The following is a 54,862-nucleotide window of genomic DNA, read 5'->3' on the forward strand; positions in this document are numbered from 1 at the left end:
TCCATACAGTAGATACATGAACAAGCCGACAAACAAGTTACCGGTGCTACCCATGAACAGCTTGTCCCAATCAAAAATAAGGGCAACCAGGATCCCACCTAATCCCCCAAGCAAAAGCGTGGTAATAAAAAGCCAGCCATACTTACGCAAACTCACCAATTATTCCCTCCCATCCACATCGAATATGATTGTACCAATGGATACAAGAAAATACTAGCGTAAGAACAAAACAAAATGCACACGTTACTTGTAGGCAGAGTAAAGAAGGAGGTGTCCACCCCATGAGAAAAAAGACGATGTCTTTTTGGTTAACCGCTCTTGTCTGTCTGGTGCTAACCAGTTGCGGGGGTGGCGGACAAGCGCAAAGTTCGTCTCAGCCTGATTATAAAAGCGTCAAAGACATGGTGCTGGACATATTACAGACGGACGAAGCGAAGCAATCTGTTAGCAAGATGATGAAGGATGAAAAGTTCAAGCAAAGCCTGATGCTTGACGAGTCAACGGTGCGGACAACCTTGATTCAAAGCATGACGAATCCCAATAGTACGCACATCAAAGAAGCATTTAAAGACCCGAAATTCGCAAGCGCCATGGCGAAATCCATGAAAAATGAACAAAAAACGCTAATGAAGGACCTGATGAAGGATCCTGAATATCAAAAAGAGCTCATAAGCGTAATGAAAGACCCTGAGTTTGAGAAAAATTTGATGGACCTGATGAAAAGCTCTGCTTATCGACAGCAAACCATGCAAGTGATGAAGGAATCCTTGCAAAGTCCTTTGTTCCAGGCTGAACTCATGAAGATCATGACCAAAGTATCCGAGGACATGACAAAACCAAAGGAACTGAAGTCGAAGAAAAAAGGAAAGGGAAAAGAAGGTAAGGGTGGAGGTTCCGGCGGAGGCGGCGGTAGCTCTTCTTAAAACGCAAAGGTGAGCTCTATTGCAGAGCCCACCTTTTTCATCTTCTTGGTAACTATTGTTTGACGGCTTCCCCGCATTTTTCTATCACACGTTTGGCCATATCGATGTAAAGCTGACCAATGTCCGTCTTTTCTCCATAGATGGATGGAGAATAATCAGGTTCAGATGGATGATTATCCGGTTGTCCCAGCGGAATTTGAGCGAGCAGCTCACATGCCAAGGTCTCGGCAAGTTTAGCTCCTCCACCACGCCCGAATACGTATTCTTTGGAACCATCCTTTGCTTCGTACCACGCCATGTTTTCCACAATACCGAGGATTTCATGACCAGTTCGCTTTGCCATAGCGCCTGCACGAGCTGCAACAAACGCCGCAGTAGCATGAGGAGTGGTTACCACAATCTCCATACTTTGCGGAATCATGGTGTGTACGTCGAGGGCCATATCTCCCGTTCCTGGAGGCAAGTCCAGCAAGAGGTAGTCCAATCCTTCGCCCCAGTGTACTTCCGTGAAAAAGTTACGCAGCATTTTCCCCAACATAGGGCCACGCCAAATGATCGGAGAGTTGTCTTCCACAAAAAAGCCCATGGACATAACCTTTACGTTTTGCTTTTCAACAGGCAAAATCGTTTCACCAATCACGGTTGGTCGTTGTTCAATATTCATCATATCGGGCACACTAAAGCCGTAAATGTCTGCGTCGATAATGCCCACTTTTTTTCCTAAACGCGCGAGCGCAACGGCCAGGTTCACTGTTACCGTCGATTTTCCGACGCCACCTTTTCCGGAAGTAACCGCGATAAAGGTCGTATTCGAATCCTTCGCCAAGATCGGGTTCAAAAGGGGAGCTTGTCCGGGTGTCATGTTATGTGTTTGCCCACCTTGGTTCTTGCGAAGCTGGGCAGACAGAGCCGCACGTTCCTCGTCCGTCATCGAACCGAATTGCAGGCGTACTTCTTCGGCTCCCAGCGCTTTCACAGCTGCAACGACATCGTCCTCGATCTTGGCTTTGAGCGGACAGCCCGAAATCGTCAGAACGACCGTGAGACTTACTGTCTTGCCTTCAATATGGATATCCCGAATCATGTTGAGCTCGACCAAGCTACGATTAATTTCAGGGTCTTTTACATCGCGTAGTGCTTCGAGAACCTGTTCTCTGGTCAACATTCTGGTTCACCTCATCTATGATCTTTTCAAACATTTCCATGCTGGTATAACGACAGCTTATGCGCGTTCATTATAGCATATTCGGGCGGTCGGAACACGACCACCGCCCTCTTAAGGTGTAATTGGCGCTTTTTCTCCTGAATACTGACGTAAGATCCCCTGATAAATGGCATTCGCCATTGCCTTTTGGTATTCAACGCTCTGAAGTCGCTTTGCCTCCTCTGTATTGCTGACAAAGCCTACCTCTACCAAAACGGCCGGGCAGTTAACCTCCCGAATCAAGAACACATTGTTCGTCTTACTCGGAACCCGATCTGTATGACCGATCACCCGCTTGATTTCATCTTGTATCAAATAAGAAACTTCTGCGCTCTTTTTGAAGCTAGGGGAATAAAAAGTCTGTGCTCCCGACCATTTCGGAGAAGGGATGGAATTAACGTGTATACTGACCAAAAAATCCGGTGTACTATCATTGACCAGCCTTACTCGGTTTCGAATATCCTCAGATTTTCGTTTGCGAGCCTGCGCCGCATCTGGACTCGCCAAATCCTTGTCTTCCTCCCTCGTCATAACTACAAACGCTCCTGACTGCTGAAGGAAATCCCGTAAGTACATGCTAATGGCCAAAGTCACTTCTTTCTCAACTACATCCCCGGCTTTGGAAACGGCACCGCCGTCTATTCCCCCATGCCCAGGGTCAATAGCTATGACCGTTCCCGTCAGTGGCAGCGACCATGCCTGCCAGGAAGAACGATCAGGCGCTTCGTAGGTGAACAACAGCATAAGCACCGCGAAAGCTAATATCCAGCCTACTCCTTTTCGTGTCACAGTTTATCGTCCCCTTTGTCCCATTCTCGTTCCATCTTATGGACAAACATGGACAAATATACCCGTTTGTGAAAAGGAAAAACCCCCTGCCTGCGAACAGACAAGGGGTTGTATCGAACAGCAATTAGCGCTTGGAGAATTGAGGTGCGCGACGAGCTGCTTTCAAGCCGTATTTCTTACGCTCTTTCATTGTTGGTTTCGATTCGTTAAGGTTTCCGCATATTAATAGGAAGATTTACAACTTAGATTCCGTTTACTTAAGATACTTTCTGATAGAAATATGGTCAAAATATGGTCACGACGAGAGTCCTAGAGATTATGTTCTAGGGCTTTCCTGTTTACTCCGCCTTCACAAATTTTTCAATGTATTTTGCGCGTTCTTCTTTGGTGAAAAACTTGTTTACGAGTTCATTCCGCCACTTGTCTTTATCAGTTTTAGTTTCAGCAAGGTTTACCTTCAAATAATCCTCGATAGTAGCTCTATCAACCTCAGTGGTATATTTTTTTCCATGATTAAGAGTTACCTTCACCTTTTGCAGTTCAGGGAACTCCTTTAGCAGTCGGATCGGCTCTTCCATCAAGGTTTTGTTGATCGCGTCTCCAGACTCCCAATAGTTCTTTGCATCTGCTTCTATCATTCCGGTTTCAGGTTTAGTCTTTTTCAAAGTTGCAAAGTCTGCATAGGTGATTACCGCTTCGTTTTGGTTAACAATCTCGGCCTCGGTAATAAATGGCCCACCCTTTAAGTTTGGAGCGTACTCCTTAAATCTACTCACTTCCTCGGCTGACATAGTTTTCTGTTCAGAAGCTGGAGCAGATGAGGTAGTTGTAGTTGCTGGAGCTGGCGCATTACTGTCTGGCGTTGTACCGCAGCCACTTAATACGATGCCTAATGACAATACAAGAATTGACGTTCTTTTCACTGGTAAATTCCTCCCTAGTTGTATGTTTCGCCCTCACAATAATCCAAAACCTTACATTGAACAAGAATATACGAAAGAACCTAGCAAAAGTTTTTTCATTTACTGGAAAAATGTTTACCCATCCAATTTTTTTTGTGATAAAGTGAAATTAAATACAAAATTTGGGAAAAAAGGGGGCTTAATGAGGTGTCGCTTTCATTAGGTGAACTCATTAGCAGTCATCGTAGTCGACGCAATCTAACACTAGCAGACCTTTCGGAATTGTCAGGAGTCAGTAAAAGTACCATATCGTTAATTGAAACAGGAGAGACTAAACGGCCCAGCTATGCCACTTGGAGAAAGATAGCGGAAGCCATCGATATAGCACCCAGCATCATCATAAACGCATTTGTGGACACTACACATAATCCTAAGACATTAGAGCTCGTCCTTGCAGAGGTTATCAACGAAGGATGGGAAGCTCTTGTCGCTAAAGTTGCTACGCGTTATTTAGAGTCACCAAAGATTGATACGTTTAGAGCGTTAGATCATATCGCCAGTACAGCCAGAGATACAGAGAACAAACGAATAAAACGCATCTTATGCGAAACGATTATTAGTTTCGCAAGAAGCAGGGGAATACCCTCATATCTAGCAAACGCCTTGTATGAAAGGTATTTGATTGAGCGTGACGACTTCTCTCGTTTCGAGGAAACGTATCGACGTGGGAAAGAACTGCTTCTCTATGTCGAGCATCTCTATGTAGAAGATCGAATCGATTACTATTATAAAATGGGTGTTCACGCCAACATACTCGACTTGCACGACGAAAGTATCGATTTATGTAGGCTCGGTTTACGGGAAGATCGGTCAGATAACAGACCTAAAGCATCTGCATATATCTCCCTATTCAACTCGTGTATTTACTTTGGGGACTTCCATGTAGCTGACATCTACCTAAAAGAGTATGAAAACAGCGAATACGCTGATTTTCGAAAAAACCATTTTCGCGCTACTCTCCTTGCGAAAAAAGGGCAGCACGAGGACGCAATCAATTTGTTCAACATCTGCTTAAATGAGACTGACAGAGAAGGGCGTATATCCATCGTGGTCGACCTCATGGAATCGTATTTGGAGGCTGGAAAGACAGACGATCTCATGCTATTGATCGAAACGGAGGATCAGTTTCTGCCAGAGAAAATGCCGCAGCATCCGTACCGAATTAAGACACTGGCCCAATACTACAGACGTAAGGCGTTGTGCTTAATCTCAATAGAGAGATATGATCCAGGATTTCATAGCCTGATCGAAAGCATCAAGTATTACAAGCACATAGGAATATCTACAGAGGTTATTGAAGGCATACGACTGTTCCTACGCCATCATCGAACTAACAGTAAAAATCTGTCCTTTGAAAACATGGAGTTAATAGAAAACATATGTGATAATATTTTGTAACAATAGAAGGAGGAGAGTTTAATGCAGAAGCTACTTTTGGTTTTTGCTCTTGTGGTGTTCTTTTCCTCGCCTGTAATATCGGAAGCGTGTGATCCGAAGTATGGGCCTTATCGAGTTGAACCTGATTGGTAAACATTGCGTAGAGAGGGGGAAATCCCCTCTCTTCTTTCTTTTCATTAATCCCAAGAGAAAGCGAAACACTGAGACTTCTCGAGTCACCCTGCATACGTTTGTGTAACTCCGAAACGCTTATTAACCAAGAAAACCCGTTTCCTCAAGGCAGGGACGGGTTTTCTTGGTTAATAAGCCACCGAGAATATAATTGATTTAGTGTTGTTTGTCAGTAAATTATCTCCAGTCCCCGGTTTCCTCAACTTCAGTAGTGTCGTCAAGATCTAAAATACCGTAAGGTTCGAATATCGTTGTGCTATTCGGTCTTTTATTACCTAAATTAACGTCTGCTCCGTAGTAATAGGCTTGCCAAACTATTTTTGAGCAATAGGTGTAGTCAAATCCGCTTAATTTAACTGCTAAACTGTAATCTGCATCTGAATATTCCTTAGCATATGTTCTAGCCCATTCCCCAGCTTTTTTTGCATCTCGACTACTGGTATATCGAATTACTTTCACGCTATTATCATAGCGTTTAAAAAATCTGGAAAGGGATATCTCTTCAGGATGCTGACCGACTCCTCCTATATGCACGACAGTTAAATTGTCAGTTACAATTGCAGCATGTCCTGTCAATCCTTTCGAAGAGGTAGCGTTAGAAACTAACATATCACCTGGCTTTGCTTTAGTATGTGTGTCAGGGTAATAAACACCTGGATCATCGGCTAGCGGTTTCACTTCAGCCGCAAAACTAACTGATGTACATAAAGTGAAGATCATAATAAAGAGAAGCAGGATACTTGAACTCTTTCTGGAAAACACATACACCTCTCCCTGAAATAGTATTTTATCTCTTTTTACCATAAAGTGGCATTGTTTTCAATATATTTAGTATATAATAATATTTAGCAATGACAATTTAGGAGAGTGAACATAATGACTTTGCTTAAAAAGTTCAGTATATCTCTAACTTTATTAAGTATTTTAATTAGTCTTTTGGATTTTTTAGGGAATGATGGAAAACACATCTTGCTTTCGATAACGAATCCAATCCTTAATTACATCGTTTATATTGAACCGTTCAGACATTGGATAATAGAAGTACATCAGGATGCTGATAGTACCATTCTTCCTACTGGGTATTTACTGCATATCATTATTTACTTCTTGTTTGGACTATTGATTGACTTAGCTATAAAATTCGGAAAAAAACGGCATCAAAATAATTAAAAAACAAAGGGGACATGTCCAAACAACATGCCTCCTTTGTTTTTTAAAATGCTCATTTATTTGCAATTACTTCACTACACTCACGAGGTCCTTTACATTGATCCAATCTGCTGCCCAGTCGCTCACCAGTTTGAATCGTTTGCGTACTGCATCAATCTCACGCACTATTCCCCACGCTTCTTCCAACGTACCAAGCTCGCCCTTCGTCGGCACGAACCATTTTACAGTTATAGCGTAGTCATACTGTGTACTGTCGACGATTTCAAGAACATATAAACCCAGCACTCGAAAAGCTGTACTATCCAAATTCAACAAACGCATTCTCCCCCACTTTAGAAAATTAAAAATGAAGGACATCAGTAGAGCTTATTGCCAAGATGTGATTAATAAGGTTGCTGAAGAAATTAAATCGGTCGACAACATGAAAATGTATGCGAATCAAATATTTGAGTACGCGATATCAAAAGAAATCCTTGTAAACAATCCGTTAAAAGGAGTGATCATTCCGAAGAAGGACGAGGAGTTTATCGTAAGCACAGATGAACCCGAACGTAATTACTGGGAGAAAGGCGAGATCAAAGAATTTTTAGATATTACGAAGCGCGAGTGTACAATGCGGGATTTTATAATGTTCCATCTGCTAATTTACACTGGCGGACGTAAAGGGGAAGTTCTAGCCTTGCGCTGGAGCGACATCGATTTTAAAGCCAAAACCATTCATTTCAACAAAACTTTGTTCTATGAAAAAGGAAAGTATGTATCTCTGACGTCCAAAACAGCCGCTTCTAGACGTTTTATCAGCATGGATGACACAACGGCAGGGTTACTCAAAAAATACCGTACAGGGCAATCTGGAGCTTCGGTTGTGCATCTCCATTCAAAAGATAATGAAATGGTTTTTACTCGTGAAGATGGGTCCCCGCTACGACTCGCATATCCAAATGACAAATTAGATGAGATTACCAAATCAAACAATCTTCATCCAATTACAGTCCACGGCTTACGCCACACTCACGCCTCCCTTTTATTTGAAGCTGGTGCCAGCATCAAGGAAGTTCAGGAGCGTCTCGGTCATTCCGATATCAAAATGACGATGAACATCTACACCCACGTTACCCGAACGGTCAAAGAGCAAACTGCATCCCGATTTGAGAAGTTCATGGAGCTATGACCATACAAATATGGTCAAAATATGGTCACGGCTCATTCGGGGGAAAAATTAAAGCCCCTGACCAATGAAGGCCAAGGGCGATAATCCTTGATATAGCAAGCTTCTTAGCGCTTGGAGAATTGAGGTGCGCGACGAGCTGCTTTCAAGCCGTATTTCTTACGCTCTTTCATACGAGGGTCGCGAGTCAGGAAGCCAGCGCGTTTCAGAGCGCCGCGCAGTTCCGGATCTGCTTTCAGCAGAGCGCGAGCAACGCCGTGACGGATTGCACCAGCTTGACCAGTGGTTCCGCCGCCGTTTACGTTAACCAATACATCGTAACGACCAAGAGTTTCAGTCAGAACGAGTGGTTGTTTTACGATCAATTTCAGTGTTTCCAAACCAAAGTAAGAATCCATTTCACGCTTGTTGATCACGATGCGACCTTCACCTGGAACCAGGCGAACGCGTGCTACGGAGTGCTTACGACGACCTGTACCGTAGTATTGTACTTGTGCCACGTATATTTCCTCCCTTTACCTTAACCGCGAATTTGCCAAACTTCTGGTTTTTGTGCTGCGTGCGGATGCTCAGTTCCAGCGTATACTTTCAGCTTGGTGAACATTTGACGTCCCAGGCTGTTTTTAGGCAGCATGCCTTTTACCGCCAGTTCGAACATACGATCTGGTCGCTTATTCAGCATTGCGCCAGCAGTGGTTTTTTTCAAACCACCTGGATACAGGGAGTGAGTGTAGTAAATTTTGTCATTCAGTTTGTTACCAGTCAATTTCACTTTGTCAGCGTTGATTACGATTACGAAATCGCCAGCGTCAACGTGAGGAGTGAATTCTGGTTTCAGTTTTCCGCGCAGGATAGAAGCTACTTCGCTCGCCAGACGACCCAGCGTTTGGCCTTCAGCGTCAACGATGTACCATTTGCGCTCAACTTCGAGCGGTTTCGCCATATATGTGGTACGCATTTTTGTCCCTCCTAAATATCTTACCTAACACATATCCATCTACTTATAACCAAAAACAACCGAAACTTGCAATGGAAGATAATTGCTGTTACGGGTGAGCAACTCTTCCAGGTGTTCCATGTAAACACGATCTTGTCTTTCAATCCCGGGGCTAGAGTGGGGCTAGGCGGGGTTAAAATACCAAGGAATATCGTACTACATAGACGCTCCATAGTCAAGTGCTGCTCGTTCGTCTAATAGTTGGAAATCTGAGAACTAGTAGACGACTTCCCACATGGTCAGACCCTTGGCTGGCGCAGTCTTACCTGCCTTTTCCCGATCACATGCGGCGAGGATTTCCCTCAGTTCAGTAGGGCTTCTTTTTCCTTGCCCAACTTCAACCAAAGTTCCCACAATAATTCGAACCATGTTGTACAAAAAACCGTTGCCTCGGCATGTCACCCATACCTCGTCTCCGATTTTTTCCACGGTGAGCCCGTACACAGTCCGGACCTTGTCCTCGACGTATGTCTTTGCCGAGCAAAAGGAAGTAAAATCATGTTCACCCACCAAATAATGAGCAGCCTGCTGCATCGCGTCCACATCTAACGGAAACCGGACATGGTCGGCGTAACGATGTCGAAAAACATCTGCCACTGGATTGTTGTTGATACAATATCGATATTCTTTTACTTGCACGTCAAAACGCGCATGAAAAGAAGCATCGACCTCTTCTACTGTCCGAATGACAATAGAATCAGGCAACTGATTGTTCAACACAAACCGCCATTTATCCATCGGAATGTTACTAGACGTGTCAAAGTGAATTACTTGACCGCGCGCATGAACACCCGCATCTGTCCGGCCTGAACCAGAGACTTGGATATCCTCTCCGGTAACCCGATTCAATGCGGCTTCAATTTCACCCTGGACCGTTACTTGATCTGGCTGTACCTGAAAACCGCTGAAGTCAGTTCCGTCATATGCCAATACACATCGCAGTCGCTTCATGTGCGCCACCATCCAATCACGATTACCAAGATCACACTCACAACAGCTACGACTCCATCACGCCATGTGAACGTCAGCTTATTCAGCCGCGTTCTCCCCACTCCCCCGCGATAGCCACGCGCTTCCATCGCCAAAGCCAGCTCTTCAGCGCGTCGAAACGCACTAACGAACAATGGGATAGCGATCGGAATCAGGTTCTTGGCTCTGCGTACGAGACTTCCACTGGTGAAATTGGCCCCTCTGGCGGTCTGCGCCTTGATGATTTTATCCGTTTCTTCCATCAGGGTCGGAATGAAACGGAGTGCAATGGACATCATCAGGGCTATATCATGAACCGGTATGCCGATCTTCCCTAGTGGTCCTAGTAATCGCTCCAACCCTTCTGTTAAATCGATTGGAGAGGTTGTCAGTGTGAGCAAGGAGCTAATGAGAATCAAAAGTCCCAAGCGCAAAGAAATGAAGATCGCTTGGCGAACTCCCTGTTCTTCTACTGTAAACCATCCCCACTGAAAGTAGACCGTCCCGCCTTTTGTAATAAAAATATGCAAGACAACGGTAAACAAAATCAGGATCCAGACAGGCTTTAAGCTTTTTAATATATAGGACAATGAAAGCCTAGAAAGAAATGCAGCATACAAGGTAAAACCAACGAGTATGGCGTAAGTAACCGTATTGTTAGCCAGAAAAATCAAGGTAGCAAAAAGAATGATGAAGAGAAGCTTGCTTCGCGGATCTACACGATGTAAAAAAGATTGCCCTGGTACGTATTGACCAATTGCGATATTCTGCAGCATGCCTAGCCCTCCTTTGGTACGGACAGTCGTTCCAGCAGATGGGCAATCAGCTCTTCCTCCCGATAAAGGGAGCTCGGCAGACTAGCCTTGTCCGGCAGCATTTGATTCATTTGCGATACGAGAGCCACCGTTTCCGGTACATCCAAAGACAGCTCTCGGAGACGATTCACATGCATGAATACTTCCTCTGGCTTCCCCTGCAAAGCTACTTGACCTTGTGCCATCACAAGCAAATAGTCTGCATAGCGGGCTGCCTCTTCCATGCTGTGCGTGACCAATAGTGTCGTAAGGTTTTGTTCCCGATGAATCCGGTAGATCCCTTCCAGAATCGTTACTCGTCCCGCAGGATCAAGACCCGCTGTTGGTTCATCCAATACCAGAACCTTCGGCTGCATGGCAAGAACACCAGCCAAAGCAACACGTCGCATTTGCCCGCCACTCAAATGAAACGGCGAGCGATCCTTGATCGTGGCATAATCCAGGCCGACAATTTCAAGGGACTCCTTTACGCGTGCTTCCACCATTTCCGTTGGCAAGTCAAAATTGAGCGGTCCAAAAGCAACATCCTTCGCAACCGTTTCTTCAAACAACTGATGTTCGGGATATTGAAAGACGAGCCCAATATCGCGCCTTTGAGCATGGGGTAATCGGCGCTTTGGAGTAATGACCGCATCACCCAGGGTAATTTGCCCTGTACTAGGCATCAGCAACCCGTTCAAGTGCTGAATCAGCGTTGACTTACCTGAGCCCGTGTGGCCAATAATTCCGACAAACGAACCGGATGGAATCGTCAACGAAATATTGTGTAAGGCAACTCGTTCGAACGGTGTTCCCTTTGCGTAGATATGGCTTACTTGGTCAAAAGTAATTTGCATACGTGCTCCACCAGCTCCTCTTGATGCAGGACAAACGGTAAATCAATCCCTTTAGAATGAAGCGCATGTCGCAGTCGAACGGCAAATGGCACATCCAGTCCCACCTGTTTCAAACGATCTACTTCATTAAACACTTCACTCGGCTTACCTTCCATCAGGACTTCACCAGCATTCATGACGATGACCTTATCCGAATAGATGGCTTCTTCCGGAAAATGGGTAATGTTAATGATCGTGAGTCCCTCATCACGGTTCAGTTGACGAGCCAGATTCAGCACTTCCATTCTCCCTTGTGGATCAAGCATCGCTGTCGCTTCATCCAAGATGATGACAGAAGGACGCATCGCCATAATCCCTGCGATCGCCACTCGTTGCTTTTGACCCCCAGACAGACGATGTGGTTGTGCCTGTAAATAAGAATCCATCCCAACAGAAACGAGGGCCTCATCAATTCGAACTCGCATCTCTTTGGGGTCCACACCCATGTTTTCTAGGCCAAAGGCGACATCATCTTCCACTGTAGCCCCAACAATCTGATTGTCCGGGTTCTGAAAGACCATGCCAACATGTCGTCGGATTTCCCAAAGCAGCTCTCCATCTTTCGTATCCATTCCGCTGATAAGCACTGTGCCACCCTCTGGAAGCAATAGAGCATTCATCAGCTTTGCCATCGTTGATTTGCCGGAACCGTTGTGACCCAGTACGGATACAAAGGAACCTTTTTGAATGGTAAAGTCAACACCTTGTAATACCGGAACCCGTTGGCCATCCTCACCATCGTAGGTATAAGAAACATCTCGCAATGCCAGCAGGTTATCTTCATTCATGAGGTATTCACAACCTCCCCAGCCTTCACAGGGAACTGACTAGCAGTATTTCGATGAGAAAGAAAAAAGGGTTGAATCAGAGTCCAGCCTATGACCAGATCTGCCCCCACCCTTTTCGCGGTAATCTACCCGGCTTAAAACCTGAGTAAACGACCAGTTTACATTTATTAAACGAATTCGATGTACGCCATTGGAGCAGCGTCGCCACGGCGAGGGCCGGTTTTCAGGATACGAGTGTATCCACCGTTGCGCTCTTTGAAGCGAGGAGCGATTTCATCGAACAGTTTTTGAACAGCATCACGGCCTTCAGCATTCGCAACTTCTTTGCGAACGAAAGCAGCAACTTGACGGCGAGCATGCAGATCGCCACGTTTCGCGAGCGTGATGATTTTTTCAGCGATTGGGCGCAGTTCTTTCGCCTTCATCTCTGTAGTTTCGATGCGCTCGTTGATGATCAGGTCTGTTACCAAGTCGCGGAACAGCGCTTTACGAGCTGAGCTACGACGACCCAATTTACGTTGTGCCATGTGGTTTACCTCCCTCTTAATCGAGAGAACAAAAGTTTGCTTCTTGGTTTGCTATTCTAATCGTCGCTGCGCAGGGACAGGCCCAGTTCAGCTAACTTTTCTTGAACTTCTTCAAGAGATTTGCGCCCCAGATTGCGTACTTTCATCATGTCCTCTTCGGTCTTCTGCGTCAGCTCTTGCACGGTATTAATACCGGCACGCTTCAAGCAGTTGTAGGAACGAACGGAAAGATCGAGCTCTTCGATAGTCATCTCCAAGACTTTCTCTTTCTTGTCCTCTTCCTTCTCTACCATGATTTCTGCATCCTTCGCCTCGTCAGTCAGACCGACGAACAGGTTCAGGTGCTCCGTCATGATTTTTGCGCCGAGACTCACGGCTTCTTCCGGACTGATGCTACCGTTAGTCCAAACCTCAAGTGTTAACTTGTCATAGTTGGTCATTTGCCCTACACGGGTATTTTCCACTTGATAGTTAACGCGCTTGATCGGCGTGTAGATGGAATCAATCGGAATCACACCAATAGGCAGATCCTCAGATTTGTTTCCGTCAGATTGAACATAACCACGACCACGTCCAGCTGTCATGCGGATATGCAGACGACCGCCATTGGCCAACGTTGCAATATGAAGATCAGGGTTTAAGACCTCCACATCACTGTCAGCACGGATATCTCCCGCTTTGACAACGCCTTCGCCTTCTGCATCGATCTCGATTACTTTTTCTTCATCGGAATGGATCTTCAGCGCCAAGCCTTTGATGTTCAGGATGATCTCGGTTACATCTTCAACGACGCCTTCAACCGTGGAGAATTCGTGAAGAACCCCATCGATTTGAACAGTACGAACTGCCGCGCCTGGCAAGGACGAAAGAAGAATTCGTCTCAGCGAGTTGCCAAGGGTAGTTCCGTATCCGCGCTCTAGAGGTTCTACAACAAACTTTCCATACGAGTTGTCGTCGCTAACTTCCACAACCTCGATTTTTGGTTTTTCTATTTCTATCATTAAACAAACCCTCCTTCAAAACGTCGAAATCCTGGGGTGGGCCGCATACGTGCCCACTCAGGAATTTCCCCGGCGGTTTACCGTTTGCGTGCATGACAAGCTATAAATCAGAATTTACCATTCTAGTATGGACATGTTCTGAACGATATAAACCAGTTACACGCGGCGACGTTTTGGTGGACGGCAACCGTTATGCGGAATTGGCGTCACGTCTTTAATCATGTTCACTTCAAGACCAGTAGCTTGCAGGGAACGGATCGCAGCTTCACGACCAGCACCTGGGCCTTTTACTGATACTTCAAGGGAACGCATGCCGTGTTCCATTGCAACGCGTGCAGCCGCTTCAGCAGCCATTTGCGCAGCAAATGGAGTGCTTTTACGGGAGCCTTTGAAGCCGAGGGAACCAGCACTGGACCAAGAGATCGCGTTACCGTGTGGATCCGTGATAGTGACGATCGTATTGTTGAAAGTAGAACGAATGTGTGCTACGCCGACTTCAACATTCTTACGGTCACGACGACGGGTACGAGTTGCTGTAGCTTGTTTTCTTTTCGCCATGTCAGATTACCCTCCTTTACTTCTTCTTGTTTGCTACTGTACGGCGTGGACCTTTACGCGTACGAGCATTTGTTTTAGAACGTTGACCGCGAACTGGAAGTCCACGACGATGACGGATGCCACGGAAGCAACCGATTTCCATCAGACGCTTGATGTTGAGGGAGATCTCACGACGGAGGTCACCTTCCACCTTCACAGTTTTGTCGATGTACTCACGAAGTTTGTTTACTTCGTCTTCTGTCAAATCGCGAACACGAGTGTTCATGTCTACGCCAGTAGAGGACAGAATTTTTTGAGACGTGGGGCGGCCAATACCAAAAATATAGGTAAGAGCAACTTCAACGCGTTTTTCGCGCGGCAAGTCTACGCCTGCAATACGTGCCATGTGTCAAAAGCACCTCCTTGTTTACCCTTGTTTTTGCTTATGCTTCGGATTTTCACAAATAACCATTACGTTACCTTTGCGACGGATAACCTTACATTTCTCGCAGATCGGTTTAACCGAAGGTCTCACTTTCATGGTTCTTGCCTCCCTTTTCTAGGGGTTTTGCTTACTATTTATAGCGGTACGTAATACGTCCGCGGGTTAAGTCGTACGGCGACAGTTCAACAGTTACTTTATCCCCCGGCAGGATACGGATAAAGTGCATACGGATTTTTCCAGAGACGTGAGCAAGGACTTTATGTCCATTCTCTAATTCTACTCGAAACATAGCATTTGGCAAAGGTTCGATTACCGTACCTTCCACCTCAATTACATCATCTTTTGCCATGGTAAACTCTCCTTTCTTCTGCTCTTCAGTCGGACCATGAGTTTTGCGAAATGATCACACAACGAACTTATCGTCGACACGTTGGACGACAATCCCGAACCATTCGGAACTACCGTTTTTATGTCCGTGTAAAAATCTCATAGCCATCTTCCGTAATCGCGATGGTGTGTTCAAAATGAGCACAAGTTTTCCGATCCACTGTTACTACCGTCCAATTGTCCTCCAATGTGCGGACATAACGCTCGCCGGCATTTACCATTGGCTCAATAGCCAACACCATGCCTGGTTTTAACCGCGGTCCTCGATCAGGAGGGCCGTAGTTAGGAACCTGTGGATCTTCGTGCAAGTTTTGCCCGATCCCATGCCCCACATACTCGCGAACGAGTGTGAAATCGGCAGCTTCTGCATGAACCTGAATCGCATGAGAGATATCGGATAAACGTCCACCCGGAACAGCTTTTTCAAGCCCCTTGTACAACGACTCTTCCGTTACTCTGAGCAGCTTCTGGTTTTCTGTTGAAATCATACCGACCGGATACGTCCAAGCGGAGTCGCCATGGTAACCCTGAAACTGGGCACCAATGTCGATACTGATAATGTCTCCTTCTTGTAACGCCCGTTTACCTGGGATCCCGTGTACGAGTTCTTCATTGACTGAAGCACAGATACTTCCTGGAAAGCCACCATAGCCTTTAAACGATGGAATTGCTCCCATGCTTCGAATAAAGGTCTCGGCAATTTCGTCTAGCTGCTTCGTCGTGACACCAGGCTTGATCGCCTTGGCCAGTTCTTGATGGGTGAGTGCGACGATACGACCAGCTTCGCGCATAACCTCAAGTTCTGCTTTCGACTTTAGGATGATCATTCGCAATTACCCTCGCAACAAAGACTTAATTTCCGCAAACACTACCTGGATATCTTGTTCTCCATCGATATCTCGCAGAAGTTCCTGTGCGGAGTAGTAGTCGATAAGTGGCTGTGTTTGAGCGATATTTACGTCAAGGCGTTGTGTTACCACTTCGATCTTGTCGTCTTCACGCTGATACAGCTTACCACCATCTTTATCACATACGCCAGCCTCTTTTGGAGGATTGAACATCGTGTGATAGCTAGCACCGCAAACAGGGCAGATCCAGCGACCGGTCAGACGTTCAATCAATTGCTCGCGTTGAACGTTGATGTTAATTACATGGTCAATTTCGCGTCCCAGCTCTTTTACTGTAGCTGTCAACGCTTCCGCCTGAGGAACTGTGCGGGGAAAACCATCTAATAGGAAACCCTTTGCGCAGTCTTCCATCGAAAGGCGCTCTCGCACAATACCAATGACGACCTCGTCTGGGACGAGATGACCTTTATCCATGTAGGATTTAGCCTCTAGTCCGAGCGGCGTTTCGTTTTTGACCGCAGCTCGGAACATGTCGCCAGTCGAAATGTGCGGGATGTCAAACTCTTTTACGATACGTTCTGCCTGTGTCCCTTTACCGGCTCCAGGCAGTCCCATCAGAATTATATTCACGTCCATTCCCTCCGTCCCATGAGGAAAAGCTACAGAAGCTTTTCTCTAAACATCTAAGTCATTACTTGATAAACCCTTGGTAGTGGCGTTTGATCATTTGACTTTCAATCTGCTTCATTGTATCCAAGCATACCCCAATCACGATCAACAGCGATGTACCGCCGATGAAAATGGATTGCGGCAAGTTTGCAATACTACTGAAGAAGAATGGCAAAATGGCAATTGCCATCAGGAACAAAGCGCCCGCCAATGTTAACCGGTTTAATGTACGAGTAATGAATACCTCAGTGTTTTTACCAGGTCGGATACCAGGAATGTAACCACCATTTTTCCTCATGTTTTCTGCCATTTGTACAGGGTTGATCTGTACGAATGTGTAGAAATAGGTGAAACCGAGAATCAAGACAGCGTAAAGCGACATTCCTAATGGTTGACTTACTTGGAAGTTGTGATAAATCCAGTTAGCAAAACCTTGTCCAGATGCATCCACCCAGAACTGCGCAATTGTTGAAGGGAACATTACGAGCGATACCGCAAAGATAACAGGAATAACACCAGCAGAGTTGATTTTCAGCGGAATGTGGGTAGATTGACCACCGTACATTTTACGTCCAACCACTCGTTTCGCATATTGCACTGGAATCTTGCGAATACCTTGCTGCATAAAGATAACCCCGACAATGATTGCGAGGATTACCAACAGAATGATCAAAACTTTGACGATGCTGAAGAATACGTTTTGAGATGGGTCAGCAAACTGAGTTGTGTAAATCGTCGTAATCCCTTGCGGAATATTAGCGACAATCCCGGAAACGATCAGGATCGAAATTCCGTTACCAATCCCCTTCTCCGTAATCTGTTCCCCCATCCACATCAAGAATGCGGTCCCAGCCGTCAGTGTCAACGCAATGAGTGCATAGCTGCCAATAGAAGTATCCTTTAGCAAGCCTGGCGCCATATTGTTGAATCCAATTGTCATCCCTACAGACTGAATCAACCCAAGGATAATTGTAGCGTAACGGGTAACGGTGGCAATCTTGCGACGGCCAACTTCCCCTTCACGCGACCATTGCGTAAGCTTAGGCACAACATCCATGGACATCAGCTGCATGATAATCGATGCCGTAATGTACGGATAGATACTCATGGCAAATACCGAGAAGTTATGCAGTGCTCCACCTGAGAAGGTGTTCAACAAGCCCAAAAGTTGGTTTGTATTCTCCTGAAGCAACTCGACATTTACGTTAGGAACTGGCACAAAGCTTCCGATCCGGAATACAACCAGCATCATGAGCGTAAAAAGGATCTTGCGACGAAGGTCGCTAATTTTGAAAATGTTAGTTAAGGACGCTAACATTAGATCACCTCGGTTGTTCCACCGACTTGTGCGATCTTCTCAGCAGCAGCTCCGGAGAACTTGTGAGCTTTTACAGTCAGCTTCACAGTCAGTTCACCGTTAGCAAGAACCTTAACACCGTCGCGCAGCGCGCTGATAACACCAGTTTCTTTCAACAGCTCAGGTGTTACTACAGTGCCCTCTTCAAAACGGTTCAGCGCGTCCAAGCTAACAATCGCAAATTCTTTGCGGCTGATGTTAGTGAAACCACGCTTAGGCAGACGACGGTACAATGGGTTTTGACCACCCTCGAAACCAGGGCGAACACCGCCACCAGAACGAGCGTTTTGACCTTTGTGACCTTTACCAGCAGTTTTGCCAGTACCGCTACCAATACCGCGACCGATGCGCTTACGAGTGTGACGGGATCCTTCTGCAGGTTGCAGTTCATGCAATTTCATACGTTGCACCTCCTAACTAATTGAGATGTTCAATTAAGCTTCTACTTCTTTCACTTCAACCAAGTGCTTCACTTTGAAAACCATTCCACGGATTGCAGCGTTATCTTCCTTCACTACAGTGGAGTTGATTTTGCGAAGACCCAGAGCTTTTACAGTGTCTTGTTGGTCAACAGTGCGACCAATCAAGCTGCGTTTGAGGGTGATTTGCAATTTTGCCATGTTCATTCCCTCCTTATTAACCCAACAACTCGTCAACAGTCTTACCGCGCAATTTCGCGACATCTTCCGCTGTTTTCAGACGGCCGAGGCCTTCCAGCGTAGCGTTGACCATGTTGATAGGATTGTTGGAACCAAGAGACTTACTCAAAATATCGCCTACACCAGCCAGTTCGAGTACGGCACGAACAGGTCCACCAGCGATAACACCTGTACCAGGGGCAGCAGGCTTGATGAGAACCTTACCAGCGCCAAATTGGCACAGTACTTGGTGCGGAACAGTTGTTCCTCTCATCGGTACACGGATCAATTTTTTCTTAGCATCGTCAATCGCTTTGCGAATGGCGTCTGGAACTTCTTGAGCTTTACCCATACCAGCACCTACGTGGCCGTTACGGTCTCCCACAACAACCAAGGCGCTGAAGCTCATACGACGTCCACCTTTAACCGTTTTTGCTACACGGTTAACTGCGACTACTTTTTCTTCGAGCTCTAATTTGCTAGGGTCGATACGCATTCCTTACCCTCCTTGTTGTTAGAATTGCAGACCAGCTTCACGAGCTGCTTCTGCCAGTGCTTTAATACGTCCATGATAGATGTAACCACCGCGGTCAAAAATCACTTCAGTCGCACCTTTTTCTTGTGCACGCTTAGCGATCAGTGTGCCAACAGCTGTAGCAGCTTCCACGTTAGCGCCATTATTCAGGCCCAGCTCTTTATCCAAAGAAGATGCAGATACCAGTGTTACGCCAGTTGCATCGTCGATCAATTGAGCGTAGATGTGCTTAGAAGAACGGAATACGTTCAGACGCGGGCGAATGGTAGAACCAATCACGCGTTTGCGGATTCGCAGATGACGTTTTTTCCGAGCTTTGTTTTTATCAGCTTTCGTAAACATTAAGCGGCCTCCTTTCTCATGAAGCTAGAAGCTTATTTACCTTTTTTACCTTCTTTACGACGAACCACTTCATTGCTGTACTTGATACCTTTACCTTTGTATGGCTCAGGTTTGCGCAGGGAACGAATCTCAGCAGCAATTTGGCCTACACGCTCTTTGTTAATACCTTTAACAATCAGAGTCGTTTGGTTAGGTACGTCGATTTCGATACCCTCTTCTGGAGTAACTTCCACTGGGTGGGAGAAACCAAGAGAGAGAGTAACGCCGTTGCCAGTTTTGGCAGCACGGTAACCTACACCGACCAGTTCCAAGGTACGAGTGAAGCCTTCAGATACGCCAGTTACCATGTTGGATACCAGCGCACGAGTCGTACCATGCAGGGAACGGTGAAGTTTGTTATCGCTTGGACGCTCAACAACTACTTCGTTTTCAGCGATGTTGATTTTGATATCTTCATGGAAGCTACGAACGAGTTGACCCTTAGGGCCTTTTACCGTCAGCTCAGTACCGTTCAGAGTGAGGGTAACGCCTGCAGGGACCACGATCGGTTTTCTACCGACACGAGACATGTGGTGCACCTCCTGTGCTATTTACAATCTGTTAATTACCAAATGTATGCGAGAACCTCTCCACCAACGTGTGCTTGACGAGCTTGCTTGTCAGTCATTACACCAGTGGATGTAGAGATGATCGCGCAACCGAGACCACCCAAAACCTTAGGTACTTCATTGTTCTTTGCATAAACACGAAGTCCTGGCTTGGAGATACGTTTCAGACCTGTGATGACACGCTCGTTGCCTGCACCATATTTCAGGAATACGCGGATGATTCCTTGTTTGTTGTCTTCAACAAACTCCGCATCGCGGATAAAGCCTTCTTCTTTCAGAATGCGCGCGATTTCCTTCTTGATGGTGGACGCCGGGATTTCCACTTTCTCGTGGCGAACCATGTTGGCGTTACGAATTCGTGTCAACATATCTGCGATTGGATCAGTCATAACCATGAGAGAAAACCTCCTTCCCGTTTCAAATTACCAGCTTGCTTTTTTCACGCCTGGAATTTGACCTTTATAAGCAAGTTCACGGAAGCAAATACGGCAGAGTTTGAATTTGCGCAATACGGAGTGAGGACGTCCGCAACGCTCGCAACGAGTGTACGCGCGTACTGCAAACTTCGGCTGCCGCTGTTGCTTGATGATCATTGATTTCTTTGCCACATTCTTCCCTCCTTACGAGTGGGTTTTATTTACGGAATGGCATACCCATTTGAGTCAGCAACTCACGAGCTTCCTCATCCGTTTTCGCGGAAGTAACAATAACGATGTCCATACCACGAACTTTATCAATTTTATCGTACTCGATCTCAGGGAAGATCAGTTGTTCCTTCAGACCAAGTGTATAGTTACCGCGACCGTCAAAAGCCTTGGAAGAAATTCCACGGAAGTCACGAACACGCGGGAGAGATACGTTCATCAATTTGTCGAGGAAGTGGTACATACGCTCGCCGCGCAGAGTAACCTTTGCACCGATCGGCATACCTTCACGCAATTTGAAACCCGCGATGGATTTCTTAGCCTTTGTTAATACAGGCTTTTGACCAGCGATGATTTGCAGGTCTTCAATTGCAGTATCCAAGGACTTAGCGTTAGCTACCGCTTCGCCAACACCCATATTGATGATGATCTTTTCTACTTTCGGCACTTGCATGATGGAAGTGTAGTTGAACTTGCTCATCAAACCAGGCACGATTTCGCTCGTATACTTTTCTTTCAATCTTGTTGCCATCTAGGATATCCTCCTTTCCAACCTGACTACTTGTCGAGTACTTCGCCAGACTTTTTCGCGTACCGAACTTTCTTGCCGTTATCCAAAACTTTGTAACCGATGCGAGTAGCTTTTCCGGACTTCGGATCGATCAAAGATACGTTGGATACGTGAATAGCTGCTTCTTGAGTCACAATGCCACCTTGCGGGTTAGCTTGGGACGGACGGCTGTGTTTCTTCACGAGGTTGATACCTTCAACCAGAACGCGTTCTTTCTTTGGATAAGCAGCGAGAACGCGACCTTTTTTGCCTTTATCTTTGCCCGCATTTACGATAACAGTGTCGCCTTTTTTAACGTGCATCGCTTGGTGCACCTCCTATCGAACAAACTGCCTGAGTTTTGCCGTTCAATTAGATAACCTCTGGAGCCAGAGAGATGATCTTCATGAAATCCTTATCGCGGAGCTCACGAGCCACAGGTCCAAAGATACGAGTACCACGAGGGGATTGATCGTCTTTGATAACTACAGCTGCATTCTCATCGAACTTGATGTAAGAACCATCGTTACGACGAACGCCACTTGCAGTGCGTACTACAACCGCTTTAACTACTTGACCTTTCTTGACAACGCCGCCGGGTGTAGCGGATTTTACGGAGCACACGATAACATCCCCGATGTTCGCCGTTTTGCGACCGGAACCACCCAGAACCTTGATGCACATGAGTTCCTTAGCACCGGAGTTGTCAGCAACAGCCAATCTCGTTTGAGTTTGGATCATTTACTGTTCCTCCTTTCGGATTTATCTATCCGAAAATCTGACTTATACGATTACTGCCTCTTCAACGATGCGTACCATACGGAAACGCTTGTCTTTAGACAATGGACGAGTTTCCATGATTTCTACGATGTCGCCAACTTTTGCTGCGTTGTTCTCATCGTGAGCCTTGAACTTTTTGGAGAATTTCATGCGTTTACCGTACAATGGGTGTGTCTTGTAAGTTTCAACAAGAACAACAATGGTTTTATCCATCTTGTCGGAAACGACGCGACCTACAACGGTTCGACGCATATTGCGATCTGCGGTCATCGTTCAAACCTCCTTCCTATAATTAGCCGATTCCCAATTCTCTCTGGCGCAGGACGGTTTTCGCACGAGCAATATCCTTACGCACTTGTTTGATGCGAGATGTGGTTTCGAGTTGACCCGTAGCCAACTGGAAACGAAGGTTGAACAACTCTTCTTTCAAAGAAGTAACGTTTTGTTCGAGCTCGGCAGTGGTCAAATTACGGTACTCATTAGCCTTCATGTGCGTCACCACCCACTTCTTCACGCTTCACGAACTTGCACTTGATAGGCAGTTTGTGCATAGCCAGACGCATAGCTTCGCGAGCGACTTCTTCAGGAACACCAGCAAGTTCAAACATGATCTTGCCTGGCTTCACTACCGCTACCCATTTCTCAGGAGAACCTTTACCGGAACCCATCCGTACTTCGAGCGGTTTTTGTGTAACTGGTTTGTCAGGGAAAATTTTAATCCAGACTTTACCACCACGTTTAATGTAACGGGTCATTGCAATACGGGCAGCCTCGATTTGACGGTTGGTTACCCAAGATGGTTCCATTGCTTGCAATCCGTATTCACCGAACGCAACAGTGGTACCGCCTTTTGCGTTACCTGCCATTTTCCCGCGGTGTTGTTTACGGTGTTTCACGCGTTTTGGCGTCAACATGATTACTTGCCTCCTTCCTCAGTAGCGACGTTCTTTCTCGCTGGAAGGACTTCTCCACGATAGATCCACACTTTAACACCGATGCGACCATAAGTGGTATGTGCTTCAGCAGTACCGTAGTCGATGTCAGCGCGCAATGTGTGAAGCGGAACAGTACCTTCGCTGTAACCTTCAGAACGTGCGATGTCCGCGCCGCCAAGACGACCGCTTACCAAGGTTTTGATACCTTTAGCACCAGAGCGCAGCGAACGAGTAATCGATTGCTTTTGCGCACGGCGGAAAGAAATGCGGTTTTCCAATTGGCGTGCAATATTTTCAGCTACCAGAGTAGCATCCAGATCCGGACGTTTTACTTCGTTGATGTTGATATGAACGCGTTTGCCAGTCAGTTCGGTCAAAGTTTTGCGCAGAGTTTCAACCTCTGAACCACCTTTACCAATTACCATACCAGGCTTAGCGGTGTGAATCGTAACGTTCACGCGATTAGCTGCGCGTTCGATTTCGATCGTGGATACAGCAGCATCCTTCAGACGCCCTTTTACATACTTACGGATTTTCAAGTCTTCGTGCAACAGAGTTGCGAAGTCCTTGTCAGCGTACCATTTGGACTCCCAGTCACGAATGACACCGATCCGAAGACCTACCGGGCTTACCTTTTGACCCACACGTAATCCCTCCTTATTTCTCGTTTAGTACCACTGTGATGTGGCTCGTGCGTTTATGGATGCGGCTAGCGCGACCCATAGCGCGCGGACGGAAACGCTTCAACGTAGGACCTTGGTCTACGAAGATTTTGCCAACTACCAAGCTATTTGGATCCAGCTCATAGTTGTGCTCAGCGTTTGCAATAGCCGACTTCAGGAGCTTTTCAACAACTGGAGAAGCTGCCTTTGGCGTGTGTTTCAAGATCGCCAAAGCTTCACCTACTTGCTTGCCTCTGATCAAGTCAACCACCAGGCGGACTTTACGAGACGCGATGCGAATATTCCGAGCAACTGCTTTTGCTTCCATCTTTGTACCTCCTCTCTGTCAAGAGAAAATTAGCGCTTCTTGGACTTCTTGTCGTTGTCGACGTGACCCTTGAAGGTACGAGTTGGTGCGAATTCACCCAATTTATGACCAACCATGTCTTCCGATACGTATACAGGTACATGTTTACGGCCATCGTAAACTGCAAACGTGTGTCCTACGAAATCAGGGAAGATGGTGGAACGGCGAGACCATGTTTTGATCACGCGTTTCTCGTTCTTTTCATTTTGCTCGTCAACTTTTTTCATCAAGTGGTCATCCACGAAAGGACCCTTTTTTAAGCTACGTCCCATTAGTGAACCTCCCTTCGCCAAAGGCGTTCGGTTATAGTATCAGCCTACCTTACTTTTTACGGCGGCGGATGATGTACTGGTCGGACTTGTTTTTCTTCTTGCGAGTCTTGAGACCCAGGGTTGGTTTACCCCAAGGAGTAACAGGAGCCTTACGACCGATTGGAGCGCGACCTTCACCACCACCGTGTGGGTGATCGTTAGGGTTCATTACGCTACCGCGAACTGTCGGGCGAATACCCAACCAGCGGGAACGTCCTGCTTTACCGATGTTCAGCAATTCGTGATCTTGGTTACCTACTTGACCGATGGTAGCGCGGCATACGTTATGAATGCGGCGTGTTTCACCGGAAGACAGGCGTACGATTACGAATTCACCATCACGACCAAGCAATTGAGCAGAAGTACCAGCAGCGCGAACCAATTGGCCACCTTTACCAGGTTTCAGCTCGATGTTGTGGATGGTAGTACCTACCGGGATTTTCTCCATTGGCAGTGCGTTACCGATTTTGATGTCGGCATCTGCTCCGGATACAATCTGGTCGCCCACTTTCAGGTTTTGTGGAGCGATAATGTAACGCTTTTCACCGTCTGCATAGTTGATCAGCGCGATGTTAGCGGAACGGTTTGGATCGTATTCAATGGTTGCTACGCGACCAATGATACCATCTTTGTTACGTTTGAAGTCGATAATACGGTATTTACGTTTGTGACCGCCACCTTGATGACGAACGGTAATTCTACCTTGGTTGTTGCGACCAGCTTTTTTGCTGAGAGGCGCCAACAAGGATTTTTCGGGAGTCGACGTGGTGATCTCCTCGAAAGTAGAAACCGTCATTTGGCGACGACCAGGAGAAGTCGGTTTAAACTTTTTGATACCCATGTTAATACCCTCCTTTTCGGTAGTCGTCGAGGTTATACTCCCTCGTAGAAGGCCAATTCTTTGCTGTCATCAGTCAGCTTAACGATTGCTTTCTTCCACTCGGATGTGTAACCGGAGTATTTTCCGTAGCGTTTTGGTTTAGCAGGTACACGAACTGTGTTAACTGCTTCTACTTTTACGCCAAATACTTTTTCAACTGCTTGTTTGATTTCTGTCTTGTTGGCTTTGAGAGGTACTTCGAATACGTACTTTTTCTCAGCCATCATGTCAGTGGTGCGCTCGGTAATGACAGGGCGTTTAAGGACATCATGAAGGCTCTTCATTAGGCGAGCACCTCCTCTACTTTCGCAATCGCTTCTTTCGTCACGATTACTTTGTCATGCGCTACCAGATCAAGAACGTTAATGCCTGCAGCATCTACGATTTTTGCACCTGGAATGTTGCGGGAAGCAAGAGCTACGTTTTGGTCGTACTCGGAAGTAACGATCAGAACTTTGCGATCTGCTTTCAAGTTGTTCAGAACAACTGTCATTTCTTTAGTTTTAGGAGCTGCAATGTTCAGAGCATCCAAAACCAAAATTTCGTTGCTTTGTACTTTTGCGGAGAGTGCGGATTTCAGAGCCAAACGGCGAACTTTACGGTTCAGTTTGTAACCGTATTTGCGCGGAGTTGGACCGAATACAACACCGCCACCTTTCCATTGCGGAGAGCGAATGGAACCTTGGCGTGCACGTCCTGTACCTTTTTGGCGCCATGGCTTGCGGCCACCACCACGTACTTCAGAACGGTTCTTTACATCATGTGTACCTTGGCGTTGGGATGCTTGTTGCATCACGATCGCATCGTACAGAACTGCGCTGTTAGGCTCAATCCCAAATACGCTGTCTGCCAGATCGATTTCGCCAACTTGAGAACCGCTTTGGTTATAAAGAGCTACTTTCGGCATGTCAGTTCCTCCTTTCTAGTTCTTCTTGACTGCCGTGGAAACCAGTACGCAGCCGTTTTTCGGACCAGGCACGGAGCCTTTCACGAGAATCAAGTTGCGTTCTGCGATAACTTTAACCACTTCCAGGTTTTGAATGGTAACGTTGTCTCCACCCATTTGACCTGGCAGGGTTTGGCCTTTAAATACACGACCTGGATCGACAGCACCCAAAGAACCTGGGCGGCGATGGTAGCGCGAACCGTGAGCCATAGGACCGCGGGATTGATTGTGACGTTTGATCGCACCTTGGAAACCTTTACCCTTGGTAACGCCGGCAACGTCAACGAATTCTCCCTCGGCAAAAATGTCAGCCTTCAACTCTTGACCAACCTCATAGTCAGCGAGGTTTACTCCGCGAATTTCGCGAACGAAGCGCTTAGGAGCAGTGTTAGCTTTTGCTGCATGGCCTTTTTCCGGCTTGTTAGCGCGCTGTTCTTTTTTGTCTTCGAAGCCGATTTGAATCGCTTCATAACCGTCGTTCGCAACGTCTTTCTTCTGAAGAACTACGTTAGAACCCGCCTCGATAACTGTTACAGCAATCGCTGCTCCGTTTGGACCAAAAACTTGACTCATTCCAAGTTTTTTCCCTAAGATTCCTTTGGTCATTTGTGCCACCTCCTGTGCTTATTTCAGTAAAACGTTTTATGTTGTATCAAGTCCCCATCGATGCGCAGGGGTGCCATTTAAGGGTTTGTTGCTTGGTATAACACGCTTATCAAGACAACGTCTGCGCGTGTATCGCTTTTTGGGACCTTACAGTTTGATCTCGATGTCCACACCGGACGGCAGATCCAGACGCATCAGAGCATCTACTGTTTGTGGTGTAGGATTCAAGATATCGATCAAACGTTTATGTGTACGCATCTCGAATTGCTCACGAGAATCTTTGTACTTATGAACCGCACGCAGGATCGTGTAAATTGCTTTCTCCGTAGGAAGTGGAATTGGACCGGATACGTTAGCACCGGAACGCTTCGCAGTGTCCACGATTTTTTCTGCGGACTGATCCAGGATTTTATGATCATACGCCTTCAAACGAATACGAATCTTTTGCTTTGCCATTGAAGTCCCTCCTTTTTCGCCCATTTTTTAAACAGACATTTCTCCGTGGAAATATCCTGCACCCCAGTCATGGCAAAGGGCCCGGGTGTGTCAGCAACCTCCCACATCATCGCAAGTCCATGACCAACATTCAATATTGTACTAAAAAGATCTGGGCAACGCAAGTTTTTTCTTGGGTTTCCGTATATTTTTTTGTACATGGTGTGCCTACTGAATGACTCACCTAGATCATCTTACAGATTCCTGCGAAGAAAGGCAAGCGGGATTACCTGCCAACTCGCCGAGAAATCTATCTATTATAGAAGGAAGTCGTTATACTTATGATTGTACTCGTTATGAAATGGAGGTTTTCCTCAATGTCTGATGTGAATCAAACCCCTTATGAAATCATCGGCGGTGCAGATACCTTGGCCCGTCTTGTCGATACCTTTTACGATCTGGTAAAGCAACATCCCGACATTAACGACCTCTTCCCTGAAGATTTAACCCACGTGAAGGAACGTCAATATCAGTTTTTGACACAGTTTCTCGGTGGTCCAAGCCTGTATTCGGACGCCCATGGCCATCCGATGTTGAGAGCACGACACATGCCATTCCCTATTGGACCTATACAAGCAGAGGCTTGGCTCTCTTGTATGGATAAAGCCATGTCCCTGACTAAACTGGAAGGCGAAATTCGAAAGCAAATCTTTGATCGCTTGCGTTTAACTGCTCACCATATGGTCAATAAGTGGGATCAATAAGAAAAAGCGTAGGACAATTACCGTCCTACGCTTTTGTTGTTATATCAGAGGTTGCTGCTGCACGTGTAGCTTTCGGTCTCACCAAGCTACGTGATCCCAAATATACACCGCCTACGATCATGCATAATGCTAGTAGGTGTACGAGTTGAAGGCTTTCTCCCAGGAATATCGCCGCAAATACCAAGCTGGCCATTGGCATTCCATTTAAGAAAACAGCTGTTCGACTCGCTCCGAGCTGACGTATCCCATAATTCCAGCCGATCGAACCGAGCGCAGTTGACAGCGCACCTGAAGCAAAAATCACAAGCCACTGGAACGAAGAAACATCCAAAGCTAGATAATAGGAAGCTGGTTGAACAGTCAATGCGACTCCCCATAAGAAGATGACCCCAAACATTTGCGATAAAGCCGTAATTAAGAGTACTGGTACACCTCTTACGACCAATTTGCGTATAAGTAAACCACCCGTTACATACATGAGCATGGAGAAAAACATAATAGCATCTCCCCAGCCATTCATATGAAGTCCGCCGTGCTGAGAGATGACGACAACTAACACTCCTGCAAAACCCATTCCAATGCCAAGCCCTTTTTTCAACGACATGCCTTCCCCTAAGAAAAGCATTGCCAAGAGCGCTGTTGCCAACGGATTTAATCCAAGAATAAGCGATGCATTTCCTGCTGTCGTGTATTGAACACCGGCTGCAAGCGTTATTTGATGAAGCGCGATAGAACTAGCACCGACTCCGGCCAACAACAACCAATCCGTTTTGCTAAAACGCAAACTCTTCCGGTATAAGAAGATGAGTGGCGATAAACAGATTCCACCGACAGTCATGCGTATAGCCGCGACATATAATGGAGGAAACGTTGTTAAATACTTGACCATGACGACGTTCAAGCCCCACAGTGTGACAACACCCGCAAGCATAAGAAACAATAATCGCTCATTATTTTTCATCTCGACTATCCCCCATCCAATCCTGATGGTATTGTAGCATATTGCGGCGAGAGGCAAATTGAATGATTTTGATGGGAGTTATTTAAAAGTTCGATAAATGCACATAAAAAAACCCGACAACCAAAGTTGTCGGGTTTTGTGTATCAGTAAAACCTAAGCGTCGATAGAAGCTACAACGCCAGCGCCTACTGTACGGCCACCTTCACGGATCGCGAAGCGAGTACCTTGTTCCATCGCTACTGGAGCGATCAGTTCAACAGTGAACTCAGTGTTGTCGCCAGGCATGATCATTTCAACGCCTTCTGGCAGTTGGATGATACCTGTTACGTCAGTTGTACGGAAGTAGAATTGTGGACGGTAGTTAGCAAAGAAAGGAGTGTGACGTCCGCCTTCTTCTTTGGACAGAACGTAAACTTCTGCTTTGAACTTCGTGTAAGGCTTAACGGAACCTGGTTTCGCCAAGCATTGTCCACGCTCGATGTCGTTACGGTCTACACCGCGCAGCAGAGCACCGATGTTGTCACCAGCTTGAGCGGAATCCAGCAATTTGCGGAACATCTCAACACCAGTTACAGTTGTGTTTTTAGTTTCTTCAGCCAGACCAATGATTTCTACTTGGTCACCAACTTTTACTACACCGCGCTCTACGCGACCAGTAGCAACAGTACCACGACCAGTGATCGTGAACACGTCCTCTACAGGCATCAGGAACGGCTTGTCAGTTGCGCGCTCAGGAGTTGGGATGTAGGAGTCTACAGCTTCCATCAGCTCAACAATTCTCTTAGCCCAGTCACCAGTTGGGTTATCCAAAGCTTCTTTAGCAGAACCTTTGATTACTGGAGTGTCGTCACCTGGGAACTCATATTGAGACAACAGGTCACGGATTTCCATTTCAACCAGTTCCAACAACTCTTCATCGTCTACCATGTCGCATTTGTTCATGAATACTACGATGTAAGGTACGCCTACTTGCTTGGAGAGCAGGATGTGCTCGCGAGTTTGTGGCATAGGGCCATCAGCTGCGGATACAACCAGGATAGCGCCGTCCATTTGAGCAGCACCAGTAATCATGTTTTTCACGTAGTCAGCGTGACCAGGGCAATCAACGTGAGCATAGTGACGGTTGTCAGTTTCGTACTCAACGTGAGCAGTGTTGATTGTGATACCGCGCTCTTTTTCTTCTGGAGCAGCGTCAATTGCAGCATAGTTCATAGCTTGTGCTTTACCGCTCTGTGCCAATACAGTTGTAATAGCAGCAGTCAGGGTAGTTTTACCATGGTCAACGTGACCGATAGTACCAATGTTAACGTGTGGTTTATTACGCTCAAATTTCGCTTTTGCCATGAGAGAAAAGCCTCCTTATAGATAAGGGTTTTATGGTTTGAAGAAAGGTTTACCTTACGAATGGTTGTCCCTTCCATATTGTAAACCTTTCTGATTGCAAGATAAAGCTGTAACCTGTAATTATTCGCCTTTAGATTTCTTGATGATCTCTTCAGCGATAAATTTAGGCACTTCTTCGTAGTGATCGATCACCATGGAGTAAACGCCACGGCCTTGGGTACGGGAACGAAGAATTGTGGAGTAACCAAACATCTCGGACAGTGGTACCATTGCACGGATTACTTGTGCATTTGCACGAGCTTCCATACCTTCGATACGACCGCGGCGGGAGTTCAGATCGCCCATAACGTCGCCCATGTACTCTTCTGGCATTGTAACTTCTACTTTCATGATTGGCTCGAGCAATACAGCGCCACATTTTTTCGCAGCTTCTTTCAGAGCGAGAGAACCTGCTACTTTAAATGCCATCTCGTTGGAGTCAACATCATGGTAGCTACCGTCTACGATAGTAGCTTTGATATCAACCAGCGGGAAGCCGGCGATAACACCATTTTTCATGGACTCTTCGATACCCGCTTGAACAGCAGGGATGTATTCGCGTGGTACTACACCACCAACGATTTTGTTTTCGAATTGGAAGCCTTGACCAGCTTCGAGTGGAGCAAATTCCACCCAAACGTGACCGTATTGACCACGACCACCGGACTGACGAACGAATTTACCTTCCACTTTTGCTGCGTTACGGAATGTTTCACGGTAAGCAACTTGTGGAGCACCTACGTTCGACTCGACTTTAAATTCGCGTTTCAGACGGTCTACGATAATCTCCAGGTGAAGCTCACCCATACCGGAGATGATTGTTTGACCAGTCTCTTCGTCTGTGCGAGTTCTGAACGTTGGATCCTCTTCAGCCAGCTTGGACAGGCCGATACCCATCTTGTCTTGGTCTGCTTTGGATTTTGGCTCAATCGCAACAGAGATAACTGGCTCTGGGAAGTCCATAGACTCAAGGATTACAGGAGCCTTTTCATCACACAGAGTATCACCAGTTGTTGTATCTTTCAAACCTACAGCTGCAGCAATGTCACCGGAGTAAACCGTTTGGATCTCTTCACGGTGGTTTGCGTGCATTTGCAGGATACGGCCTACGCGCTCACGTTTACCTTTGGTAGAGTTGAGAACATAAGAACCGGAACTCAGTACACCGGAGTATACGCGGAAGAAAGTCAGACGGCCTACATACGGGTCAGTCATGATCTTGAACGCAAGAGCAGAGAACGGACCGTTGTCGTCAGCAGGACGATCAACTTCTTCTTCAGTATCTGGCAATGTACCTTTGATTGCAGGGATATCTACCGGGGACGGCAGGAAAGTAACAACGTTGTCCAGCATAGGCTGAACACCTTTGTTGCGGTAAGAAGAACCGCACATTACCGGCGTCAGTTTGCACTCGATAGTACCCTTACGCAGAGCCACGCGGATTTCGTCGTTGGTCAGCTCTTCGCCTTCCAAGTACTTCATCATGAGCTCTTCGTCTTGTTCTGCAGCTGCCTCTACCATCGCCATGCGAAGTTCTTCGCAACGCGCCAGAATGTCAGCAGGAATTTCAGCGGAGTCAGAAGTTTTACCCAAGTCATCAGTATATACGATTGCCTTCATTTCAATCAGGTCAACCATACCTTTGAATTGATCTTCTGCACCGATTGGATATTGGATTGCTACTGGATTTGCACCCAGGCGAGATTTGATCTGACCCAAGCACATATCAAAGTTAGCACCCATGATATCCATTTTGTTGATGTAGCACATGCGCGGTACGCCATAGCGGTCAGCTTGGCGCCATACGGTTTCGGTTTGCGGCTCAACGCCACCTTTTGCGTCAAAAACGGTTACAGCACCGTCAAGAACGCGCAGGGAGCGCTCAACTTCTACAGTGAAGTCTACGTGGCCTGGCGTATCGATAATGTTGATTCGATGGCCATTCCATTGAGCAGTAGTAGCAGCCGAAGTGATCGTGATACCACGCTCTTGCTCTTGTTCCATCCAGTCCATGGTTGCTGCACCTTCGTGCACCTCACCAATTTTATGAACGCGACCAGTGTAGAACAGAATACGCTCAGTAGTCGTCGTCTTACCAGCATCGATGTGAGCCATGATACCGATATTACGCGTATTCGGCAAAGAGAACTCGCGAGCCATTAGGTATGCTCCTTCCATACTCGAGTTTGAGAATAAACGGGTATCCAATATGGACACCCGATTCAATTCCTACCAGCGATAGTGAGCAAACGCTTTGTTCGCTTCAGCCATCTTGTGCGTGTCTTCACGCTTTTTAACTGCTGCACCGGTGTTGTTAGCAGCGTCCATGATCTCGTTAGCAAGACGTTGTTCCATGGTTTTCTCTCCACGGTTACGGGAGTAGTTAACCATCCAACGCAGGCCAAGAGTGGTACGGCGCTCCGGTTTTACTTCGATTGGTACTTGGTAGTTAGCACCACCTACACGGCGAGCTTTAACTTCCAGTACTGGCATTACGTTTTTCAGTGCTTCTTCAAACACTTCCATCGGGTTGCGACCTGTGCGCTCCTGGATGATGTCAAATGCGTTGTAGAGAATGTTCTGAGCTACACCACGCTTACCATCCAACATCAGGCGGTTAATCAAGCGAGTAACCAACTTGCTGTTGTGAATAGGATCTGGCAGCACGTCACGACGGGTTACAGGACCTTTACGAGGCATCGTATTCCCTCCTTCTTTTCGTTATAAATTCACGCCACTTCACAGGCGCTTTTTTATTACTTCTTCGCTGCTGCTTGACCTGGCTTCGGACGCTTAGTACCGTATTTGGAACGACCTTGTTTACGGTTGTTCACACCAGCAGTGTCAAGTGCACCACGAACGATATGGTAGCGTACCCCTGGCAAGTCTTTTACACGACCGCCGCGCACCAGCACGACGCTATGCTCTTGCAGGTTGTGGCCAATACCACCGATGTAAGCTGTTACCTCGATTCCGTTAGTCAAACGCACACGAGCGTATTTACGCAACGCGGAGTTCGGTTTTTTCGGAGTCATGGTACCTACACGAGTGCAAACACCACGTTTTTGAGGAGAGCTTTGGTTAGTTTGGCTTTTCTTGAAGCTGTTGTACCCCTTTTGAAGAGCTGGGGACTTCGACTTCACTACCTTATCCTCGCGACCTTTACGCACCAATTGGTTAATTGTAGGCATGATGTTACCTCCCTTCTTAATACCCAATCTTCAAGACCACAGATCCAGGTGAGTCATTTTTAGGTCAAATAGAAAGTCCTTGTCCAGCATTACACAAGTTGTAAGCCACAGACAAAAACATCGTTAACCACTTTTTCTAATCGCAGCAGTAGCCGCTCCCACTTCAATTCCGCACGCTTTGCCTAAGCGATGCATGGAATCTACATGAATGACTGGAACACCCTTCTCTTTGCAAAGGAGCTCGACTTTTTGGGTCAAACGCTTATCTGCATCAATAGCGATATACACTGCTTCTACCTGTTGGTTTTCAACAGCTTTGATCGTTTGCTTAATGCCGATTGTCAAGTCCTTGGCCCGCTCGACTTTTTCATAAGACATGATTCTCATATCCTCCAAAGTGCAGATGTCAGGCACACTTGAATATAATATCAGGTGGGCTAGTTGTTGTCAACGCCCTTTTGATATTTTTATTTAGGAAAGCGCCCACCAATCGGTGATGGGCGCTTTTCCCGCAATTACTCTACAGAAACTGCTTCTTGCTCAGCTTTCGCTGCTTCGAGCTCTGCTTCGTAATCTACTTGACTAGCTACTTTTACATTGCGGTAACGTGACATACCGGTACCTGCTGGAACCAGCTTCCCGATAATAACGTTCTCTTTCAAACCTAGCAAGCGGTCCACTTTTCCTTTGATCGCTGCATCGGTAAGAACACGAGTCGTTTCCTGGAAGGATGCTGCCGACAGGAAGGAGTCGGTTTCGAGGGATGCTTTGGTGATCCCGAGAAGAACCGGACGACCTACTGCTGGACTTCTGCCTTCCATGAGGGCTTTTGTGTTCGCTACTTCAAATTCTGGCACCTCAACATAGGAACCTGGCAGGAGGTCAGTATCTCCGCTGTCGATAACACGCAGTTTGCGCAGCATCTGGCGAATCATTACCTCAACGTGCTTGTCGTTAATTTCTACCCCTTGCATACGGTAAACTTTTTGTACCTCTTGCAAGATGTAGTTGGAAACGCCGCGCATACCGCGAACTTTGAGCATTTCTTTCGGGTCTACGGAACCTTCCGTGAGCTCATCACCAGCATTTAGCTTGACACCAACAGAAACCTTGATGCGAGAGCCATACGGTGCTGCATACACTTTGTTTTCCGCTTCTCCACGTACTTCGATCTCGCGACGATCTTTCCCTTCGCGAATGTCGACGACTTCACCATCGATCTCGGAGATGACTGCTTGCCCTTTCGGATTGCGCGCCTCAAACAACTCTTGAATACGCGGCAAACCTTGGGTAATATCGTCTCCCGCAACCCCACCGGTATGGAAGGTACGCATGGTCAGCTGGGTACCCGGCTCACCAATGGACTGAGCAGCGATAATACCAACCGCTTCTCCCACTTCCACCTCGGCTCCTGTCGCCAGGTTGCGTCCGTAGCACAGTTTGCAGACACCATGGCTGGTGCGGCAAGCAAGTACGTTACGGATATAGACGGAAGTAATACCTTCTTTTTCGATATACTCGGCAACCTCTTCAGAGATCTCCTCATTGCGGTGCACGATGATTTCTTTTGTCTCAGGGTGGCGCAAAGTCTCGAAGCAAGTACGTCCTGTCAGACGGTCAGACAGCTTCTCGATCTCTTCTTTACCATCCTTGATTGCTGTTACACGGATACCTTTATCTGTTCCACAATCAGTTTCGCGTACGATCACGTCTTGAGCAACGTCTACCAGACGACGAGTCAGGTAACCCGAGTCCGCTGTACGCAACGCTGTATCGGCGAGACCTTTACGCGCACCGTGCGTGGAGATAAAGTATTCCAATACCGTCAGACCTTCACGGAAGTTGGATTTAATCGGCAACTCGATGATTCGACCGGATGGGTTTGCCATCAGACCGCGCATACCAGCCAACTGAGTGATCTGGGATACGTTACCACGGGCACCGGAGTTCGCCATCATGAAAATCGCATTGAACTTATCCATGGACTTCATCAAAACGTCTGTTACCTCATCCTTCGCTTTGGACCAGATGGAAATAACGCGGTCATAGCGCTCGTCCTCGGTGATCAAACCGCGACGGAATTGCGTCATGACAGTTGCTACTTTCTCATCTGCAGCGTCAAGGATGTCTTTTTTCTTTCCTGGTACCGCGATGTCCGCTACGGCAATCGTGATACCTGCTTTTGTCGAGTACGTGAAGCCCAGTTCCTTGATTTTGTCGAGGATCATGGACGTTTTCATCGTACCAAAGCGACGGAAGCACTCGGAAATGATGGTTCCCAAGAAGCCCTTCTTCACCGCACCCGGGTCAGGCAGGTTCTTGATGAACTCTGTAACGTTGGTACCTTTATCGAAAATAAAGTATTCGTCAGGAACCATGTTTTGCAGGTTGCCTTTCGTTGGTGCGTTAATGAACGGCAGGTCTGCAGGGAAAATTTCATTGAAGATAACTTTACCTACTGTCGTTACGAGAAGCGCGTTCTCTTGACGCTCAGTAAAGCTGGTTTTGCTCAGGCGTTTTGCTGGCAGAGCGATGCGCGTTTGCAGGCTGATAAAGCCTTGCTGATAAGCAGCAATCGCATCGTGAGGATCGCGATAAATCGTACCCTCGCCTTTGTCGCCTTCGCGTTCCAGTGTCAGGTAGTAAGAACCAAGCACCATGTCCTGGGATGGTGTTACTACCGGTTTACCGTCTTTCGGGTTCAAGATGTTCTGCGCTGCCAGCATGAGAATACGGGCTTCTGCCTGTGCCTCAGCAGACAACGGAACGTGAACCGCCATTTGGTCACCGTCGAAGTCCGCGTTGTACGCTGTACAAACGAGCGGATGCAGACGGATCGCACGGCCTTCAACCAGAACTGGTTCGAATGCTTGGATACCCAGACGGTGCAAGGTGGGGGCACGGTTCAACAGTACCGGGTGCTCGCGAATAACGTCCTCGAGAACGTCCCATACCTCTGGCTGAACGCGCTCAACCTTGCGCTTTGCGCTCTTGATGTTGTGAGCGAGGCCTTTGGAAACCAGCTCTTTCATCACGAACGGCTTGAAGAGCTCCAGTGCCATTTCTTTAGGCAAACCGCACTGATACATCTTCAGGTTAGGTCCTACAACGATAACGGAACGGCCGGAGTAGTCAACACGCTTACCGAGCAGGTTTTGACGGAAACGACCTTGTTTACCTTTCAGCATGTGGCTGAGAGATTTCAAAGGACGGTTACCTGGTCCTGTTACCGGACGTCCACGACGACCGTTGTCGATGAGCGCGTCTACTGCTTCCTGCAGCATGCGTTTCTCGTTTTGTACGATAATGTCAGGAGCACCCAATTCGAGCAGGCGCTTTAGACGGTTATTACGGTTGATTACACGGCGGTACAGGTCATTCAGGTCGGAAGTGGCAAAACGTCCACCATCCAACTGAACCATTGGACGAAGCTCTGGCGGGATAACCGGCAGTACGTCAAGAACCATCCAATCCGGGTGGTTACCGGAGTTGCGGAATGCCTCGAGCACTTCCAGACGCTTGATCGCACGGTTGCGACGCTGGCCTTGTGCCGTTTTCAAATCTTCTTTTATCGTTTCCACGTCTTTATCCAGATCGATTTCTGCAAGCAGGCGTTTGATCGCTTCTGCTCCCATCATCGCTTGGAAGGAGTGGCCGTATTTCTCACGATAGTTGCGATACTCTTTTTCGGAGAGCAATTGCTTTTTATCGAGAGGAGTGTCACCTGGATCGGTTACTACGTAAGAAGCAAAGTAGATTACCTCCTCCAGGGAACGAGGGGACATGTCGAGGACCAAGCCCATACGGCTTGGAATCCCTTTGAAGTACCAGATGTGAGAAACTGGGGCAGCCAGTTCAATGTGCCCCATACGCTCACGCCGTACTTTGGCGCGGGTCACTTCCACGCCACAACGGTCACACACTACACCTTTATAACGAACACGCTTGTATTTACCGCAATGGCATTCCCAGTCCTTGGTTGGTCCAAAGATGCGTTCGCAGAACAAGCCGTCTTTTTCCGGTTTCAGTGTGCGGTAGTTGATCGTCTCAGGCTTCTTCACTTCCCCGAAAGACCACGAACGGATCTTATCGGGGGAAGCCAAGCCGATCTTCATATATTCGAAGTTGTTCACGTCAATCACAGGGCGTTACCTCCCTTGGTACCGGAATCTTACTCTTCGTTCAAGCTTCCGCCTTCGAGAACGAGGTTCAGTTTTTCACCGTTGCCTTCATCCTCGTCTTCCATTTCACGCATTTCAATCTCCTGCTCGTCTCCGGACAGAATCTTCACGTCCATACCCAAGCTCTGAAGTTCCTTGATCAATACCTTGAAGGACTCTGGAACACCTGGTTCTGGAACGTTTTCGCCCTTAACGATCGCTTCGTACGTTTTCACGCGGCCCACGACGTCATCCGACTTAACAGTAAGAATTTCTTGCAAGGTGTAGGCAGCACCGTATGCCTCCAATGCCCAAACCTCCATCTCCCCGAAACGCTGTCCACCGAATTGAGCTTTACCACCCAACGGCTGCTGCGTAACAAGAGAGTAAGGACCAGTAGAACGAGCATGGATTTTGTCGTCAACCAAGTGAGCCAGTTTCAGCATGTATACACAACCAACTGTTACACGGCGATCAAACGGTTCACCAGTACGACCATCAAACAAGATCGTTTTTCCGTCACGATCCAGACCTGCTTCTTCCAACGTTTCGAATACTTCTGCCTGACGTGCACCGTCGAATACCGGCGTTGCTACGTGGATACCCAGAAGCTTCGCTGCCATACCCAAGTGAGTCTCCAATACCTGACCGATGTTCATACGCGAAGGAACGCCCAACGGGTTGAGTACGATCTCTACTGGAGAACCATCTGGCAGGAACGGCATATCTTCTTCCGCCATGATGCGGGCGATAACCCCTTTGTTACCATGTCGACCGGCCATTTTGTCACCCACGGAGATTTTCCGTTTTTGGGCGATGTAAACGCGAACGAGTTGGTTTACGCCTGGTGGCAATTCATCGCCATTCTCACGCGTAAATACTTTTACGTCTACGATGATACCGGAACCACCATGCGGTACGCGCAGGGAAGTATCACGAACTTCACGAGCTTTTTCACCGAAGATGGCATGCAGGAGGCGTTCTTCTGCTGTCAGCTCAGTAACCCCTTTAGGTGTAACCTTACCAACGAGAATGTCGCCGTCCTGAATCTCCGCACCAACACGGATGATACCGCGTTCGTCCAGGTTTTTCAGAGCATCTTCCCCGACGTTTGGAATATCGCGAGTGATTTCCTCTGGACCCAGCTTGGTGTCGCGAGCTTCGGACTCGTATTCTTCAATATGGATAGACGTATACACGTCATCTTTTACAAGCTTTTCACTCAGAAGAATCGCGTCTTCGTAGTTGTATCCTTCCCACGTCATAAACGCAATGATTACGTTACGACCGAGAGCCAATTCACCTTTTTCAGTGGATGGGCCGTCCCCAACGATATCGCCTTTTTCAATCCAGTCTCCAGTGCTTACGATTGGGCGCTGGTTGATGCAAGTACCTTGGTTGGAACGGATAAACTTGTGCATTTTGTATTTATCGAGATCGCCGGCAACTTTTCTGCCGTCGATTTCTTGGTAACGACGAATCCAGATTTCGCGAGCCGTTACGCGCTCTACTTGACCCGGATGCTTGGCAACGATCGCCACCCCGGAGTCTTGCGCTGCTTTATGCTCCATACCTGTACCGACAAACGGTGCTTGTGGAATCAAAAGCGGAACGGCCTGCCGCTGCATGTTTGAACCCATCAGTGCGCGGTTGGCGTCATCGTTCTCGAGGAACGGAATCAACGCTGTCGCAACGGATACAACCTGCTTCGGCGATACATCCATGAAGTCTACCTTGTCGCGCGGTACGCTCAAGATCTCACCTTTACGACGGCAGATTACCATGTCGTTTACGAAACGGCCATCTTCATCAAGTGGCTGATTCGCCTGTGCCACGTTGAACACGTCTTCTTCATCAGCAGTCAAGTAACTGATATCAGTCAACACGAAGCCTGTTTCTGGATCTACTTTACGACGAGGCGTTTCAATGAATCCGTAATCGTTAATGCGTGCAAAGGACGACAAGGAGTTGATCAAACCAATGTTTGGTCCCTCTGGCGTCTCAATTGGACACATACGACCGTAGTGGGAATGGTGAACGTCACGTACTTCGAAGCCCGCGCGCTCACGCGTCAAACCACCAGGTCCGAGTGCGGACAGACGGCGTTTGTGCGTCAGCTCAGCCAATGGATTTGTTTGATCCATGAACTGGGACAGCTGCGAGCTACCAAAGAACTCCTTCAGTGAGGCAATCACTGGACGGATGTTAATGAGAGCTTGCGGTGTAATTTGGTTTTGATCCTGGATGGACATGCGCTCACGAACCACACGCTCCATACGGGACAGACCAATACGGAACTGGTTCTGCAACAGTTCACCCACGGAACGCAGACGACGGTTACCCAAGTGGTCGATATCGTCTGTGGAACCTACACTGTGCAGGAGGTTCATGAAATAGTTGATCGCCGATACGATATCCGCCGGCGTAATATGTTTGAAGGACTTATCTACATTTCCGTTTCCGATTACTTTGATGATCTTGCCATCTTCAATCGGAGAGAAAATATTGATAGATTGCAAATGAATCGCTTCATCTTCCAATACTCCGCCATGCGTGCGAACGTCGATAAAGCCGACATTACCTTCCAGCGCTGGCACAATACGTTCCAGGACACGACGGTCAATCATTTGACCTGCTTCAGCAAAAATTTCACCTGTTGTCGTATCGATCAATGTTTCAGCCAGACGTTGGTTGTACAGACGGTTTTTCAAATGAAGCTTTTTGTTCATTTTATAACGACCAACAGAAGCCAAATCATAGCGCTTAGGGTCGAAGAAACGAGAGATCAAGAGGCTCTTCGCATTCTCGACTGTTGGTGGCTCACCCGGACGAAGACGCTCGTAGATTTCAATGAGCGCTTTTTCCGTAGAATCGGTATTGTCTTTTTCCAGCGTGTTCTTGATGTATTCATCTTCACCCAGCAAGTTGAGAATCTCAATGTCGGAACCAAAGCCCAACGCACGCAAAAGAACCGTTACCGGGATTTTTCGCGTACGGTCGATGCGGACATAAATAACGTCCTTCGCATCTGTCTCCAGCTCCAGCCAAGCGCCCCGGTTCGGGATTACTGTAGCTGTAAACGTCTGCTTGCCGTTTTTGTCCACTTTGGTGTTGTAATATACACTGGGGGAACGAACAAGCTGGCTGACAATAACGCGCTCAGCACCATTAATAATGAAGGTTCCCGTTTCTGTCATGAGCGGGAAATCCCCCATGAATACCTCTTGTTCCTTCACTTCACCCGTCTCTTTGTTCAACAAACGTACCTTCACACGCAGAGGCGCCGCATAGGTGACGTCACGTTCTTTCGACTCGTCAACATCGTACTTCGGCTCTCCCAAGCTGTAGTCGATAAACTCCAGCACGAGATTACCTGTGAAGTCCTGGATTGGCGAAATGTCTTGGAACATCTCACGGAGCCCCTCATCAAGGAACCATTGGTAGGACTTTTGTTGAATCTCGATGAGATTTGGAAGGCCCAGCACTTCGTTAATACGTGAATACGTACGACGCTGGCGGTGTCGGCCACTTTGAATCACTTTACCTGCCAACTTATTCACCCCTCAGGTTGTGTTTTCACACATAGAAACTCGGCATTCGGCAACTTCTTTCAGTTGCATTCGAATGCCTAAAAATAAAAATGGGTTAAAGTAGTTTCAACCATTTTTAACCCAGAGAAACTCTATTTTAAAAGAATTCCCATGTTTTCACGCAAACATTCCTATCTAAGGAAAAAAGTAGAAACGCTTGACAGACAGGGAATTGCTGAAAAATAGACATTTATCCCATATTGACATTTTATAATGCTATCACATTCAATTATTCGCGTCAAGAAAACTTTTCTAATGATTTCTTCTTGCTTATTTGATCGCCCGGAATATGTGATAACCTTTTTCCCGATCTACCTCTATTACTTCGCGGTACGTTTCCTGTAGCTTCTTCCATGCAGATGGGGCTCCTTGTTTCTTTTGAATAACAACCCACATTTCTCCACCATCCACTAACAGATCGTAACCTTCCACAAAAATGCGATGAACGATTTCCTTACCCGCACGAATCGGCGGGTTGGTCAGAATGACATCAAACTGCTCGCCTTGCACGCCGCTGTAGACATCACTCACTCGAACCTCAACATTTTTTATTCCGTTTGCTTCTGCATTACGACGAGCCAGGTTCACCGCACGCTCATTCACATCGATCAACGTTACCCGACCATGCTCAGCAAGTCTGGCAGCCGTCAAGCCCATCGGACCATACCCACAGCCCACATCGAGCACACGCGCATGACTGTCGATTTCCATGTTCTCGATGAGCAATACACTTCCAAAGTCAATCCGATCTCGGGAAAAAACGCCTGCATCCGTAATGAAACGAAGCTCATTACCACGGAGCATAAACGTGAATTGCTGTTCGTCATGTGCAGCACCCGGTCGATTGGTGTAGTAGTGGTCTGCCACGTGTGATTCACCCTTCCTCATCGTTTCAACATACATTCATTAAAACCTTACAGAAAAACCCCCTGCCGCAGGCAAGGGGATTTCCTAAAGGAAGCTAACTTACTTTACTTCTACTTGTGCGCCAGCTTCTTCGAGTTTTGCTTTGAGAGCTTCTGCTTCGTCTTTGGAAACGCCCTCTTTGAGTGTTTTTGGAGCGTTGTCTACCAGGTCTTTTGCTTCTTTCAGACCCAAGCCAGTCAGCTCGCGAACAACTTTGATTACGTTGATTTTGGAAGCGCCGCCGCTTACCAGGTTAACAGTGAACTCAGTTTGCTCAGCAGCAGCTTCTGCTCCGCCACCAGCAACTACAGCTACAGGAGCAGCAGCAGTTACGCCGAATTCTTCTTCAATTGCTTTTACCAGATCGTTCAGTTCGAGAACGGACATGCCTTTAATGGCTTCCAAGATTTGGTCTTTAGACATTTGTAAATCCTCCATTCAAGGAATAGTATTTGTAAAACATTAACCGATCAGGCGATTAAGCGCCTTGACCTTCTTTTTGTTCTGCCACTGCTTTGACTGCCAGTGCAACGTTGCGCATTGGAGCTTGCAGGACGGAAAGAAGCATGGACAAGAGACCTTCGCGGTTCGGCAGGGAAGCCAGAGCTTTAATTTGCTCAGCATCAACTACTTTACCCTCGATAACGCCACCCTTGATTTCCAGCTTGTCGTTTTTCTTAGCGAATTCAGCGATAACTTTCGCTGGAGCGATGATATCGTCTTTGGAGAACGCCAGAGCGTTTGGTCCAGTCAGATATTGATCCAGTTCAGTCAGGCTTTCCTTCTCAGTAGCCAAACGAGTCAGGGAGTTTTTCAACACCTGGAACTCAACACCAGCTTCACGCAATTGCTTACGGAGCTCAGTTACTTGTGCTACTGTCAGACCGCGGTAGTCAGCTACCACTGTGGTTTGGCTTTCGCGAAGCTTAGTTGCGATTTCGTTGATCGCTTGTACCTTTTCTTCACGAATAACGGTTGGACGAATTTCTGCCATTGATTACACCTCCCGTGCTCTAATCCTAGAAAATGAAGAATGCCCTCGCAGACTCACGAGGGCATAATGCTATATCGTCAAAGGAAAACAGCGTTTCCTCATTCGTACATTACACGCCTCGGAGGGATATTAAGCGTTACTCTCACAAGCACCGCGCCTTCTGTCTACGGCATATTCTTTTCATCAACAGGGACTATCTTAACAACTCCCATAAAGGAAGTCAAGTGTCATTATTTTACAGCTACGCGTACGCCAGGGCCCATAGTGGAGCTCAGGGTTACGTTTTTCATGTAAACACCTTTAGCAGCAGCTGGTTTCGCACGGTTCAGTGCTTCAGTCAGAGCAGCCAGGTTTTCTACCAGTTTGTCAGCATCGAAGGATGCTTTTCCGATAGGAGCGTGGATGTTACCCGCTTTGTCTACACGATACTCAATTTTACCTGCTTTGATTTCGTTAACCGCTTTTGTTACATCGAAAGTAACTGTACCGGTCTTAGGGTTTGGCATCAGGCCTTTTGGACCGAGTACACGACCCAATTTACCTACTTCACCCATCATATCAGGAGTAGCTACTACAACGTCAAAGTCGAACCAGCCACCTTGAATTTTTGCGATCATGTCTGCATCGCCTACGAAGTCTGCGCCAGCTGCTTCTGCATCTTTCGCTTTTTCGCCTTTTGCGAATACGAGAACACGTTGTACTTTACCAGTACCATGTGGCAATACAACTGCGCCACGAATTTGTTGGTCAGCACGCTTAGGGTCTACGCCCAAACGGAAAGCTGCTTCAACAGTTTCATCGAATTTAGCTGTAGCTGCTTTTTTAACCAGCTCAACGCCTTCAGCTATTTCGTATACTTTGTTTTTATCAACGAGCTTTACAGCCTCTTGATATTTCTTACCTTTTTTCGCCATGATTAAATCTCCCTTCAATGTGGTCGTAGCGGTTGATCCTCCCACAGACAGGGGGGCACAACGTCTGTGCCCCCTTGCACTCAAGACAATTAGTCTTCGATTACGATACCCATAGAACGAGCTGTACCTTCTACCATGCGCATAGCCGCTTCTACGGATGCAGCATTCAGGTCAGGACGCTTCAGTTCTGCGATTTCACGAACTTTATCACGTTTCAGCGTAGCAACCTTTGTTTTGTTTGGTACGCCAGAACCGGACTCGATACCAGCAGCTTTCTTCAACAGAACTGCAGCTGGAGGAGTTTTTGTGATAAAAGTGAAAGAACGGTCTTCAAACACGGTGATCTCCACCGGAATGATCATACCTACTTCGCTTTCAGTGCGAGCATTGAATTCTTTACAGAATCCCATGATGTTTACACCAGCTTGACCGAGAGCCGGACCTACTGGAGGTGCAGGATTCGCTTTACCTGCTGGGATTTGTAATTTAATTACGCGGATAACCTTCTTAGCCACGTAACACACCTCCTTACTTCACATGTGGTTATTACGGGGGAATGCCCCCTCCCACCGTTTTTTGAAAGTCTAGCAAAAGACTTTCGATCTATAGTGAGAGTGCAAGAAACCCCAATTAGTGTTGTGGGATTGTTAAAACAAAATGAAATGTACCACATAGCGCGATACTTTTCAAGTTGAATCCTAATCCAATTGTTGAACTTGTGTAAAGTCTAGCTCTACCGGTGTTTCGCGACCGAAGATGTCCACCAACACGCGAACCTTCTGCCTGTCCGGGTAAATCTCGATAATCTCCCCGGTGCGATTAGTAAACGGACCATCTGTGACGCGCACCATATCGCGGAGAGCAAAATCGACTCTGATCTTGGGAATTTCGATTCCCATTTGCTTAAGAATCGTATCGGCCTCTTCAGGACGCAGCGCTGTCGGTTTAGAGCCAGCACCCGTGGATCCGACAAAGCCGGTAACCCCAGGGGTGTTGCGCACGACATACCAAGAGTCGTCCGTCATCACCATTTCAACAAGGACGTATCCAGGAAACACTTTTTTCGTGACGGTGCGCTTTTTACCATCCTTGGTTTCCACCTCTTCTTCAGTGGGAACAAGAACGCGAAAGATCTTGTCTTCCATGCCCATCGACTCGAGTCGCTTCTCCAGATTGGTTTTCACCTTGTTTTCGTAACCTGAGTACGTATGAAGTACATACCATGCTTTTTCCATATCCAACAGGACGATAACCGTCCGTCCCTCCTAAGACTTGCATAATTACGTTCCTAGAATCAAATCGATCAAGCGCGAGATACCCAAATCAACGACGAAGAAGAATATTGCCAGGAGCACAACTGTAACAAGAACAACGAGCGTATAGGACGTCAATTCTTTACGGTTGGGCCAACGGACTTTCTTTAGCTCGGACATTACGTCACTAAAAAAACCACCGGTACGGCGAAAACTGGTTCCGATTCGTGATAAAAAACCCACTTTGCCACCCCCTGACTTCGTCGCATCAACCATTACTTCGTCTCGCGATGAAGGGTTTGCTTCTTGTCACGGGAGCAATACTTTTTCAGTTCAACACGTTCAGTAGTGGTGCGCTTGTTCTTTGTGGAGATATAGTTACGCTCGCCACACTCGGTGCACGCCAACGTGATGTTTACTCGCATTTATTGCCACCTCCATCTCATTTCAAACCTGCTATTAGTAAAAAGTACCCCGATGATAAATAGTACGGGAAAACCGCTACTTTTTCCAGACCATTTCATTCACCTAAGTAACCATAGAACAGAGAGATAAGAGTCTATGGCTACCTAAATAAATTTATCACACCGAAATACCCATGTCAAACAAAATGACTTGACAAGAAGAAGTCCTTTTGCTTCCAAAATAAAAAGAGAGATTCTCTACAGATGAATCTCTCTTCCTTCCAAATAGCGCTCTAGCTTGCGCTTTACTCGCTGTAATGCATTATCAATAGACTTGACGTGGCGCTTCAACTCGACAGCAATTTGCTGATAGGATCGTCCATCCAAATAGAGCATGAGAACCTGACGCTCCAAGTCGCTCAAGATCTCACTCATTTTGCCCTCGATATCATCGAACTCTTCTCGATTGATAAACAATTCCTCTGGATCGGTCACTTTCGTTCCCGAGATCACATCGAGAAGCGTGCGGTCAGAATCTTCATCATAGATAGGCTTGTCCAATGAGACGTAAGAATTGAGCGGGATGTGCTTTTGGCGTGTCGCTGTCTTGATCGCGGTAATGATCTGACGGGTAATACACAATTCGGCAAATGCTTTGAACGACGTGAGCTTGTCTCCTCGGAAGTCGCGAATAGACTTGTACAGTCCGATCATCCCTTCCTGCACGATGTCTTCGCGGTCAGCCCCAATAAGAAAATAGGATCTCGCTTTGGCACGGACGAAGTTCTTGTATTTGTTGATCAAATACTCCAAAGCTTCGGCGTCATTATCGCGAACCAGGTCGACTACTTCTTCGTCGGTCATTAGTTCATATTGGGCATGTTTTAACTCCTTGAGGTCAACACTCACAAATGATCCCTCCGCCAACCGGTTTCTCCAATAGATAGCGCTATTATACATGATGCCGTAAAAAAGCGTCAACCGAATCCAAGTTATTCCCTTCTCCATTTTTCGAATATTTTCGCTATTTCATCATTCAGCGCAATCCGCCTGGAAAAGCCGTCTTCTTGCGTTTTTTCGACTTGTTTCTTGATTTCTTTACCCGCATTTTCCATATCGAGCAACAACTCCCGGGCAGATTTGCGCAAAGCTCCCTGCCCAAATATGACACGTTGCGACGTATAGTCAGAAGTTGCCACATAAATTTGTCGATTTTTATTGCGAAATTCGAAGACTAACTGCTCAATTTTCTCGTCTGCCGTCTCCTTTTTCTTCGTGAAATAAACTTCAACCTGGAAATCTTCCATTTGACGGCCAATGCCAGGAACGTTGTACGCATCGAAAACGATGATAACCTTCGTCCCTGTGTAGCTTTGGTATTCTGCCATTTTTGCGATCAACTGATCACGCGCCTCGTCCATCCGCTCTTGATCCTTCAGCAGGCGCAGATCGGGCCAGGCGCCGATGATATTGTATCCATCTACGATCAACAGCTGCTTGGCTTTTCGTTTCGACATGTCATTTCACCCGCGTCGGAATTGGACTCCTGGAGCGATAGACTTCATACATCAACAAGGCAGCTGCTACAGAAGCGTTGAGTGAGGTAACATTGCCCGCCATCGGGAGGCTGTACAGAAAATCACAGTTTTCCCGCACGAGGCGACTCATGCCTTTTCCTTCGCTGCCAATGACAATCGCGAGTGGCATCGTATAGTCACCCTGGCGGAAATCTTGTTTGGCACTTGCGTCTGTTCCCGCGATCCAAACACCGCGTTCTTTGAGCTCTTCCATGGTACGAACCAAATTCGTCACTCGCGCTACCGGCACGTAGTTGATCGCCCCTGCCGAGGCTTTTGCCACTGTTGCCGTCAGACTGACAGAACGTCGTTTTGGAATGATGACACCATGAGCACCGACTGCATCGGCTGTCCGCATGATCGATCCGAGGTTATGCGGATCTTCCAGCTCGTCCAACAGCAAAATGAACGGCGCCTCGTTTTTCTCCTCTGCCCGCTTCAAAATATCGTCTACTTCTACGTAATCGTAAGCAGCAACAGAAGCCACTACACCCTGATGGTTGTCCGTCGACACGAGCTGATCCAACTTTTTGCGGTTCGCTGTCGTCACAATGACACCCTGTTCTTTTGCCAAGGCAAAGACAGGTCCCATCAAATTTTTATTCGTTCCCTCTGCAACCCAAATCTTATTGATCGTACGCCCCGATCGCAAAGCCTCGATGACGGGGTTTTTCCCCAGAATCCACTCTTCACTCATTTCATGATTCTCCTTCCACTATGGCAAAAGCCTGCTGCACAATTTCAGCGATCCGCTCTTCTTTTCCACTCAAATACAGGTACCCGATCAATGCTTCAAAAGCCGTTGCATGACGGTAGTCGATAATATCGGCGTTTTTGGCACTGGAGCCGGATTTGGCATTCCGCCCCCGCTTCACTACACTCAATTCTTCCTCCGGCAATGTGGGCATTAACGTCAACAACACATTGGCCTGTGCTTTCGCTGAAACATATCGGTTGGCCGCCTTGTGGAGCTGGTTTGGTTTAACCAGCCCCTTGGCGATCAAATGATACCTGACACAATGCGAATAGGTAGCATCCCCGAGGAAGGCAAGCACGAGTGGATTTGTCAGATTAGGATCTCGGGTCAGTTCTTCTTTTTGCATCTATTTTCTTCGGCCCCTTATTTTCGACGCCAGCGAACACCTTGTGGCGTGTCCTCCAGCACGATTCCTTTTGCTGCGAGCAGATCGCGGATTTCGTCAGAACGCGCAAAGTTTCTTGCTTTGCGAGCTTCTGTGCGCTCTTCGATCAACGCATCAACCTCACTATCCAACAGCTCCTGCTCTTCTGCAATTTCAAGACCAAGAACCTCCGTCAACTCCACCAACAAATCCATGTACGCACGAACTTCGGTTTCGCCTACATTTTGATGACGCAAATAAAGGTTGGCTTCCTTCACCACATCAAAAATAACGGTAATAGCATTCGCTGTATTGATATCATCATCCATCTCAGCAATGAAGCGCTCGCGAAGCTCTCCAATGATTCGTGCCTGCTCCTGTGCCTGATCATTCGGCTCTTCTGCGCGCACGGTATCCAGACGATGGGACAGATTCGTATACGCTGTCTTAATTCTCTCCATACCATTGGCCGCTTGTTCGATCAACTCTTCGCTAAAATTGATCGGGTTGCGATAGTGCCCCTGGAGCATAAAGAAGCGAATTAACTGACCGCCGAACTTCTCCGAAAGCTCGCGTGCAAGCAAGAAATTCCCGAGGGATTTGGACATTTTTTCGTTATCAATATTGAGCATGCCGTTGTGTAACCAGTAGCGAGCAAAAACTTTACCCGTAAAGCACTCCGACTGGGCAATTTCGTTCTCGTGGTGCGGGAACACAAGGTCTGTTCCGCCCGCATGGATATCGATTTCCTCACCCAAAAACTTCAGGGCCATTGCCGAGCACTCAATATGCCATCCTGGTCTTCCTTCGCCCCATGGACTTTCCCAAGTAACTTCTCCAGTCTTGGCCGCTTTCCAAAGGACAAAGTCCAGGGGATGTTCCTTTTTCTCGTTGATTTCTACACGAGCACCTGCCTGCAAATCATCCAGCGGTTGATGCGAAAGCTTTCCATATTCCTGAAAACGTCCCGTGCGGAAATAGACGTCACCTTCACTCTCGTAGGCAAAGCCTTTTTCAATCAACCCTTGCACAAATTCAATGATCTCCGGAATCGTCTGCATCACTCGTGGTTGAATATCAGGTGGCGGTACGTTCAGTGATTTCAGATCCGCGTTGTACGCATCCGTGTATCGATCCGCCACTTCTTTGACAGTGACACCTTCCTGATTCGCCACACGAATCAATTTGTCATCTACGTCTGTAATGTTTTGCACGAACGTCACTTCATAGCCACGATATTTCAAGTAACGGCGAAGTGTATCAAATACAATGGCAGGGCGCGCATTTCCAATGTGAATGTAGTTGTACACGGTCGGGCCGCAAACGTACATCTTTACCTTCCCTGGCTCCAATGTATGAAACGGCTCCTTACGCCGCGTCATCGTATTAGTCAGTTGAATGCCCATCGTTCTTTTTATCCTCCCTCAAATGCTCCAATTCTTTGCGTAAATGATCGATTTCCTTTTGCATCATACGAATCGTATCCGCTACCGGGTCTGGCATGTTTACATGGTCCAAATCATTTTTGACGCGCTTGCCATCCTGGATGACGATGCGCCCCTTGATTCCTACTACGGTCGAGTTAGGCGGTACCTCCTGCAAGACAACGGCACCAGCCCCTATCTTTGAATTATCGCCAATTTTGAAGGAGCCCAACACCTTTGCTCCCGTAGCAATAATGACATCATTACCGATGGTTGGGTGACGCTTTCCTTTTTCCTTACCTGTTCCCCCGAGTGTAACCCCTTGATAAATCGTTACATGGTCTCCGATTTCGCACGTCTCTCCGATCACAACACCCATGCCATGGTCAATGAACAAGCCGCGGCCAATGGTTGCGCCCGGATGAATCTCAATTCCCGTGAAAAAACGGGATAGTTGAGAGACAATTCGGGCGAGTGTACATAGCTCAGCCTTCCAGAGCCTATGGGCAATCCGGTGCCCCCATATCGCGTGCAAACCGGAATAGGTCATGACGACTTCCAGCGTACTGCGCGCAGCCGGGTCTCGTTCAAAAACAGCATGAATGTCATCTCTCATCTGTGCTAACATTTTTGAGTGGCACCTCCTGCCTGATTTACCTGCTCACGTTCAACTGCCTTTGTAAAAAATAAAAAAACGTCCCTATCCCCTCATATACGAAGGGACAGAGACGGGTTTACCGTGGTTCCACTCTGCTTAGATCGCCATCACTGTCAATCCAACTCCAACAGTCATGAACAAATCTCGCTCATATCCCGATAACGGCGGGAAGCCGATGGCGCTTACTGCTATCTTTTCAATAAAGATAGGTTCAGCTCATTGCTCACAGGGGCATTTCCATACAGGGCACATCAGATGGCTCTCACCTATCCATCCTCTCTGTAGATGTGCAGACTGTTGTACTTCTCCTGATCGTCGCATTCCTGATTTATAAAAGAAGGCCAGCTAATACTTACTGACCGTTTGCAATTACTTGCTGTGCACGTGCAATCACCTTTTCGCGTCCGAGCAGATACAACGTCTCTGCCAAATCACGACCATGCGCCTGACCAGTTGCTCCTACGCGAACCGGCATAAACAACGCCTTGCCTTTATGACCCGTTTCCTTTTGCACGTCCTTGAGTACCGCTTTAATAACATCCACATTATATGCATCCTGGGCAGAAAGGTGCTTCACAAAGGAAGCCAGCACTTCCGGCAATTGAGGTTCTTTCAGCACCAGAGTTGCTTCTTCATCGTACACCACTTCGTCGAGGAAGAAAAGAGCTGCTAGCGGAACGATTTGCGCACAGTAGGACATTTGCTCTTGGTACAGACCTACGATACTACGAACCCATTCCAGCTTCTCAGCAGACAACGTCTCTTCAATGAAGCCAGCTTTTTGCAGATGCGGGACACACATGTCTGTAATCATATCCAGCGGTTGGCGCTTCAAATAGAAGTTGTTCATCCAGTTCATCTTCGTTGCATCAAACACCGCTGGCGACTTATTCACGCGGTCCATTGAGAACAGCTTGATCAGATCTTCGATTAAGAAAATCTCTTCTTCGCCACCTGGAGACCATCCCAAAAGAACAAGGAAGTTCACGATTGCTTCTGGCAAGAAGCCGAGGTCACGGTACTGTTCAATGAACTGAAGAATGCTCTCGTCGCGCTTGGACATCTTTTTGCCATCTTGGTTGAGGATCAGTGCCAAGTGAGCAAAGTCAGGCGCCTCCCACCCAAACGCTTCATAAATCATCAATTGACGAGGCGTGTTGGACAGATGCTCCTCTCCACGAATGACGTGGCTAATTTTCATCAAATAGTCGTCCACTACAACAGCGAAGTTGTATGTAGGAATTCCATCTGGACGGCAAATAACGAAATCGCCCATCTCATTGGAGTTGAAAGTCACTTGGCCACGAATCAGGTCATTCACGATATACTCGCGATCATCCTGAACGAGGAAGTGAATGGATGGCACTCGTCCTTCTGCTTCGTACTGAGCACGCTGCTCGTCCGTTACATGGCGGTGCTTTTCCAGAATGCGTGGTGTTTCTCCACGCGCGAGCTGTTCTTCACGTTCTGCATCCAGCTCTTCTTTTGTCGCGTAGCAGTAGTACGCTTTGCCTTCTGCCAGCAGTTGATCGATATATTTCCGATAAATGTCCAGGCGCTCTGTTTGACGGTACGGTCCATATGGTCCACCAACATCTGTACCTTCTTCCCATGTTACGCCGAGCCATTTCAGGTTTTTCATTTGTTCTTCGTCTGCATTTTCCTTATTGCGCGTTTGGTCCGTATCTTCAATCCGAACGATGAACGAACCACCGTGATGTTTTGCAAAAAGATAATTGAAGAGCGCTGTTCGCGCACCGCCGATGTGTAAATGCCCCGTAGGACTCGGCGCATAACGAGTGCGAATTTCTTTCGCCATTGGTAGCACCATCCTTATAAATGTAAAAGGCTATAACCTTGACCTAAGTAAAAACGTATCTAAGGCTTTATGTTACACCTTGCCCCTCTACTTGACAAGCAAGCATACTGCCTGAGCAGCGATTCCTTCCCCTCTGCCTGTAAAACCAAGTTTCTCGGAGGTAGTCGCCTTCACATTCACTTGGGAGAGATCGTCTGCCTCCAGCACACGTGCAATGACTTCACACATTTGCGGGATGTATGGCGCCATCTTCGGTGCTTGGGCAATGATCGTTGCATCCACGTTTCCTAAACGATAGCCGCGCTCCCGAACCAACTTCCATACATGCTCCAGTAGCTTTACGCTATCCGCATCCTTGAAAGCCGGGTCTGTATCCGGGAAATGACGGCCAATATCCCCCTCACCAATCGCTCCAAGAATCGCGTCACTAATTGCATGGAGGAGAACATCCGCGTCAGAATGCCCTAGCAAGCCTTTTTCATACGGGATGGTGACACCTCCAATAATGCATGGACGCCCCTCTACTAATTGATGCACGTCAAAACCTTGTCCAATACGCATGAGCTACTCTCCCTTTCGTTTCCGCAATATCTCTTCACCAAACCACAGATCGTCTGGCGTAGTAATTTTAATGTTCTCATAGCTTCCCTGCATAACCGATACCGGATGACCCAACCACTCAGCCAGCATCGCATCATCCGTGCCCAGCTTCCCCGCTGCCTCTGCTGCCTGATGTGCCTCTCGCAATAAAGACATACGAAAAGCTTGTGGGGTTTGAACCGCCCACAAGCTTTCCCGTGCTGGGGTTGACTCTACAAGTCCTGTTGCCCCCACCACTTTAATCGTATCTTTGACAGGTACTGCCATGATCGTTGCCTGATCTTGTTGCACCTGTTTGATCATGTCACTGATCTGTTTGCGAGTGACGAAAGGACGGGCAGCATCGTGAACCAGTACGTAATCGCAATTTGCGGATAGGGAAGCCAAGCCATTTCTCACACTGTCTTGTCGCTCTGCTCCACCCAGAGTAACCACAACCGTCAGCTTTTCAGCCGAGATCCAGGCCATTACTTCTGCGTAGTCTGCTTCACTCACCACAAGCACGACTTCATCCATGTCGGGATGAGTAGTAAAAAGACGTACCGTATGAGCCAAGATCGGCTCGCCCGCAAGTGGTAACCACAACTTGTTTCGTTGCCCACCCATTCGTTTACCCGAACCGGCTGCAACGATCACGACACCCGTACTCACTGATTCATCCCTCTCCTGTTGTCTTTTCTATAACGCTCGTTCCAGCAGCTTTGGTTTGGCGAAGATCATACGTCCTGCTGAAGTTTGTAGCACACTCGTTACGAGAACATCGACGTCGTTTCCGATGTATTCTCGTCCGCCCTCCACAACAATCATCGTGCCATCGTCCAGATAAGCGACACCCTGACCGTGTTCCTTCCCATCCTTGATGACTTGAACGTTCATCTCTTCTCCAGGTAAAACTACGGGCTTAACTGCATTCGCTAAATCATTGATGTTCAATACCGCAACACCTTGCAGCTCACATACCTTGTTCAGGTTAAAGTCGTTTGTTACGACCTTTCCGCTAATGAGCTTAGCGAGCTTGATCAGCTTGCTGTCCACCTCGGATACTTCTTCAAAATCGCCTTCCCAAATCTGAACCTTTACCTTCATTTCTTTTTGAATCTTGTTCAAGATATCCAGACCCCGACGACCGCGGTTTCTCTTCAGTACATCGGAGGAATCGGCGATATGCTGCAATTCCTCTAGCACAAATCCCGGAATGATCAGTACCCCTTCCAGAAAGCCGGTACGGCAAATATCTGCGATGCGTCCGTCAATGATGACACTGGTATCGAGAATTTTATTTTCCAAGTTAACGGCAGTTGTTGCACTATCCTTTTTCTTATCCTTACGTCCAATCGAAAATACCGACATAATCTCGTCCCGCTTGCGAAACCCTACCTGGAAGCCCAAATAACCGAGCAACCCGGAAACAATTAACGGCAAAAGATCTCCTACAAATGGAAGCGGAATTTTACTGATGGGCAGGAATAATAAGAATGCAACAATAAGACCACTAATCAACCCCATCGCTCCGAACATCACATCGACAACCGGCATTTTGACGAGTGTCTCTTCACCCCATCGAACGATGCGCAGAACATAATCCACAACCCAATTCGCTAAAAAGAAAAACAAGATGGCACCCAGTACAGCTCCAATATATTGCGATCCGGCTACTACACCAAAGTTTAACAGTGGATCAAGCAACGAGAACAATTCGTCACCAAAGCGATATCCCAATCCGCCACCAATCAAAACAAAAATGAATTTTCCTACTCGGCGTAACATGCCTTCACCTCCTTTTACTAATATAGACAGAAGCCTAAAAGTAAAAACCTATTTTTTTCCAAATCATTATAATGCTTCATTTTACTTTCCCTCACTATAGCAAAAAAGATTTTGCCATGTCAAATAGCCAAAAATTT

72 protein-coding genes, 1 pseudogene and 2 other annotated features (1 of these 75 cut by a window edge) are annotated in these 54,862 nt (G+C 47.2%); of the genes and pseudogenes, 4 read left to right on the forward strand and 69 right to left on the reverse strand.

Annotation, left to right across the window (positions count from 1 at the left end; genetic code table 11):
• A protein-coding gene (locus tag E8L90_RS21965; protein WP_137031377.1) for a KinB-signaling pathway activation protein crosses the window boundary here: on the reverse strand, positions 1 to 156 show its beginning. The gene continues 432 nt to the left of window position 1, outside the view; 156 of the gene's 588 nt are visible here — the first part of the coding sequence; its start codon is at positions 154 to 156; its stop codon lies off the left edge, out of view.
• Positions 157 to 281: 125 nt separating this feature from the next.
• On the opposite strand from E8L90_RS21965, the gene gerD reads away from it, so the two are divergent.
• Positions 282 to 923 (forward strand): spore germination lipoprotein GerD, encoded by a 642-nt coding sequence (gene gerD / locus E8L90_RS21970; RefSeq protein WP_137031378.1) that lies wholly within the window; start codon positions 282 to 284, stop codon positions 921 to 923.
• A 52-nt stretch (positions 924 to 975) separates the two neighbouring features.
• Here the strand turns inward: gerD and E8L90_RS21975 are convergent, their stop codons facing one another.
• From E8L90_RS21975 to E8L90_RS21990, 4 genes and pseudogenes are all read right to left on the reverse strand, one after another.
• Positions 976 to 2,088 carry a P-loop NTPase gene (locus tag E8L90_RS21975; RefSeq protein ID WP_137031379.1) on the reverse strand — a complete coding sequence of 371 codons (1,113 nt, stop codon included), beginning with the start codon at positions 2,086 to 2,088 and terminating at the stop codon, positions 976 to 978.
• A gap of 111 nt (positions 2,089 to 2,199) precedes the next feature.
• Positions 2,200 to 2,916, reverse strand: a complete 717-nt coding sequence (cwlD, locus tag E8L90_RS21980) for an N-acetylmuramoyl-L-alanine amidase CwlD (protein ID WP_137031380.1) — start codon at positions 2,914 to 2,916, stop codon at positions 2,200 to 2,202.
• Positions 2,917 to 3,040: 124 nt separating this feature from the next.
• A pseudogene (rpsI, locus tag E8L90_RS21985) lies at positions 3,041 to 3,112 on the reverse strand (30S ribosomal protein S9); the annotation flags it as partial.
• Between the two features lie 142 nt (positions 3,113 to 3,254).
• Positions 3,255 to 3,839: a hypothetical protein gene (locus E8L90_RS21990; protein ID WP_137031381.1), complete on the reverse strand. Its 585-nt coding sequence runs from the start codon at positions 3,837 to 3,839 to the stop codon at positions 3,255 to 3,257.
• Between the two features lie 186 nt (positions 3,840 to 4,025).
• On the opposite strand from E8L90_RS21990, the gene E8L90_RS21995 reads away from it, so the two are divergent.
• Positions 4,026 to 5,276 carry a helix-turn-helix domain-containing protein gene (locus tag E8L90_RS21995; protein WP_137031382.1) on the forward strand — a complete coding sequence of 417 codons (1,251 nt, stop codon included), beginning with the start codon at positions 4,026 to 4,028 and terminating at the stop codon, positions 5,274 to 5,276.
• Positions 5,277 to 5,624: 348 nt separating this feature from the next.
• Here the strand turns inward: E8L90_RS21995 and E8L90_RS22000 are convergent, their stop codons facing one another.
• Positions 5,625 to 6,209 carry a YiiX/YebB-like N1pC/P60 family cysteine hydrolase gene (locus E8L90_RS22000; protein WP_162309112.1) on the reverse strand — a complete coding sequence of 195 codons (585 nt, stop codon included), beginning with the start codon at positions 6,207 to 6,209 and terminating at the stop codon, positions 5,625 to 5,627.
• Positions 6,210 to 6,683: 474 nt separating this feature from the next.
• Complete coding sequence (locus tag E8L90_RS22005) at positions 6,684 to 6,929, reverse strand: hypothetical protein (RefSeq protein ID WP_162309113.1); 246 nt, start codon at positions 6,927 to 6,929, stop codon at positions 6,684 to 6,686.
• A gap of 7 nt (positions 6,930 to 6,936) precedes the next feature.
• On the opposite strand from E8L90_RS22005, the gene E8L90_RS22010 reads away from it, so the two are divergent.
• On the forward strand, positions 6,937 to 7,788 hold the full coding sequence (locus E8L90_RS22010; protein ID WP_425267134.1) for a tyrosine-type recombinase/integrase: 852 nt from the start codon (positions 6,937 to 6,939) through the stop codon (positions 7,786 to 7,788).
• A gap of 104 nt (positions 7,789 to 7,892) precedes the next feature.
• Here the strand turns inward: E8L90_RS22010 and rpsI (E8L90_RS22015) are convergent, their stop codons facing one another.
• From rpsI (E8L90_RS22015) to rpsJ, 36 genes are all read right to left on the reverse strand, one after another.
• Complete coding sequence (gene rpsI / locus E8L90_RS22015) at positions 7,893 to 8,285, reverse strand: 30S ribosomal protein S9 (protein WP_064202916.1); 393 nt, start codon at positions 8,283 to 8,285, stop codon at positions 7,893 to 7,895.
• A gap of 20 nt (positions 8,286 to 8,305) precedes the next feature.
• Entirely contained in the window at positions 8,306 to 8,743 is a 438-nt protein-coding gene (gene rplM / locus E8L90_RS22020; RefSeq protein WP_012684005.1) for a 50S ribosomal protein L13, read from the reverse strand.
• Positions 8,744 to 8,998: 255 nt separating this feature from the next.
• Positions 8,999 to 9,733: a tRNA pseudouridine(38-40) synthase TruA gene (gene truA / locus E8L90_RS22025; RefSeq protein WP_137031386.1), complete on the reverse strand. Its 735-nt coding sequence runs from the start codon at positions 9,731 to 9,733 to the stop codon at positions 8,999 to 9,001.
• Complete coding sequence (locus E8L90_RS22030; RefSeq protein ID WP_137031387.1) at positions 9,730 to 10,527, reverse strand: energy-coupling factor transporter transmembrane component T family protein; 798 nt, start codon at positions 10,525 to 10,527, stop codon at positions 9,730 to 9,732. Before E8L90_RS22030 ends, truA begins: the two co-directional genes overlap by 4 nt.
• A 2-nt stretch (positions 10,528 to 10,529) precedes the next feature.
• Positions 10,530 to 11,402: an energy-coupling factor transporter ATPase gene (locus tag E8L90_RS22035; RefSeq protein WP_137031388.1), complete on the reverse strand. Its 873-nt coding sequence runs from the start codon at positions 11,400 to 11,402 to the stop codon at positions 10,530 to 10,532.
• Positions 11,378 to 12,229 (reverse strand): energy-coupling factor transporter ATPase, encoded by an 852-nt coding sequence (locus E8L90_RS22040; protein ID WP_137031389.1) that lies wholly within the window; start codon positions 12,227 to 12,229, stop codon positions 11,378 to 11,380. The genes E8L90_RS22035 and E8L90_RS22040 overlap by 25 nt, the downstream gene beginning before the upstream one ends.
• 167 nt (positions 12,230 to 12,396) lie before the next feature.
• Entirely contained in the window at positions 12,397 to 12,756 is a 360-nt protein-coding gene (gene rplQ, locus E8L90_RS22045; RefSeq protein ID WP_106841276.1) for a 50S ribosomal protein L17, read from the reverse strand.
• A gap of 56 nt (positions 12,757 to 12,812) precedes the next feature.
• Positions 12,813 to 13,757: a DNA-directed RNA polymerase subunit alpha gene (locus E8L90_RS22050; protein ID WP_005828801.1), complete on the reverse strand. Its 945-nt coding sequence runs from the start codon at positions 13,755 to 13,757 to the stop codon at positions 12,813 to 12,815.
• 156 nt (positions 13,758 to 13,913) lie between these two features.
• Positions 13,914 to 14,315, reverse strand: a complete 402-nt coding sequence (gene rpsK / locus E8L90_RS22055; RefSeq protein ID WP_005828803.1) for a 30S ribosomal protein S11 — start codon at positions 14,313 to 14,315, stop codon at positions 13,914 to 13,916.
• Positions 14,316 to 14,331: 16 nt separating this feature from the next.
• Positions 14,332 to 14,700: a 30S ribosomal protein S13 gene (gene rpsM / locus E8L90_RS22060; RefSeq protein WP_137031390.1), complete on the reverse strand. Its 369-nt coding sequence runs from the start codon at positions 14,698 to 14,700 to the stop codon at positions 14,332 to 14,334.
• A 21-nt stretch (positions 14,701 to 14,721) separates the two neighbouring features.
• Positions 14,722 to 14,835 (reverse strand): 50S ribosomal protein L36, encoded by a 114-nt coding sequence (gene rpmJ / locus E8L90_RS22065; protein WP_003333770.1) that lies wholly within the window; start codon positions 14,833 to 14,835, stop codon positions 14,722 to 14,724.
• 34 nt (positions 14,836 to 14,869) lie between these two features.
• Positions 14,870 to 15,088 (reverse strand): translation initiation factor IF-1, encoded by a 219-nt coding sequence (gene infA / locus E8L90_RS22070; RefSeq protein ID WP_003333772.1) that lies wholly within the window; start codon positions 15,086 to 15,088, stop codon positions 14,870 to 14,872.
• Positions 15,089 to 15,206: 118 nt separating this feature from the next.
• Positions 15,207 to 15,953, reverse strand: a complete 747-nt coding sequence (gene map, locus E8L90_RS22075; RefSeq protein WP_137031391.1) for a type I methionyl aminopeptidase — start codon at positions 15,951 to 15,953, stop codon at positions 15,207 to 15,209.
• 6 nt (positions 15,954 to 15,959) lie between these two features.
• Positions 15,960 to 16,604 (reverse strand): adenylate kinase, encoded by a 645-nt coding sequence (locus tag E8L90_RS22080; RefSeq protein ID WP_137031392.1) that lies wholly within the window; start codon positions 16,602 to 16,604, stop codon positions 15,960 to 15,962.
• A gap of 61 nt (positions 16,605 to 16,665) precedes the next feature.
• Positions 16,666 to 17,961 carry a preprotein translocase subunit SecY gene (gene secY, locus E8L90_RS22085; protein ID WP_137031393.1) on the reverse strand — a complete coding sequence of 432 codons (1,296 nt, stop codon included), beginning with the start codon at positions 17,959 to 17,961 and terminating at the stop codon, positions 16,666 to 16,668.
• On the reverse strand, positions 17,961 to 18,401 hold the full coding sequence (gene rplO / locus E8L90_RS22090) for a 50S ribosomal protein L15 (protein ID WP_007716272.1): 441 nt from the start codon (positions 18,399 to 18,401) through the stop codon (positions 17,961 to 17,963). Before rplO ends, secY begins: the two co-directional genes overlap by 1 nt.
• A 33-nt stretch (positions 18,402 to 18,434) precedes the next feature.
• A complete protein-coding gene (rpmD, locus tag E8L90_RS22095; protein ID WP_007716270.1) occupies positions 18,435 to 18,620 on the reverse strand; it encodes a 50S ribosomal protein L30 in 186 nt (61 codons plus the stop codon).
• 16 nt (positions 18,621 to 18,636) lie between these two features.
• Positions 18,637 to 19,134, reverse strand: coding sequence for a 30S ribosomal protein S5 (gene rpsE, locus E8L90_RS22100; RefSeq protein ID WP_007716268.1), 498 nt, complete (start codon positions 19,132 to 19,134; stop codon positions 18,637 to 18,639).
• Between the two features lie 18 nt (positions 19,135 to 19,152).
• Complete coding sequence (gene rplR / locus E8L90_RS22105) at positions 19,153 to 19,515, reverse strand: 50S ribosomal protein L18 (RefSeq protein ID WP_017247053.1); 363 nt, start codon at positions 19,513 to 19,515, stop codon at positions 19,153 to 19,155.
• A 32-nt stretch (positions 19,516 to 19,547) separates the two neighbouring features.
• On the reverse strand, positions 19,548 to 20,084 hold the full coding sequence (gene rplF / locus E8L90_RS22110; RefSeq protein ID WP_137031394.1) for a 50S ribosomal protein L6: 537 nt from the start codon (positions 20,082 to 20,084) through the stop codon (positions 19,548 to 19,550).
• A 35-nt stretch (positions 20,085 to 20,119) separates the two neighbouring features.
• The gene (gene rpsH / locus E8L90_RS22115) at positions 20,120 to 20,518 is read right to left on the reverse strand and encodes a 30S ribosomal protein S8 (RefSeq protein ID WP_012683992.1); all 399 of its coding nucleotides are present in this window, start codon (positions 20,516 to 20,518) and stop codon (positions 20,120 to 20,122) included.
• Positions 20,519 to 20,545: 27 nt separating this feature from the next.
• Positions 20,546 to 20,731: a type Z 30S ribosomal protein S14 gene (locus E8L90_RS22120; RefSeq protein WP_005828830.1), complete on the reverse strand. Its 186-nt coding sequence runs from the start codon at positions 20,729 to 20,731 to the stop codon at positions 20,546 to 20,548.
• Positions 20,732 to 20,756: 25 nt separating this feature from the next.
• Positions 20,757 to 21,299, reverse strand: coding sequence for a 50S ribosomal protein L5 (gene rplE / locus E8L90_RS22125; RefSeq protein WP_137031395.1), 543 nt, complete (start codon positions 21,297 to 21,299; stop codon positions 20,757 to 20,759).
• Between the two features lie 26 nt (positions 21,300 to 21,325).
• Positions 21,326 to 21,640, reverse strand: coding sequence for a 50S ribosomal protein L24 (gene rplX, locus E8L90_RS22130; RefSeq protein WP_007716253.1), 315 nt, complete (start codon positions 21,638 to 21,640; stop codon positions 21,326 to 21,328).
• 49 nt (positions 21,641 to 21,689) lie between these two features.
• A complete protein-coding gene (gene rplN / locus E8L90_RS22135) occupies positions 21,690 to 22,058 on the reverse strand; it encodes a 50S ribosomal protein L14 (protein ID WP_017247050.1) in 369 nt (122 codons plus the stop codon).
• A gap of 42 nt (positions 22,059 to 22,100) precedes the next feature.
• Positions 22,101 to 22,367 (reverse strand): 30S ribosomal protein S17, encoded by a 267-nt coding sequence (gene rpsQ, locus E8L90_RS22140; protein ID WP_007716251.1) that lies wholly within the window; start codon positions 22,365 to 22,367, stop codon positions 22,101 to 22,103.
• A gap of 22 nt (positions 22,368 to 22,389) precedes the next feature.
• A complete protein-coding gene (rpmC, locus tag E8L90_RS22145) occupies positions 22,390 to 22,587 on the reverse strand; it encodes a 50S ribosomal protein L29 (protein WP_007716250.1) in 198 nt (65 codons plus the stop codon).
• The gene (gene rplP, locus E8L90_RS22150; protein ID WP_007716249.1) at positions 22,577 to 23,011 is read right to left on the reverse strand and encodes a 50S ribosomal protein L16; all 435 of its coding nucleotides are present in this window, start codon (positions 23,009 to 23,011) and stop codon (positions 22,577 to 22,579) included. Before rplP ends, rpmC begins: the two co-directional genes overlap by 11 nt.
• Before the next feature lie 2 nt (positions 23,012 to 23,013).
• Positions 23,014 to 23,676, reverse strand: coding sequence for a 30S ribosomal protein S3 (gene rpsC, locus E8L90_RS22155; RefSeq protein ID WP_007716248.1), 663 nt, complete (start codon positions 23,674 to 23,676; stop codon positions 23,014 to 23,016).
• A gap of 13 nt (positions 23,677 to 23,689) precedes the next feature.
• Positions 23,690 to 24,022 carry a 50S ribosomal protein L22 gene (rplV, locus tag E8L90_RS22160; RefSeq protein ID WP_017247049.1) on the reverse strand — a complete coding sequence of 111 codons (333 nt, stop codon included), beginning with the start codon at positions 24,020 to 24,022 and terminating at the stop codon, positions 23,690 to 23,692.
• A gap of 29 nt (positions 24,023 to 24,051) precedes the next feature.
• Complete coding sequence (gene rpsS, locus E8L90_RS22165) at positions 24,052 to 24,333, reverse strand: 30S ribosomal protein S19 (protein ID WP_007716246.1); 282 nt, start codon at positions 24,331 to 24,333, stop codon at positions 24,052 to 24,054.
• Between the two features lie 49 nt (positions 24,334 to 24,382).
• On the reverse strand, positions 24,383 to 25,213 hold the full coding sequence (rplB, locus tag E8L90_RS22170; protein ID WP_007716245.1) for a 50S ribosomal protein L2: 831 nt from the start codon (positions 25,211 to 25,213) through the stop codon (positions 24,383 to 24,385).
• A 32-nt stretch (positions 25,214 to 25,245) separates the two neighbouring features.
• Positions 25,246 to 25,536, reverse strand: coding sequence for a 50S ribosomal protein L23 (rplW, locus tag E8L90_RS22175; protein WP_007716243.1), 291 nt, complete (start codon positions 25,534 to 25,536; stop codon positions 25,246 to 25,248).
• Positions 25,536 to 26,159, reverse strand: a complete 624-nt coding sequence (rplD, locus tag E8L90_RS22180) for a 50S ribosomal protein L4 (RefSeq protein WP_137031396.1) — start codon at positions 26,157 to 26,159, stop codon at positions 25,536 to 25,538. Before rplD ends, rplW begins: the two co-directional genes overlap by 1 nt.
• Before the next feature lie 15 nt (positions 26,160 to 26,174).
• Entirely contained in the window at positions 26,175 to 26,804 is a 630-nt protein-coding gene (rplC, locus tag E8L90_RS22185) for a 50S ribosomal protein L3 (RefSeq protein WP_106841283.1), read from the reverse strand.
• Positions 26,805 to 26,951: 147 nt separating this feature from the next.
• A complete protein-coding gene (rpsJ, locus tag E8L90_RS22190; RefSeq protein WP_007716236.1) occupies positions 26,952 to 27,260 on the reverse strand; it encodes a 30S ribosomal protein S10 in 309 nt (102 codons plus the stop codon).
• A gap of 356 nt (positions 27,261 to 27,616) precedes the next feature.
• Between rpsJ and E8L90_RS22200 the strand changes: the two genes are divergently transcribed.
• Positions 27,617 to 28,003: a globin domain-containing protein gene (locus E8L90_RS22200; RefSeq protein WP_137031397.1), complete on the forward strand. Its 387-nt coding sequence runs from the start codon at positions 27,617 to 27,619 to the stop codon at positions 28,001 to 28,003.
• A 25-nt stretch (positions 28,004 to 28,028) separates the two neighbouring features.
• On the opposite strand, the gene E8L90_RS22205 is transcribed toward E8L90_RS22200, so the two are convergent.
• The 26 genes from E8L90_RS22205 to E8L90_RS22325 all read right to left on the reverse strand — a co-directional run bounded on the left by E8L90_RS22205 (position 28,029) and on the right by E8L90_RS22325 (position 54,725).
• Entirely contained in the window at positions 28,029 to 28,964 is a 936-nt protein-coding gene (locus E8L90_RS22205) for a DMT family transporter (protein ID WP_137031398.1), read from the reverse strand.
• 153 nt (positions 28,965 to 29,117) lie between these two features.
• The gene (tuf, locus tag E8L90_RS22210; protein WP_137031399.1) at positions 29,118 to 30,308 is read right to left on the reverse strand and encodes an elongation factor Tu; all 1,191 of its coding nucleotides are present in this window, start codon (positions 30,306 to 30,308) and stop codon (positions 29,118 to 29,120) included.
• Positions 30,309 to 30,428: 120 nt separating this feature from the next.
• Complete coding sequence (gene fusA, locus E8L90_RS22215; protein WP_137031400.1) at positions 30,429 to 32,507, reverse strand: elongation factor G; 2,079 nt, start codon at positions 32,505 to 32,507, stop codon at positions 30,429 to 30,431.
• A gap of 69 nt (positions 32,508 to 32,576) precedes the next feature.
• A complete protein-coding gene (rpsG, locus tag E8L90_RS22220) occupies positions 32,577 to 33,047 on the reverse strand; it encodes a 30S ribosomal protein S7 (protein ID WP_007716226.1) in 471 nt (156 codons plus the stop codon).
• Between the two features lie 56 nt (positions 33,048 to 33,103).
• Entirely contained in the window at positions 33,104 to 33,538 is a 435-nt protein-coding gene (rpsL, locus tag E8L90_RS22225; RefSeq protein WP_012683978.1) for a 30S ribosomal protein S12, read from the reverse strand.
• Between the two features lie 123 nt (positions 33,539 to 33,661).
• The gene (locus tag E8L90_RS22230; RefSeq protein WP_137031401.1) at positions 33,662 to 33,916 is read right to left on the reverse strand and encodes a 50S ribosomal protein L7ae-like protein; all 255 of its coding nucleotides are present in this window, start codon (positions 33,914 to 33,916) and stop codon (positions 33,662 to 33,664) included.
• Positions 33,917 to 34,053: 137 nt separating this feature from the next.
• Positions 34,054 to 37,680 carry a DNA-directed RNA polymerase subunit beta' gene (rpoC, locus tag E8L90_RS22235; RefSeq protein WP_137031402.1) on the reverse strand — a complete coding sequence of 1,209 codons (3,627 nt, stop codon included), beginning with the start codon at positions 37,678 to 37,680 and terminating at the stop codon, positions 34,054 to 34,056.
• 29 nt (positions 37,681 to 37,709) lie between these two features.
• Positions 37,710 to 41,249: a DNA-directed RNA polymerase subunit beta gene (gene rpoB / locus E8L90_RS22240; RefSeq protein ID WP_137031403.1), complete on the reverse strand. Its 3,540-nt coding sequence runs from the start codon at positions 41,247 to 41,249 to the stop codon at positions 37,710 to 37,712.
• Positions 41,250 to 41,558: 309 nt separating this feature from the next.
• On the reverse strand, positions 41,559 to 42,155 hold the full coding sequence (locus E8L90_RS22245; RefSeq protein ID WP_137031404.1) for a class I SAM-dependent methyltransferase: 597 nt from the start codon (positions 42,153 to 42,155) through the stop codon (positions 41,559 to 41,561).
• A gap of 99 nt (positions 42,156 to 42,254) precedes the next feature.
• Positions 42,255 to 42,617, reverse strand: coding sequence for a 50S ribosomal protein L7/L12 (gene rplL, locus E8L90_RS22250; RefSeq protein ID WP_007716218.1), 363 nt, complete (start codon positions 42,615 to 42,617; stop codon positions 42,255 to 42,257).
• A 55-nt stretch (positions 42,618 to 42,672) separates the two neighbouring features.
• Positions 42,673 to 43,188, reverse strand: coding sequence for a 50S ribosomal protein L10 (gene rplJ / locus E8L90_RS22255; RefSeq protein WP_016742852.1), 516 nt, complete (start codon positions 43,186 to 43,188; stop codon positions 42,673 to 42,675).
• Between the two features lie 24 nt (positions 43,189 to 43,212).
• Positions 43,213 to 43,376 (reverse strand) — a sequence feature (ribosomal protein L10 leader region).
• A 42-nt stretch (positions 43,377 to 43,418) separates the two neighbouring features.
• Positions 43,419 to 44,102: a 50S ribosomal protein L1 gene (gene rplA / locus E8L90_RS22260; RefSeq protein WP_137031405.1), complete on the reverse strand. Its 684-nt coding sequence runs from the start codon at positions 44,100 to 44,102 to the stop codon at positions 43,419 to 43,421.
• Between the two features lie 89 nt (positions 44,103 to 44,191).
• Positions 44,192 to 44,617 (reverse strand): 50S ribosomal protein L11, encoded by a 426-nt coding sequence (rplK, locus tag E8L90_RS22265; RefSeq protein WP_005828886.1) that lies wholly within the window; start codon positions 44,615 to 44,617, stop codon positions 44,192 to 44,194.
• Positions 44,618 to 44,800: 183 nt separating this feature from the next.
• Entirely contained in the window at positions 44,801 to 45,337 is a 537-nt protein-coding gene (gene nusG / locus E8L90_RS22270) for a transcription termination/antitermination protein NusG (RefSeq protein ID WP_137031406.1), read from the reverse strand.
• A gap of 45 nt (positions 45,338 to 45,382) precedes the next feature.
• Positions 45,383 to 45,631 carry a preprotein translocase subunit SecE gene (secE, locus tag E8L90_RS22275; protein ID WP_137031407.1) on the reverse strand — a complete coding sequence of 83 codons (249 nt, stop codon included), beginning with the start codon at positions 45,629 to 45,631 and terminating at the stop codon, positions 45,383 to 45,385.
• A complete protein-coding gene (rpmG, locus tag E8L90_RS22280) occupies positions 45,631 to 45,780 on the reverse strand; it encodes a 50S ribosomal protein L33 (protein ID WP_003392018.1) in 150 nt (49 codons plus the stop codon). The genes secE and rpmG overlap by 1 nt, the downstream gene beginning before the upstream one ends.
• A 237-nt stretch (positions 45,781 to 46,017) precedes the next feature.
• The gene (gene sigH, locus E8L90_RS22285; RefSeq protein WP_005828894.1) at positions 46,018 to 46,668 is read right to left on the reverse strand and encodes an RNA polymerase sporulation sigma factor SigH; all 651 of its coding nucleotides are present in this window, start codon (positions 46,666 to 46,668) and stop codon (positions 46,018 to 46,020) included.
• Positions 46,669 to 46,751: 83 nt separating this feature from the next.
• Entirely contained in the window at positions 46,752 to 47,276 is a 525-nt protein-coding gene (locus E8L90_RS22290) for an NYN domain-containing protein (RefSeq protein WP_137031408.1), read from the reverse strand.
• 1 nt (position 47,277) lies between these two features.
• Complete coding sequence (rlmB, locus tag E8L90_RS22295; protein ID WP_012683967.1) at positions 47,278 to 48,033, reverse strand: 23S rRNA (guanosine(2251)-2'-O)-methyltransferase RlmB; 756 nt, start codon at positions 48,031 to 48,033, stop codon at positions 47,278 to 47,280.
• Position 48,034: 1 nt separating this feature from the next.
• The gene (locus E8L90_RS22300; protein ID WP_137031409.1) at positions 48,035 to 48,439 is read right to left on the reverse strand and encodes a Mini-ribonuclease 3; all 405 of its coding nucleotides are present in this window, start codon (positions 48,437 to 48,439) and stop codon (positions 48,035 to 48,037) included.
• A 17-nt stretch (positions 48,440 to 48,456) separates the two neighbouring features.
• Positions 48,457 to 49,863 carry a cysteine--tRNA ligase gene (gene cysS / locus E8L90_RS22305; protein ID WP_137031410.1) on the reverse strand — a complete coding sequence of 469 codons (1,407 nt, stop codon included), beginning with the start codon at positions 49,861 to 49,863 and terminating at the stop codon, positions 48,457 to 48,459.
• Complete coding sequence (gene cysE / locus E8L90_RS22310; protein WP_137031411.1) at positions 49,844 to 50,509, reverse strand: serine O-acetyltransferase; 666 nt, start codon at positions 50,507 to 50,509, stop codon at positions 49,844 to 49,846. The genes cysS and cysE overlap by 20 nt, the downstream gene beginning before the upstream one ends.
• A gap of 93 nt (positions 50,510 to 50,602) precedes the next feature.
• Positions 50,603 to 50,864, reverse strand: a binding site (T-box leader).
• A gap of 27 nt (positions 50,865 to 50,891) precedes the next feature.
• Positions 50,892 to 52,358 (reverse strand): glutamate--tRNA ligase, encoded by a 1,467-nt coding sequence (gene gltX / locus E8L90_RS22315; RefSeq protein WP_137031412.1) that lies wholly within the window; start codon positions 52,356 to 52,358, stop codon positions 50,892 to 50,894.
• An 87-nt stretch (positions 52,359 to 52,445) separates the two neighbouring features.
• The gene (ispF, locus tag E8L90_RS30935) at positions 52,446 to 52,919 is read right to left on the reverse strand and encodes a 2-C-methyl-D-erythritol 2,4-cyclodiphosphate synthase (protein WP_048035642.1); all 474 of its coding nucleotides are present in this window, start codon (positions 52,917 to 52,919) and stop codon (positions 52,446 to 52,448) included.
• A gap of 3 nt (positions 52,920 to 52,922) precedes the next feature.
• Complete coding sequence (gene ispD / locus E8L90_RS30940; RefSeq protein ID WP_244297351.1) at positions 52,923 to 53,609, reverse strand: 2-C-methyl-D-erythritol 4-phosphate cytidylyltransferase; 687 nt, start codon at positions 53,607 to 53,609, stop codon at positions 52,923 to 52,925.
• Between the two features lie 27 nt (positions 53,610 to 53,636).
• Positions 53,637 to 54,725 carry a PIN/TRAM domain-containing protein gene (locus tag E8L90_RS22325; RefSeq protein ID WP_137031413.1) on the reverse strand — a complete coding sequence of 363 codons (1,089 nt, stop codon included), beginning with the start codon at positions 54,723 to 54,725 and terminating at the stop codon, positions 53,637 to 53,639.
• Between the last annotated feature and the right edge of the window lie 137 nt (positions 54,726 to 54,862).

Source organism: Brevibacillus antibioticus, assembly GCF_005217615.1.
Classification (GTDB): Bacteria; Bacillota; Bacilli; order Brevibacillales; family Brevibacillaceae; genus Brevibacillus; species Brevibacillus antibioticus.

Bases quoted from the DNA above. Each gene is read 5' to 3' on its own strand.
- gerD (WP_137031378.1), top strand. From the start codon at position 282: ATGAGAAAAAAGACGATGTCTTTTTGGTTAACCGCTCTTGTCTGTCTG.
- E8L90_RS21975 (WP_137031379.1), bottom strand. From the start codon at position 2,088: ATGTTGACCAGAGAACAGGTTCTCGAAGCACTACGCGATGTAAAAGAC.
- rplM (WP_012684005.1), bottom strand. From the start codon at position 8,743: ATGCGTACCACATATATGGCGAAACCGCTCGAAGTTGAGCGCAAATGG.
- truA (WP_137031386.1), bottom strand. From the start codon at position 9,733: ATGAAGCGACTGCGATGTGTATTGGCATATGACGGAACTGACTTCAGC.
- E8L90_RS22030 (WP_137031387.1), bottom strand. From the start codon at position 10,527: ATGCTGCAGAATATCGCAATTGGTCAATACGTACCAGGGCAATCTTTT.
- E8L90_RS22035 (WP_137031388.1), bottom strand. From the start codon at position 11,402: ATGCAAATTACTTTTGACCAAGTAAGCCATATCTACGCAAAGGGAACA.
- E8L90_RS22040 (WP_137031389.1), bottom strand. From the start codon at position 12,229: ATGAATGAAGATAACCTGCTGGCATTGCGAGATGTTTCTTATACCTAC.
- rplQ (WP_106841276.1), bottom strand. From the start codon at position 12,756: ATGGCACAACGTAAATTGGGTCGTCGTAGCTCAGCTCGTAAAGCGCTG.
- E8L90_RS22050 (WP_005828801.1), bottom strand. From the start codon at position 13,757: ATGATAGAAATAGAAAAACCAAAAATCGAGGTTGTGGAAGTTAGCGAC.
- rpsK (WP_005828803.1), bottom strand. From the start codon at position 14,315: ATGGCGAAAAGAAAACAAGCTACAGCAACTCGTACCCGTCGTCGTGAC.
- rpsM (WP_137031390.1), bottom strand. From the start codon at position 14,700: ATGGCACGTATTGCAGGCGTAGACTTGCCGCGCGAAAAACGCGTTGAA.
- rpmJ (WP_003333770.1), bottom strand. From the start codon at position 14,835: ATGAAAGTGAGACCTTCGGTTAAACCGATCTGCGAGAAATGTAAGGTT.
- infA (WP_003333772.1), bottom strand. From the start codon at position 15,088: ATGGCAAAAGATGATGTAATTGAGGTGGAAGGTACGGTAATCGAACCT.
- map (WP_137031391.1), bottom strand. From the start codon at position 15,953: ATGATCATCCTAAAGTCGAAAGCAGAACTTGAGGTTATGCGCGAAGCT.
- secY (WP_137031393.1), bottom strand. From the start codon at position 17,961: ATGTTAGCGTCCTTAACTAACATTTTCAAAATTAGCGACCTTCGTCGC.
- rplO (WP_007716272.1), bottom strand. From the start codon at position 18,401: ATGAAATTGCATGAACTGCAACCTGCAGAAGGATCCCGTCACACTCGT.
- rpmD (WP_007716270.1), bottom strand. From the start codon at position 18,620: ATGGCAAAATTGCAAATCACCCTCAAACGCAGCTTGATTGGTCGCACT.
- rpsE (WP_007716268.1), bottom strand. From the start codon at position 19,134: ATGCGTATCGACCCTAGCAAATTAGAGCTCGAAGAAAAAGTAGTCGCA.
- rplR (WP_017247053.1), bottom strand. From the start codon at position 19,515: ATGTTTACGAAAGCTGATAAAAACAAAGCTCGGAAAAAACGTCATCTG.
- rplF (WP_137031394.1), bottom strand. From the start codon at position 20,084: ATGTCTCGTGTCGGTAGAAAACCGATCGTGGTCCCTGCAGGCGTTACC.
- rpsH (WP_012683992.1), bottom strand. From the start codon at position 20,518: ATGGTTATGACTGATCCAATCGCAGATATGTTGACACGAATTCGTAAC.
- rplE (WP_137031395.1), bottom strand. From the start codon at position 21,299: ATGGCAACAAGATTGAAAGAAAAGTATACGAGCGAAATCGTGCCTGGT.
- rplX (WP_007716253.1), bottom strand. From the start codon at position 21,640: ATGCACGTTAAAAAAGGCGACACTGTTATCGTAAATGCGGGCAAAGAT.
- rplN (WP_017247050.1), bottom strand. From the start codon at position 22,058: ATGATCCAAACTCAAACGAGATTGGCTGTTGCTGACAACTCCGGTGCT.
- rpsQ (WP_007716251.1), bottom strand. From the start codon at position 22,367: ATGACCGCAGATCGCAATATGCGTCGAACCGTTGTAGGTCGCGTCGTT.
- rpmC (WP_007716250.1), bottom strand. From the start codon at position 22,587: ATGAAGGCTAATGAGTACCGTAATTTGACCACTGCCGAGCTCGAACAA.
- rplP (WP_007716249.1), bottom strand. From the start codon at position 23,011: ATGTTGACGCCAAAACGCGTGAAACACCGTAAACAACACCGCGGGAAA.
- rplV (WP_017247049.1), bottom strand. From the start codon at position 24,022: ATGGAAGCAAAAGCAGTTGCTCGGAATATTCGCATCGCGTCTCGTAAA.
- rpsS (WP_007716246.1), bottom strand. From the start codon at position 24,333: ATGGGACGTAGCTTAAAAAAGGGTCCTTTCGTGGATGACCACTTGATG.
- rplB (WP_007716245.1), bottom strand. From the start codon at position 25,213: ATGGGTATCAAAAAGTTTAAACCGACTTCTCCTGGTCGTCGCCAAATG.
- rplW (WP_007716243.1), bottom strand. From the start codon at position 25,536: ATGAAGAGCCTTCATGATGTCCTTAAACGCCCTGTCATTACCGAGCGC.
- rplD (WP_137031396.1), bottom strand. From the start codon at position 26,159: ATGCCGAAAGTAGCTCTTTATAACCAAAGCGGTTCTCAAGTTGGCGAA.
- rplC (WP_106841283.1), bottom strand. From the start codon at position 26,804: ATGACCAAAGGAATCTTAGGGAAAAAACTTGGAATGAGTCAAGTTTTT.
- rpsJ (WP_007716236.1), bottom strand. From the start codon at position 27,260: ATGGCAAAGCAAAAGATTCGTATTCGTTTGAAGGCGTATGATCATAAA.
- E8L90_RS22200 (WP_137031397.1), top strand. From the start codon at position 27,617: ATGTCTGATGTGAATCAAACCCCTTATGAAATCATCGGCGGTGCAGAT.
- E8L90_RS22205 (WP_137031398.1), bottom strand. From the start codon at position 28,964: ATGAAAAATAATGAGCGATTATTGTTTCTTATGCTTGCGGGTGTTGTC.
- tuf (WP_137031399.1), bottom strand. From the start codon at position 30,308: ATGGCAAAAGCGAAATTTGAGCGTAATAAACCACACGTTAACATTGGT.
- fusA (WP_137031400.1), bottom strand. From the start codon at position 32,507: ATGGCTCGCGAGTTCTCTTTGCCGAATACGCGTAATATCGGTATCATG.
- rpsG (WP_007716226.1), bottom strand. From the start codon at position 33,047: ATGCCTCGTAAAGGTCCTGTAACCCGTCGTGACGTGCTGCCAGATCCT.
- rpsL (WP_012683978.1), bottom strand. From the start codon at position 33,538: ATGCCTACAATTAACCAATTGGTGCGTAAAGGTCGCGAGGATAAGGTA.
- E8L90_RS22230 (WP_137031401.1), bottom strand. From the start codon at position 33,916: ATGTCTTATGAAAAAGTCGAGCGGGCCAAGGACTTGACAATCGGCATT.
- rplL (WP_007716218.1), bottom strand. From the start codon at position 42,617: ATGTCTAAAGACCAAATCTTGGAAGCCATTAAAGGCATGTCCGTTCTC.
- rplJ (WP_016742852.1), bottom strand. From the start codon at position 43,188: ATGGCAGAAATTCGTCCAACCGTTATTCGTGAAGAAAAGGTACAAGCG.
- rplA (WP_137031405.1), bottom strand. From the start codon at position 44,102: ATGGCGAAAAAAGGTAAGAAATATCAAGAGGCTGTAAAGCTCGTTGAT.
- nusG (WP_137031406.1), bottom strand. From the start codon at position 45,337: ATGGAAAAAGCATGGTATGTACTTCATACGTACTCAGGTTACGAAAAC.
- secE (WP_137031407.1), bottom strand. From the start codon at position 45,631: ATGGTTGATGCGACGAAGTCAGGGGGTGGCAAAGTGGGTTTTTTATCA.
- rpmG (WP_003392018.1), bottom strand. From the start codon at position 45,780: ATGCGAGTAAACATCACGTTGGCGTGCACCGAGTGTGGCGAGCGTAAC.
- E8L90_RS22290 (WP_137031408.1), bottom strand. From the start codon at position 47,276: ATGTCGAAACGAAAAGCCAAGCAGCTGTTGATCGTAGATGGATACAAT.
- rlmB (WP_012683967.1), bottom strand. From the start codon at position 48,033: ATGAGTGAAGAGTGGATTCTGGGGAAAAACCCCGTCATCGAGGCTTTG.
- E8L90_RS22300 (WP_137031409.1), bottom strand. From the start codon at position 48,439: ATGCAAAAAGAAGAACTGACCCGAGATCCTAATCTGACAAATCCACTC.
- cysS (WP_137031410.1), bottom strand. From the start codon at position 49,863: ATGGGCATTCAACTGACTAATACGATGACGCGGCGTAAGGAGCCGTTT.
- cysE (WP_137031411.1), bottom strand. From the start codon at position 50,509: ATGTTAGCACAGATGAGAGATGACATTCATGCTGTTTTTGAACGAGAC.
- gltX (WP_137031412.1), bottom strand. From the start codon at position 52,358: ATGGCGAAAGAAATTCGCACTCGTTATGCGCCGAGTCCTACGGGGCAT.
- ispF (WP_048035642.1), bottom strand. From the start codon at position 52,919: ATGCGTATTGGACAAGGTTTTGACGTGCATCAATTAGTAGAGGGGCGT.
- E8L90_RS22325 (WP_137031413.1), bottom strand. From the start codon at position 54,725: ATGTTACGCCGAGTAGGAAAATTCATTTTTGTTTTGATTGGTGGCGGA.